This is a genomic window from Clostridium sp. CM038, from assembly GCF_055081105.1.
On the sequence record NZ_CM143651.1, the window covers coordinates 2,482,961 to 2,540,631 of the forward strand.

A 57,671-nucleotide genomic window follows, 5' to 3' on the forward strand; every position below is an offset into this window, starting at 1 on the left:
CCTTATTCAATACATTTAAGGGGTTATGAGCATGCAAAAGAGCATTGCACTTGGAAAGTTTCTGCTTTTCTAGTGAAATTTTCGCATTAAACCTGTAACTTAGATTTTCTTTTAAATTATCTATATGGATGTATTGATTAACTATAAAATTTAAAGGACTATTTATTTTCAAAGTTTTATTTAATAAATTAACTTTATTATATTCTTTGTTAACCTTAAATTCCACAGATTTTAGTAAGAGTTCTCTAAGTGATTTAATTTCATTATTTAACTCTTTTAAATTTCTCACAGCAATTTCTGCTGCGGACGATGGAGTCGGCGCCCTAAGGTCGCATGCGAAATCCGCTATAGTAAAATCCGTTTCGTGACCAATTCCAGTAATTATAGGTATTTTAGAATTATAGATAGTGACTGCTAAATTTTCTTCATTGAATGCCCATAACTCCTCAATTGAGCCTCCTCCTCTTGCAATAATGATTAAATCAACATTTTTTAGTTCATTAAAATATTTTACACCTTGCGCAACACTCTCGCTAGCATTTACACCTTGAACAATTGTTGGGTATATAAGCATGTTAACCTTTAAGTTACGTCTTGTTGCAACATTAATAATATCTTTAACTGCAGCTCCTGTTGGGGATGTAATTATTCCTATTCTAGTAGGAAATGAAGGTATACTTTTCTTGTGTTCTTTATCAAATAATCCTTTTTTCTCTAATTTCTCTTTTAGATTTTGAAAAGTCAAATATAACTGGCCTTCTCCATCCTGCTCCATGGAGTCACAATAAAGCTGATAAGACCCCTCTTTTTCATAAACAGAAACCCTACCACTGATGATAACATTCATGCCATCTCTAGGTGCAATTTTAAGTTTAAAAGCCTGCGATTTAAACATTACACAATTTATCTTTCCAAATGCATCTTTTAATGAAAAATATATGTGCCCGCTAGAATGCAATTTTACATTAGATAGTTCGCCTTTAACATTTGAGTTTTTTAATATAAAGTCACTGTCTATTATTTTCTTAATATATCCATTAAGATCAGTTACTGTTAATACTTTAATAAACATTATCCCTCCATGCCATGCAAGCATTTTTTATAAGCATTGTCGTAGTCATTAGTCCCGTTCCACCTGGTACTGGTGTAACATAACTTGCATGATTAATAACATCATCAAAAGATACATCCCCAGTTACTTTATTATTCACCATTGTTGTCCCAACATCTATAACAACTGCTCCTTCTTTAATAAAATCACTTGTTACAAAACCTGGTTTACCTATTGCGGCAACTATTATATCTGCTGTTTTGCAAACTTCCTTTAAGTTTGTTGTTTTAGAATGACATATTGTTACTGTTGCATCTTCATTAAGTAGCAATTGTGCTCCTGGTTTTCCAACAATATTACTTCTACCAATAACAACAGCATGTTTCCCTTTAATAACGCATCCAGTACTTTTAATCATTTCAATGACTCCTAAAGCAGTGCAAGGAATAAAACTTTTCTCTCCCTTATAAAATCTGCCCATATTTACATCACTTAATCCATCAATATCCTTTTTATATGAAATTTTAGAAGTGATTTCCTTCTCATTAAACTTTTTCGGTAAAGGCAATTGAATGATTACACCATCCACAGTATTATCTTCATTCAATTTTTCTATAATATCTACAATATCTTTTTGATCAACGTCTTTATCCAAGTGAATACAAGTATAAGATATACCTAATTTATTGCAGAGGTTATTCTGACTTTTTACATATGACGTGCTACCTCCATCGTCACCTACTAATATGGTTTTAATTGATGGCACCCTAAGTCCCTTACTAATACCGCCTTTTATAACTGATTTAATTTCATCTCTGTACTTTTCAACTATCACCTTTCCATTAACTTTAATTCCCATATTATCCTCTCCTTGTTATGTGTTTTTTAAATACTAGTTATTATAATACAGTTCTAACACGCTTTCAAAATTCCTCTTTTATCAAAAAAAATAACTAGTCAAAGATGCCCTAGTTATTTTATTGTTATTTAATTATCTTGCCTTTTTTAAATCATCTTCGCTAAGATACCATTTATAAAAGCTGGGGAACTATCTTCCCCATATTTCTTAGCAAGTTCTATTGCCTCATTTACAGAAACCTTACCTGGTATTTCTTCCTCGAATAATATTTCATATGCACCTACTCTTAAGATAGCTAGATTCATTTTTGATAATCTAGCCAACTTCCACTTAATTAAGTGCTTTTCAATATTTTCATCAATCTCCTTGCTATTTTCATGAATCCCGGCTAGCATCTTGGTAATATACGACATATCAATTTCATTTAAATCAACATCTGTGTTCTCTTTAAAATTTTCAATTATATCCTCATAGTTTTCTTTATTTATTGACATTTCAAAAAGTAATTTCATTGCTATTTCTCTTGACTTTCTTCTATTCATTAGTAATCCTCCTAATTTTCTCATCCTAAATTATACTTTTAATATAAAAATAACAAGCATAGTAATAAACACCCTCTGATTACAGAGGGTGTTTATTACTATGCTTCTATTTCCTCTAGCTTTTCTGTTTTAGATAATACAACATTTTGTACATACACATTTACGGCTGTTACTGTAAGGCCTGTCATAAGCTCTACAGATTTTTTCACATTTATTTGTGCTTTTTCAGTTACTTCCGGAATTTTAATACCATATTCAACTACAACGTGTAAATCAATTACTGCACTACTTTCTCCTACATTGACTTTAACGCCCTTAGATAAATTCTTCTTTCCGCTTAATATTTGAGTTATTCCACCAACGAGACTAGCACTCATACCAACGATTCCCTGTATTTCAGCAACAGCGAGTCCTGCTATTACACTAACCACATCCTCGGATATCTTAACAGTGCCCATTTCTGTTTCATTTAAAATTTTATCTTCCATATTAGTACCCCCTTATTTAGCTTAGGTAAAACATGACAATGCTATATTTATTATATCAGATAAATATAGCATTTACAATTATTATTGTTTGATTTTAACTTCAATTTTTTCTAATTTTGTTTTGTTCATTACAACATCATTAATGCTGCGAAGTTCTTCCTCTGAAAGTTGTTTTTTATCACTTTTAACTAATATTTGTACCTTATCATCTACTATACTGCACATTGCTTCTTCAAACCCTAGAGCTTTTAGTGCAAGTTCTATGTCTGATTCATTCTGTGAAGCCATTGATATGTTTAGATATTGCTCAGACGCAGTTGCCTTTTGTGCTTTTGGAGTATTAGTATCATCAATTAAAGCTTTAATCGATTGAAGAGTGCTTACACTTTCTTGATCTCTTGATAATTTTGCTTCTTCAAAATAGGATGAATTACTTTTACTTTCCTTTAGAGATATTGCGCTCTTCTCACTGCTAAAATCACCATCATTTACATATAATGGTCCATTCACCTTTGCCGCAAGATACCCTGCAAACACAATAAGTACTACCAACGCAACAATTATACCAGACTGTTTTTTATTCATAATATTCCCCCCCATCTACCTTTCTTTGAAATTATATGCTACTTATTCATAGGATATACATTAACTTTGTTTTTAGGTAAATTAAATAAATCAATTACCGCCTGCCTAATTCTAAGTTCAGTGACTTTTTCATTAGATCCTTCTGCCACTACGCATACACCAGTAATAATAGGCTTAATTTTTTTCACAATTAATGGTGCATTTTCATTTCCATTATTGGACATAACAACAGCACTTCCGTTATTTTCTTGAGTGATGTTTCTTTTTCCGCCTGTTGTATCATTTTCTTGTGTAAGACTTTTAGAATCATTAACATTTACCGCTGGAACACTCTCCTCTCCACTCTCAAAATAGATCATAAGCTGCACCTTTCCAACTCCTTGAATCCCTTCAAGTGTTGATTTAAGTTTGCTTTCTAATTGTGCTTCATAATCATTTAATTGTAGTGCTTTATTTTCCTTAACAATTTTATCATTTTGTGCATCGCCTGGGACAGCTGAAGTTTGCTTTGGAGATTTAAAAAAACTACTTGCTAAAATTATTACAACTGCCACTAAAATCACTAATACCAAGTTTCCCAATAACTTGTCAGATTTTTTGATTTTATTGTTTTTATTGTTGCCTTGACCACTATTTAATAATTCTGTTTTAATATACTCAGTAAATTTACTAAGCAAATTATCATTGTTCATAGAATCCCCCCCTCCTTTCTTGTTTTTATATACTGATTAACAATTATAGGTTTTATGAATTTAATTTATAAACAGTAATAGCATCACCAGATATCTTGAATTTACTACTTAGGAGCCTCTTTATTTTGTTTCCTTGTTCGCCTTGCATAATATTTTTTTTAGATGCATTTACACTTTTTGTATTAATTTCTATGTTTTCTATCTTTTTAACCCCTTTTTCCACAATTCCAATTTCAACCGTATTAATCTTAAATATTAGATTTTTACTATCGTAAACAATCTCTATATCAGCATTATACTTATTCTCTGGATATTCCTCTTCTAAGTTTATAATGCATTCATTCTCTAAATTCTTTTTAAAATTTTCCGTTGTATTAAGTATGTTAATATCTTTATACTTTTTAATATCTTTTTCGGTATTACTACCCTCCATGTAAGTTGTTGCTTTATTTGAATAAGAATTAAAATCAAAGTCCTTATCAAAAATCTTCATTATGGGATTTATAATTACCACAATTAACATCAGTCCTAATACAAATTTAGCATATTTTCTCATGCTATTGTCTGGCAAAATCATCTCCACCGCAGTAATAAAAAATATAGCAATGGTAATGTTTGTTACCCAGACTTTTAATCCTTCTATCAAATTATCACCACCTCCTTTATGAATAATTTATATAGGATAGTAACCACTTTCTAGATTATTAGCTTATTATGCCTTTGCCAGTTGAAGCTACTATTGCAACCATTATGAAAAACATTACACTTACTGATATTACACAGGACATTAAAAGAAGAATAGAATCACCTACTGAATTCATACAATCTACTGTACGGCTGTCACTTATTGGTTCAATTAATGCAGCTGCTACTTTATATAAAAAAGCCATAATTAACAGTTTTATAATAGGGAATAAAACAATTACTATAATAATAACTAATCCTAACCCACTTATAGCATTTTTTAAAAGAAGTGAGTATCCGGCTACTGTTGAAATCGCATCAGATAAACATTTTCCAACTACAGGTATAAAATTATCTACTGCAAACTTTGCTGTTTTTATAGTAACTTGATCTATTGTTTTTGCTGCTATGCTTCTTAAAGTAATTACCGCAATAAATACTGTCATCACTATTCCTTGTGACCAAATAGCAATTTGCTTAAAAAGCTTTGTTAAATTATTTATCTTATAATCACTGGATATATTCTTAACAAATTGAAGTACGAAGCTCATAAATATTATAGGAATGATCATATCTACATAAATTCTAGAACTTAGAGTAGCAAAACCCATTATTATAGGGTCTAGTAAGGTCGCTTCTGCAAATCCTCCCACACTAGCTAGGAGCATCATTAGTACTGGCATAAGTGCCGCCATAAAATCTGTCATATTAAGAATAGTACTTTTAGCAAGTTCTGCTACTATATAAAAGCTTTTAGTTATCATCACGATCATTACACCGTAACACGCAAAATAAGCGATATTAGATAAACCCTCTTTATTAAAGGCACTTTGAAGATTATTAAGTAACGCGCAAATAACCGCAATAATCATAAGACTACCTATTAACTCCATTGATGCAACTACTTCTTTAAATGTGAATCTAATAACGTAATTAGAGGTTTCTTTAAAACTAAAACCATTTTCACCAGTTTTTATAAATTGTTCTACAAAAGTTCGTGGGTCCATATCATTAAATATTTCATATTTTGTTTTTATGTTAGTAATATACTCATATAAATTGCTTATTTCTTTTTCTTCTTTTTCTCCTAGTTTACCTGGTTGTGTGGCTTGTACACTAATAGGCAAACATATTAAAAATAGTAAAATTATTATTATTTTTTTCATATTATACCTCTGTATTAAAATTAGTAATATTTTTTTCATACTATACCTCTACATTATTTTCAAAATAGATTGCATTACTGCCATCAAAATAGGAATTGCCAAAACTAAAATTAGTATTTTTCCAGAAAATTCCACTTTAGTTGCAATGCTATTCTCACCAGCATCCCTGCAAATTTCACTACAAAAGGAAGCTAAATAGGCAATGCCAAGTATTTTAAAAACTGTGTTTAAATACACAACATCAATATTGGCCTTATTTGCTAATGTTTGCAAAAAACCCATTATTATTGTAAGTTTGTTTATCATAAATAAAAAAATTAATATTCCGGCTGCAATGCTAACTTGAATAGCTAAATCATCCCTTCTACCTTTAAATATAAGTACGATAAATAATGCTGTGAAAGCAAATGCAACAATTTTAATTATTTCCATTATATCCTCCTAAAACTGAAACAAAGTTTTTACAGAATCAAATAGCTTGTTTACTAAATTTATCACCATTATAAGAAGTAGTATTACTCCTGCTAAATTTGCAACTACAGCAATGTCCTCCTTGCCGCCACTTTTTAAAACCTTATCAATAATAATGATCAGAATACCTGTTGCCCCTATTTTGAACAGCAAACTAACATCTAACACTTAAAAACCTCCTCCCTATATTAGTACTATTACCAGCATCGCTCCAAAAGAAAATCCTAAATATCTGTACATTTTTATATTTTTGTTCATAAACTCTTCTGATATTTTAATTTGTTTTTTTAAATTTGCTATAGTCAAAGAAAAAATATTATTTTGCCCTTCAATATCAGATTCCCCTAAGGTTTTTGTTAAATCTAAAATAACATTTATGTCATCAGAGTTTAAATATAATCTGTTTTTCATTAAGTTTATTGCACTATTCGTGGCCTCATATACATTCTCATATTCATTGTCAGATAGTAATTCACTGGTTTTATTAAAAAGTTCCCTTATAGGCTCTTTACTTTTATGTGCTATATTTTTAAAAGCATCCGGCAAAAGAGCATGTACATAAGTTATTTCATTTTGAAGTTGATAAACTGCCCTTTGAACTTCATTTAACTGAAAAACTCTATACTTTAATCTTTCACTGTATATAAATCCTGCCATAGTTGAAGCACATAATATTACAGCGCATCCAATTATTTTAATCATATTATGACCTCCATATATCTTTACCTTTAGTAAAATCGTAAATACACTCTATTGTTCCAATTCCTTTTTTATTACTAAGAACTATAGCTCTTGAAAATACGTAATTTTCCACAATCTCTTTAAACACTAATCTTTTATACAAATCCTCAATTCCAAAACCATGAATAGTTGTAATTAAACTAATTCCAGAATTTAATGCCATTAAAATGCTCTCCATATCATTTTGGGTGCCAATTTCATCACAAACTATAACATCAGGTGACATGCTTCTAATTGCCATCATAATTCCTTGGCTCTTCGGACAATTATCTAACACATCCGAACGCACTCCCACGTCCATTTGCGGTATTCCTTTAAACGAACCAGCTATTTCTGATCGTTCATCAATTATAGAAACATTTTTACCGTTAAAGTTTTTGTTTTTATCCCCCTTTGATATTTGCCTCGAAATATCTCTAAGTAGGGTCGTTTTACCACATTTAGGAGGAGATATAATAATTGTATTGTGCACTGAATTATTATAAGTAATATAAGGCATCACTTTATCAGCACAACCGATAATTTCTTTACATGCTCTTATGTTTATAGATGAAATGTCTTTAATAGTTTTAATGCTATTGTTTTCAATAACACAAATCCCACATAGTCCAACTCTATGTCCACCTTTTATAGTTATATATCCTTGTCTAATCTCATCTTCAAAAGCATATATTGAGTAATTGCTTATCCTCTGCATTATGTATTTTATATCTTCTGGAGTTGCGATATAATTCCAGATTTCTTCTTTACTGCCAATGTGAATAAACAGAGGCTTGTTTACTTTTATTCTAATTTCTTCAAGTTGCTGCAAATTATCAATCTGTTCCAATTTACTTCTAATAGTCTTAGGTAATATTTCAAATAAATCTTTTGTAGCCAACATTTTTCTCACCCTCTCATATATAATTTGTATTTTACCACCTCGTAAAATATTCCATATAATCGAATTTTTTTAATGACATTCCAGAAGGAAAGTCTCCCACTTCTATAAGTTTGAGTATAAATCACCTTCTGAGGTTCATCAATTCATCTTTTGCAAAGCTGTGCATCACCCAGGAGATGATTTAATGTGATTTAAATTAATTTAGTCATCTGAAAAAAATATATGTCTTCCCTCTCAAAAAAAGAACAAAAAAAAAGAACCAAATTGGTTCTTTTTAAATATATAATTTAAACTCTTAGCATGTAGTCGCCATTTCTAGTGTCTATTCTTATAGTTTCACCTTCATTAACGAACATTGGAACTTGAATTATTGCTCCTGTTTCCACAGTAGCGGGTTTTGTTACACTTGAAGATGTGTTGCCTCTAACTCCAGGTTCAGTGCTAGTTATAACTAGTTCTACAAAGTTTGGAGCTTCTACTGAAAAAGCATCATCCTTATAAAATTTTATTATAGCAAACATATTTTCTTTTAAGTATTTTATGGCATCTTCTACTTTTTCATAATTAAGTGGTATTTGTTCAAATGTTTCTTGATCCATAAAGTAGTATAATCCTTCTGATGCATATAAATATTGCATTTCTTTTCTTTCTATAACTGCTTCTTGTAATTTTGTAGTTGGGTTAAATGTTTTTTCTGTAACCCCTTGATTAATAACGTTTCTTAATTTAGTTCTAACAAATGCAGCTCCCTTACCTGGTTTTACATGTAAAAAATCTATTACGGTGTAAACTTGTCCACCTTCATCAAATGTAGTTCCTTTTCTTATGTCTCCCGCTGATATCATTGTGTATCCCTCCAAAATTCATTAGTAATTCAATTAACCATTTATATTATAACCTTACTCGATAAATTAATACCAATTTCTATAACCACTCTAGATAAAAACATTACAGTGGAACAATGTTATTTTATCAAAACTTAATGACATTTGCAAATATAATTATATATTATTTGAAAATGTTGCATCTTTTTTATAAAAACACCATTTTAAGTCCATATAGCTTCATAAAAACAAACATATCCAATTCTTTTTATAAAAAAATTAGATATGTTTATAACTTACTTATTCTTTTTAAAGTCGATACTTATATTTGTAGTATTAGTATCTTTATTAATACTAATACTCTTAACCCCTAAAAAATTTTCACTTTCATTTAAAGCAGATAAAGAACTTCTCAATAATTTTATATCTCCGTTGTAATTCACTTCAACATTACATTTCTCATTTTCCATCATATTAATAGATTTCATTTCAAAATCTTTGTTTTCTATTAGACATTCCAAAATATCACTGTATCCATATTTCTCTTCATTATTATCATTTTCGTCCTTTGTAACATTTGCGTTTTTTGTAACATTAAATACGACCTGTTTTTTATATGCAATAAATTTATCCTTCACAAACATAAGTTTAAAAGATAACATTGCCATTAACATTAATAATATAGCTAATGTTCCCTTGAATTTTCTAGTTTTACACATTTTTATACCTCTAATATAACTTTAAAGTTAAAAGTCCCTTCCTCTTTATTATTTGGAGTTAAATTTTTTATTGAATACTTATTTTCTATATATCTTATCACATTAACATATTCCTCATAACTCTTAACTTCAATGTCTATTTCCAAACCAGCTTTAGTTATAATAATATTTTTGTAACTAAACTTGTTTTCCCCAAAAAAATCACTGAACTCTTTATATTTTTCTCTAGTAATTATATCAGTCTCAGCAGCTTCTACCACACTAATATTATTTTTATTTTCTTTAACTTGCTCTTGCTCTATAATTTTTATTTTATTGGAAATATTTAGTATAAGAAATAATAAAAAAATGTTTGCTATTAAAGTTACTATAATACATACTTTTATTTTTTTATTCCTTATTTTATCTTTTTTATCTATGTACCAATTTGGAATGAATGTTCTTTTTACCATACATTTCTACCCTCTTATTACTATATATTTCAGCAATTCTTCTCGATTTAACTCACCTAATATTTGATGATTTAATCCTAAATATTTAAATTCATCAATATTCAATTCCTCAATATTTGCATAATATATCTTCTCACATAGTTTTGCATAGTCATTGTACTTTTCTAAAAATTTGTTCATTACATTTGAAAATTTAAATAATAGTAAGTCCTTAACCCCTATAATATTATTAACCACGATTTCATCATTATGACATATTAAAAAATACAAATTGGAATTATAATAGAAAACTAGAACATAGTTTTCCATATTCATTTGGTTAGAATAATAGTTTTTAAAGCAAAACTGAATTAAGTTTACTTTTTTCAGATTAATATTATTATTAATGCTGTCTTCTAAAATATCTAATCTATTTCCATTTAGGCAAAAAACTAATATTTCCATATTGAATTTGTCTTGTTTAATCAACTTATAGGTATATGCAATATGATCTATGTCCTTATAATAATATCTTAATTCATTTTTAATCATATCATTAATTAGATATTTTTTAACTAAAGGCAATTTTACCAGCTTAATATATACTGTCTCTCCTTCAACAAGAACATATAAATTTTTATCTTTTATATCAATTTTGAAATCTTTTATATTTAGCGTATCCTTATAATATGTATTTTCACAAGCAATCTTTACAGCTTTATTTAATATAGATCTTTTAGAAAATTCTATGCCTGATACTCTTTGCTTTGAAACTTCTAAAATCATATTTTTTCTAAATTTCATTTTTTACCTCCTTTATTTACAAAATAATCAGATTTTATAAATATATTCAGTTTCTATAAATATAATCTGAAATTTTTCATCAATAATTTCTAATTTAAAATAATCATTTCTAGTTGTTCTATATTGGTCAACTGTTTTAATAATTAATTCATTTGTTTTTTTAGAGTAAATCGCCTTAGCTGTATCATACTCTATTATTTTATACTCTGGTATGTCGCCTGTAGAATCATTAAAAACCTTAGTTGTTCCATCTATTTTCATTTTCTCCTTATTTTCATTAATATAAGTAAAAAATAAAGTCATTAAATATTCTTTGTCTCTTTGATAATTATCCTCTTTTAATATATGTTTTTTATTACTTGCAGAATACTCCACTTCTGACATTTGAATATCAAATATATACATCATGATAGTTAAGCAGATAATCCCTAACAAAATCGTATAAATCAATATAAACCCCTTTTTAGTTTGCATTTTCTATCGCTAAACACCTCTCAATACTTTGCCCGTTGTACCAAACCACTTTAATATAAAGAATTTCCCCGGATTTTATAGCCACAAATTCTTTCACATCATCAATAATTGTATTATTGCCCAAATTACTCGTTTTGTTAGAAGAAACAACAAGTTTCTCATTAAGCAGTTTTATATATTTGGGACTACTTCCTTTGTAATAATTTATCGTAATAATATTTCCAGATGTTTCTACTTCTCTGGCATTCTGATTCACTCCTTTTTCTATTATACATATGGCATCATTCAAGTAATTAAACCCCCTGTTTTGTAATATACTGCTTTTATAGCTTTTCACATAAGATATAAGCAAACTACCTACCACCCCTATCATTAGAAATGCCAATGCCATAACAACTACTATTTCTATAAGTGTAAATCCCTTTTTCTTCATTTATGGTCACCTTTATAGAAACTGCACTGTAATTCTGAAACATTGTTTAGCTTTCCAGAGTATAATGAAAGATTTAGCTTATAAACCTTCTTATCTGGACCTGAAAATGTTAATTCCATATACGGACTCGAAACAGGCCGCTGATTTGAAAACACATTCCTCACATCAGTTTCACTCTTATCAAAACTTAGATTTTCTTTGTTTACAAAAAATTTCTTATCTGTTTTTAACTGTTCTAATTCTTCATATGTCATAGAGTATATAATATTGTTTTTTAAACTTTCCATTAGAATCACATTATTATTCATAGTTTTAATATCCTTTTTTATATTTAAAGAAGCTATTTCATAGGACATCATGCAAATGAAAATGATGGAGAATACTGCGAGGCTACACAATACCTCCACTAATGTAAATCCCCTTTTACTCAATAATTTTAATATATTCCGTACCTACTCTCACTGTAATTTTATGTTTCACTAAATTATTTTCCTTTAAGGTTATTGTGTACGCCTCCTTAATATAGCCCTCATTATCTATACCCATTTTACTTTGGTCCACATTTACATTATCTAATACTATCTTATTTGATAATGCTAGATTGTTTATCGGCACACCATCAGCATGTAACATCATTTGATTTCCTGGTATATCAAAAGTTATAACGGCACTACAAGAATTTTCTTTGCAATACATTTTTGAATTATTAATAAAACCTACTACAGCATTACAATAATAATCCGCATCTATTTTGTTTCTTATTGTTTTATAATACCTAACAGAAATAGCGCTACATCCACCAATTATACTCATAATCGATATAACTATTATCGTCTCAATTAATGTAAATCCACTCTTTTTCATCATTAAAATTTACCCGCAGAGTCCATAGCATTAAGCATAGGTAGCATAACCGCTAATATAATTGTGCCAATCATAATTCCTAAAAATATTATTAGAATTGGCTCTAATAGTACTGTGGCTTTCTCTACATTTTCCTGAGCATCTTCATAGAATATATCTGCAGCTGTTAAAAACATTTCATCTAAATTCCCCGTTTCTTCGCCTATTTTTATCATAGCCACAAAAAATTGTGGGAATAGGTTCATTGCATCTAATGAATTCGATAAACTTTCTCCTTTTTTTATATCATTAAAAACTGTTTTAAGCTTTAACTTAAAATATCTATCACCAATAACATCATCAATTATTTCAAACGCTTTAAGTAGCCCCACTCCACTGCTTAATAAAATATTAAGTCCTCTAGAAAACCTTGTATAAATAATCCTTTTATGCACCGGACCTACTATAGGACACCTAAATTTAAATTTGTCAAAAATAACCTTTCCACTTTCAGTTTTAAGACATTCGATAAAAACAAAAATAAGAATTAAAAAAGTTATTAAAATCCATAATGAATTGCTACGCACAAAATTACTGAATTCTAAAACAAGCCTAGTTATTAGTGGAATCTCTGCATCAAGAGAATTTAAGTTTGATATAAATACTGGGATTATCTTTATAATCAAAAACAATGATACAACCATTAATGTTAGAAATACTGTGCAGGGATAAATCATAGAATTAGTAAACTTTTTTAAGAGCTTATACTCTTTTTCATAATACTTAGACAATTCCCCTAGAATTATATCCAGTTTTCCACTCTCTTCACCCAAATAAATCATATTTAACATAAACTCAGGGTATACATTTACAGTCTTCTTCATACTTACAAATAGTGAATTACCTTTTTGTACATTTTCTCTAATGCTAATAAGACTCTTTTTTATGGATTTATGAATCATTTGCTCGTAAAGCAAATTAAGAATATCACATATTGGTATACCCGATTTAATACATATTGAGAATTGCTTGCAAAATATAGATATCATTTTTAAATTAGGTTTACTTGAAATACTAGTTATTTTTTTTATCCGCTTACTTTTTATTAAAAATATTTCTTTTTCACGTAAGCTTAATGCTAGTTCGTAAGTACTGTCGCTTTCTGTACTGCCCTTTATTAAAGTTCCATTTGATGTTTTAGCTGTGTATTTATATCTCATATTATACTTCACCTATCACTTGTCATACTTGACTTGTTATTATTTTCAGCTACCTTATTTTAAATTGTAGCTATAAGTAGCATTTACAAATTCTTCTATTGAGGTTACACCATTAATCACTAGCTCTTTACAACTCTCCATAAACGAACTTGACTTTTTTTCATTGCAATATTTCCAAAGCTCATCACTTATTCCACTTTTTGCTATAATAGATTTATGATTACTATCTAATTTTAATAATTCATATATCACAGTTCTCCCTTTATATCCAGTCTCATTGCACTTATTACATCCTAAAGCACTATATGTTTTTTCTCCGCCCTTAAATCCTAAACGCTTAGATTGCTCATAAGTAATCTCATATTCAATTTTACAATAAGGGCATAATTTTCTTACTAATCTCTGAGCTACTACCACGACTAATGAATCTGCAACCAAATATGATGGAATACCCATATCTATCAGCCTAGATATTGAAGTATTTGCATTATTCGTGTGTAGCGTTGATAAAACTAAATGTCCCGTTATTGATGCCCTCACAGCTATTTGTGCTGTTTCTTCATCTCGTATTTCTCCAATCATTATTACATCTGGATCTTGCCTTAATACACTTCTGAGCCCATTTGAGAAAGTAAGACCCGCTTTATTATTTACATTTACTTGATTAATTCTAGGCATATTATATTCTATAGGATCCTCTATAGTAATAATATTTTTGCTTTTACTATTGATTTCATTTAGTAGCGCATATAATGTTGTTGATTTCCCGCTTCCTGTAGGTCCCGCTACCACTATCATTCCATGAGAAAGTTTTAATGTATCCCTTAAGATCATAACTTTATCGGGGCTAAATCCTAATGAGTCCAAATCAATGAATCTTTCCGCTTTGTATAAAACCCTTATAACTAGTTTTTCTCCATACATTGTTGGCAACGAGGACACTCTGAAATCGTAGTCTACTCCATCTATATTTTCAGTTATCTTGCCATCTAACGGGATTAACTTAGTGGCTATATCCATATTTGCCATTATTTTTACCCTTGTACATAAGGATTTATATACATTACTAGGAATTTGGTTTATTTCATTTAGTATGCCATCTACTCTCATGCGAATTATAGTGAAATTCTTAAAAGGCTCCAGATGAATATCACTAGCTTCTTCATTTACAGCCTGTTTTAGTAAGGATTTTGTTATCCTTATAACAGGTGCGTTTTCAATAGAAAATGTTGAATTACCATCTTCATTTTTTTGCTTGGCTTCTAGCATATATTCTTGTTTCATTTCTTCAACTGCAACATCGACAATTTGTTTTCCATAACAATTTTCGATAGCATCCGAGATTTGGCTAGCCCGGGCAAAGAATATTTTAATCTTTTTATTCGTTATAAATTTTAGTTCATCAAGAACTTTTATTTCGAAAGGATTTGAAAAAGCCACATATACTTCATTGTTCTTATCATAAAAAGGTATTAAACAATATCTTTTTGCTATTTCTTTTGAAACTAGATTAAATGCTTTATTCCTTGTACAAATAGATTCTATATCAACATATGGTATGCTAAAATCATTCTCTACTATTGAAATAAGAGCATTTAAATCTATCTTTATGTCATACAGTATTATTTGTTCTTCGCTACAATTTTTCTTAAGTGAAATCTCCTTTACCTCTTTATAACTCTCTGTGGTAATTAGGTTTTTGTCTAATAATAACTTTAGTAAATTTTTTTTCATGTTATTTTACCTTTCCTTAATGTGTAAAATTTATAAAGCGCATCATATTTGTAATCATTGTCACTTTTGGAAATTATATTCACTTTTTAAAAAACAAATACAATAAAAAAACAACTGCGCTATTAGTAAATAGACAGTTGTATGCAAATTAATTTAGAAAAAATTTTCCGTCGAATGTAATTTCTGCAGGCCCTTCCATTAGAACCTCTTCTTTAACAATCTCTATATTAAGTAATCCACCTGGAACCTGTACCGATACTTTTTTCTCTATATACCCTAATCTATTGGCTGCTACCACTGATGCACAACTACCCGTGCCACAGGCGAGAGTTGGCCCTGCACCTCTTTCCCAAGTTTTAACCTTTATCATGTTTTTAGCTACTATTTCACAAAAGTTTACATTTGTTTTTTCAGGAAATAAACCGTAATTCTCAATTAATTTCCCTTCCTCTACCTTATAATCTTCATGTTTCCCAAAAACAATAGTATGTGGTACACCCATAAGCAATGACGTAATATAGTACTCCTTATTGTTAATCTCTAACTTTTTATTAACTATTTCTCCCTCTTCTAAAGCTGGAATACTTTTAGTGTTAAAATTATATTTTCCCATATTTATAATTACACTTTCAGCAACTCCATCTTTAATGCGTATACTTGCGAGCTTTACACCATCACCAGTTTCAATTTTTATATTCTCGCCTTGCACATATTTTTTTTCCCAAATATATTTGGCAAAGCATCTTATGCCATTACCACACATAGACGCATATGAACCATCAGCATTAATAATTATCATTTGTATATCTGCAATATTACTTTTTCTAACCATTAAAATACCATCAGCACCTATTCCAAAATGCCTATCACAAAGTTTACTAGCTAACTGCTCTAAATTGTCATATTTACCCTCAAAATCTTCAATAACAATAAAATCATTTCCCGTTCCTTGCATTTTTGTAAACTTTATAATTTCCATATAACTCCTCCTCTTTGCTATCCGCATACCATGACTTTTCAATAATTTTCTTTAATGGTATACTATTAATAGTAATACATCTTAATAATAGTATATTATATAATATATTATTTACAAAGCATAAATATAAATTTATGCTGATTTAACTACATTTCAGAAGGAAAGGATGATATATATGGCATTAGATGGAATTTATTTATCTAGCCTCGTTGAGGAAATAAAAGATATAATCATAGATTGTAGAGTTGATAAAGTAACCCAACCAGAAAAAGATGAAATTATATTAAGTTTCAAAAAAAATAGAAAAGTCTATAAGTTATTAATAAGTTCAAGTTCCAATTATCCTAGAATTCATTTTACAGACTTTAATAAGCAAAACCCAATACAGGCGCCTAAATTTTGCATGGTTCTAAGAAAATATTTAAATACTGCCACAGTTTTAGATGTAAGACAACTAAATTCAGATAGATTACTAGTTATTGACTTTAAAAGCAGCGATGAATTAGGATTTGATAGTGTATACTCATTAATAGTTGAAATAATGGGCAGGCACAGTAATATTAGCCTAGTTCGTACCCGTGATAATTTAATTATGGATAGCATTAAGCATGTTAGTTCAGACGTCAACAGTTATCGTGTTTTATACACAGGTGTAGAATATATATACCCTCCCGCTTCCACAAAACTAGATCCTTTTAATTTTGAGTATGATGAATTCTATAAATATCTAATAGATAAAAACATACCATTCGCTGAAAAGTTTTTTACTGGTGCTTTTACAGGAATAAGCTCCAACTTATCATCAGAACTTGTTTATAGGTACTATGAGGAAAATATTGTTTTTGATTTAGATCACGCTAAAAACATTTATGATTTCACTATAAGCATCTTTAAAAACATGCATGATAATATTTTTTTAGCGGCCTATGCTATGAATGATAAACTAAAAGATTTCCATTGTATAAAACTTACTTCATTAAAAGATTGTGATTTTGAAGAATTTGAATCACCATCTATGTTAATAGAGACTTTTTATTTTAGAAAAGATAAACATGATAGATTAAATTCTAAAAGCTCAAACCTTCAAAAAATAGTTAATAACAATATTAATCGTTGTGATAAAAAAGTGAAAATACTAAACGCGACCTTAAATGACTGTAAAACTAAAGGCACCTATAAATTACATGGTGAACTCTTAACTGCAAATATACACTCCCTTAAAAAGGGTGACAAAGTTGCTAATCTTTTAAATTATTACAGTGAAGATGGTGAGTACATTAAAATAAAACTTGATGAAAACAAAACTCCATCGCAGAATGTTCAATACTATTACAAAAAATATAATAAATTTAAGATAGCAGAAGAAATGGGCTTAATTCAAATGACTCTCACTAAAAACGAGTTAAAATATCTTCATTCTGTACTCACTAACATACTAAATGTAGAAAATTATAATGGAATTGAAGATATTAAAAATGAATTAATAGAAACTGACTATATTACATTAAAAAAACACAGTAAAGGTAAAAATAGAAAGGCAAAGCCGACCAAACCTATGCACTTCATTTCAAGTGAAGGCATTGATATCTATGTTGGTAGAAATAATATTCAAAATGATTTTTTAACTTTAAAACTTGCCAATAAAAACGATATGTGGCTTCACACAAAGGATATACCTGGTTCTCATGTTATTATTAAAAATATTGGTGATATACCTGAAACCACCCTACTCGAGGCTGGAAACTTATCAGCATTTTATAGCAAGTCCCAAAATTCCTCTAGTGTACCTGTTGATTATACCCAGGTGAGAAATGTAAAGAAACCTTCTGGTTCAAAACCTGGTATGGTTATTTACTCAACAAATAAAACTATGTATATAACCCCTATAGAAAGTACTTTAGAAAGAGTTGAATAAATAAATAAATAAAGTATATATTACGCGTATTGCAATACGATTAATGCATTCGCTTCTCTAAGAACTACTAATTTTAGTTGTACTGAAAATTCAATCCCTTATATTGGTAAAACAGAATATATATCGTGGGTTTTTCTGCTTTTCTGACCTGAATATTTTTGTATCATAGTATCCTTTTATTTAAACTAAATTTTTATAAAATAACTTACTTTTAAAAAGGTTCCTATAATGTCCAGTGTAGGAACTTTTTTGAGCTCAGTTTACTATATCGACCTAAAATACTCAACAAAATGCTTTTAATATACCTAAGATATACCTAAGTTCACTTTCCAAAATAAAAACCGGAACTTCTAATTTAAAGATTGCTTTAGCTATTACCATATTTAGAAATTGAGTTTTCAGTACAGGACAGTCATGTTTTTCATCTCCCTATTGAGGATTAGTTTGTAACTGTGCTTGTATAGGTAAATTTTCTTTTAGAATAGTAATAACTTTATCGTAATCACTCTTTTTAAAATGAAATGTCTGCTCCATAAACTCACCTGCTAACTTAACCTTTATATCCTTTGAACTAATTACCATAACTTTTTCAATTTCATTCCATGAAATACTCTCTTTACATCTATTCATTGATATGAAGCCTTTTGAGTTAATTCCTTCTTTAATCCACATGCTTACAAACATAAAAATAGCTAGTACCCAGGTATTAGCATAAAAATATATAATACCAATGAAAATAATCACACCAAATAGTACAGTAATAATTTCTACATACCCTTTTCTTGTTGGCACCATTAATGCTTTCATATCTCTTAACTGTTTTAAAATAATCACAATAAAAATTAATGGAATAATAATATTAATAATACTCATAAAAACTCTCTCCTTCGCAAATAATTTTAGTTGTTAATACTTAATATATTTTTTTATTTAGGTCTAATACCATAAAATAACATCTTATGGTGTGTTTTGTTCCGTATTCAACATTAAATCATCGTTAAACCCAGCATTTTTTTGAAATTATATAACTACTTTTCTAATCCATTCAACGAACTTTAAGTCAAAAGATAAGACAAGTGATATATGTATATATCACTTCAGGTTGTTTACAAACCCAGTATAATTTTTTTATTATACTGGTTTTTTTACATGCAATTATGCGATAGCATTTTGAGTTATGGATAAATTTAAAATAACAACTATCTTCTTAGTTAGAAAATCAAAAAACAGTAAAGATAGCAGGCTAGCTATCTTTTTCATATTCTGCACTGCTGCTGTAAGCAGACACTGCTCTTGCACATTTTCTAATCCACGCATATGGCAATAGCGAAGCCCATGCAGTTGTTTTGAATCTGCGAAGCTTCGCTCTATAGTTTCTTTTCTTCTTCTATATATATTTCTGCCTTTATCTGTTCTGGTGAACTTTACAACATCTTCTTTATACGTTTCCCAAACATGTCTTCTAATAGTTTTAAACTTGCTTTTTGCAGAAAAGCATTGAGCTCTATTTGGACATATCTCGCAATATTTTGCATTACCAACATATTCTTTATATCCTTCTCTTGTTGTCGTTTTATAATGTAAAGCCCTTAAGTCAGGGCATACGTAAATGTCCTGCTCTTTAACATATTGGAATTTATTTTTTGTGTACATTCCTTTTGTATGTGGAGACCTACGGTATCCCATTACAGATTTTAATTCCCTCTCATATAGTTCTTTACATATAAGATTTGTAGCATAACCAGCATCTGCACCAACATATTTTGTATTAAAATTAAACTTTTTTATTTGCACATCTAATCTATCGATATAAGGATCAACATCATTTATGTTTCCAGGAGTAACATACACATCAGTAATTATATTATGTCTGCTATCGACAGTTCTGTGATCTAAATATGAGAAGCCTTCCGGCTTGCCATCTCTCATCATATATCCACTGTCGGGGTCGGTTGTGCTAACTTTAGTTTCTTTTATTTTGGTAACAGGTTCTTTTTCTTTTAAAGGTTTTTTACCATGGTTTATTCTATCTTCTTCCACTGCTTTATTAAGTTCAGATACATATTCTTTCGGCGTTTTTTCAACTTCAATTTTCACAAGCTTTCGCTTATTAGCATTTGCTTTTAGGTGTGTAGAATCTGTGTAAAGTATTTTACCGGTTACCATCTTAAGATTTATAGCCTTAAATACTACTTCGTCAAATATTTTTTGAAACACATCTGTACCTTTAAACCGTCTACGTCTATTTTGGCTAATTGTTGAATGATCTGGAATAGGATCAGTAAGACTTAGTCCCAGAAACCATCTATAAGCCACATTTACTTCAATGTCCTTTACAAGTTGTCGTTCAGATTTTATTCCAAATAGGTACCCAATAAACAGCATTTTAAAAAGTATAACAGGATCTACGCCAGGTCTTCCATTATCTAAGCAGTAATATTTTTTAGTCAGTTCTCTTATAAAAGAGAAATCCATGTATTTATCTATATTTCTCAGAATATGGTCTTTAGGAACTAAATCTTCCAAATACACCATTTCTAGTTTTTGTTGTGTGAAGTTCTTTTCATTAATCATAATAATGCCCTCCGAATTATAAAGTTTGTATACTATATATATTCGACATCGATGTCCTAAAATCCTTTTTGAATATGAAAAAAACACTCCAATTTTAAATTAGAGTGTTTTACATTTTATGTTTGTCAACGGTCTGAAGTGATATATGTATATATCACTTGTCTTATCTTCATTTACAAATTCTTCTTTTGCTAATATAAAATTCTCATGAACCTGACAATAAATGGAGTGCGAACGTCAGAAAATTTTATATTCGCAAAAGATTAGAATTTATTGATTGAATTTCACGTTTTGAGTCTTATTTCAAGGCACGTAGGAGAATTTCCATACGGCTACACTCTTAGTCTTCCTTTTTTTTCCTAGGTATCTCTTTTATATATTGATAATAATAACATAGTAATCTTCCATTATATAATTTCCTATTTTTATCTGCTTTCTTTCCAAAGTCCCTCTGAAACTCACGGTTAGCTGTTATAACAAAGCAAGACCATTCATTTAAGCTTGAATACATTTCTCCAAGATCAACATGCAGTCTTTTTACTTCTTCTGCTTCACCTAATCTTTCTCCATATGGTGGGTTTGTTATTATAACTCCATATTTTTGTCTAGAAGCAAAACTTTGCATTGGTATTTTTTGAAATTTTATAAAATCCTTGACTCCTGCTTTCTCTGCATTGTCAATTGCGGTCTTTAATAGTCTTCCATCAATATCAGAAGCTAGTATTTCAACTTCATTAGGACTTACAGTTTTTCTTGCACCTTCCCTAACTTGCTTCCAAATATCACTCTCTATATTAGGCCAAGTTTCACTTACAAATTTTCTATTTATACCTGGGGCAATATTTTTAGCTATAAGAGCTGCTTCTATTGCAATTGTTCCCGAACCACAAAGCGGGTCAGCTAAAACTCTTGAGCTATCCCATTTACTTATTAACACAAGGGCTGCAGCTAAAGTTTCTTTTAGTGGTGCGTCACCAGCATATTCTCTATATCCTCTCTTATGTAATCCCGCACCCGAAGTATCTACTGATAAAGTTACTACGTCTCTTAAGATTGCAACCTCTATCTTATACTCAGGTCCTTCTTCTGAAAACCACTCTTTATCATATTTTTTCTTCATAGACTCAACTACCGCTTTTTTTACTATGCCTTGACAATCTGGCACACTGTGGAGTTGTGATTTTACAGATTTGCCTACGATATGCATATTGCCGTCTTCTGGTATTAGATTACCCCAATCGACTGCGAGTGTTCCTTGAAATAAGTCTTCAAAAGACAATGCCTTAAATTCAGCCATCTTTATAAAAAGTCTTTCTGCTGTTCTTAGCCAAGTATTGCATATAGCAATATCCATTTCATCCCCTTCAAAGGTTACCCTTCCATTTTCAACCTTTAAATCTTCGTATCCAAGTGCCTTTAGTTCCTTTGCTGTAACCGCTTCTATTCCAAAAGTAGTAGTGGCAATTAAAGTATACATCATATATTATCTCTCCCATTTCTTCTTACGTTATTTCTCGTATCTCTCTTATATTATAATATCTCTATTTGTTAGTATTGTCTAGAATTTTTAAATTAAGCACATTGAAATAAAAGTGCCTGAACTACTCTGGCACTTTTGTTTGAAAACCTTATTAGTTATCTCCTGACTTACTATTTTCAGGTAAAACTAAGTTCAATATTATACCCACTAAAGTTGCTAAAGCCACTCCTGCAATTTCTACCTCTGCCCCTGCTAATGGAAACTTAATGCCGCCTCCACCAATACCTAAAACTATTATTACTGAAGCAATTATCAGATTTCTCTTTTTACTAAAATCAACTTTATCTTCTACAAAAATTCTAAAACCAGAGGATGCAATTATTCCAAATAACATTACACTAACTCCCCCTATTACAGGTAGTGGAATATTTCCTATTACCGCAGATACTGGTCCTATGAATGATAATATAATTGCGATGATAGCGGCTCCTCCAATTACCCAAACACTATAAACCTTTGTGATTGCCATAACTCCTATGTTTTCACCATAAGTCGTATTAGGAGGACCACCTACAAACCCAGCAAACATGGTAGCAACACCGTCTCCAAGGATTGATCTATGAAGCCCCGGATCTTTTGCGAAGTCTTTTCCGCAAACATTACTTGTAACATATACATGACCGATATGTTCAGCGAGTGTTACGAAAGATACTGGGGCAATAAGCATAATAGCATTTATGTTAAAGGAAGGCATAACAAAACTTGGTAATGTAATAAATTTTGCAGACCATATTTCCTTTAAAACTTCACTCGGAATTACTCCTAAAAATACAGAAAGTGTATATCCTACTACCATTGCAATCAAAATTGGTACTACCCCGAAAAATCCTTTAAAATACATAGTACCCATTATTGCTATGACAAGTGTTGCCATTGATATAAATACCCATGTACCTCTAGATACACCTTCAAGTGCTGGGGTTGTAAATGATGCATTAAGACCCGACCAATCTATTGCTACGCTAGCTAAGCTAAGTCCTATTACAATTACAACGGAACCTACCACAACTGGGGGCAGTACTCTATCTAGCCATTTGGTTCCTGCAAGTTTAATAATTAAAGCTACAATTACATATACAAACCCTGCTGCAATAATGCCCGACAACATAGAACTTTGTCCATATAACTTTGTTGCAACTGACATCGGTCCTATAAATGCAAAAGATGATCCTACATATGCTGGAAGCCTAGCTTTTGTACATAAAATATACAATAGTGTTCCCACACCACTGCAAAATAGCGCAATTGATGGGCTAAGACCTGTTAACATTGGTACAAGTATAGTCGCACCCACCATAGCAAATAAGTGTTGGCAACTTAATGGGATAGTCTTTATTAAAGGTAATTTTTCATCAACATCTACAAAATTTTTCATTTAGTTCCCCTTTTAGTCTCGCTAGACTATATTAAACGATTATTTATCTTCTTCGAAGCTATGCATCTTCTTCGAAGCTACAGTTCAAATATGCTTACTGAATCTTTCCCATCAATTTCTAAAAGTTCAACAGAAATAATTTCTTTACCTGAAGTAGGTATATTTTTTCCTACATAATCTGCCCTAATAGGTAGTTCTCTATGTCCTCTATCTACTAAAACAGCTAATTGTATCATTTGAGGTCTACCTTTATCTATTATGGCATCAATAGCAGCTCTTGCAGTTCTTCCAGTATACAGAACATCATCTACTAAAATGATTTTTTTACCTATTACATCTATTTCCAAGTCTACATTATTTAATACTGGCTGATTGTCTATTGATGTAAGATCGTCTCTATATAAAGTAATGTCGACACTGCTTACTGGAATTTTAATTTCCTCAAACTGTTCTATTAAAAGAGCAATTCTTTCTGCAATTGGTACTCCTCGTCTTTTAATTCCTACAAGCATAATGTTTTCTGTTCCTTTGTTTTTTTCAATAATTTCATGTGCTACTCTTGTCAATGTTCTTTTTATGGCTTTTTCATCTAACAGCACTGATTTAAATTCCATAACCTAGCCTCCTACTTAATAGTATTATTTCTTTTAATGAGCTTAATATAAAAAAGCCTTCACCAAAAGGTAAAGGCATACTATACTTAAATAATAGTATTACTATCTTTATCCTTATGATCTCTCTGGAACATTTAAAGGGATAAATATTATATTAATAACACAATACACCTGACATGTGGTATTGTATTTCCACCATAATATCACATGTTATGCGCTATTTCAACTATTTTTCAACTTAGTAATCAGTTTTTCAAAATAACTTGGAAGGGGTGAAATAAATTCCATGTATTCATTAGTACTTGGGTGTATAAATCCAAGTTTTTTCGCATGAAGAGCTTGCCCTTTTAAATTAAAGCTCTGCTTTTTATAACCATATATCAAATCGCCAACTAAAGGATGTCCTATCCTTGCCATATGTACTCTTATTTGATGAGTTCGCCCTGTCTCTAAGTTACATTCTACTAATGTATTACTATCAAATCTTTCTATTACTTTAAAATGGGTAACAGCCTTCTTACCACTTTCAACTACTGCCATTTTTATCCTATCTTTAGGGTGTCTTCCGATCGGTTCATCTATTGTGCCTACATCACTTTTAATTATACCTTCTACAAGAGCTAAATAACTTCTTGTCATTGAATGATCTTTAAGCTGTGCGGCAAGAGAATTATGGGCGTTATCATTTTTAGCTACCACTAATGCTCCAGATGTGTCCTTATCAATCCTATGAACTATCCCTGGTCTAAGCACACCATTGATGCCTGATAGATCTGTGCAATGATTTAAGAGTGCATTAACCAAGGTACCACTATAATTGCCTGGTGCAGGGTGAACAACCATATCCTGTGGTTTATTAATCACAATTACGTCACTATCTTCATATAAAACGTCCAAGTGTATTTCTTCGGCTTTTACGTCTAACTCTACGGGATCTGGAATACCTAATGTAATTAATTCATCTAGTTTTAATTTATAATTACTTTTTCTGCATTTTTCATTAACAGCCGCATTTTCACCTTCAATTATTCCTTGAATATACGCTCTAGATTTATTTTCAAACTTACTAGAAACAAAAACATCTAATCTTGTACCAACTGAACTTTCATCAACTTTAAACTCATATCTGTCCATTTATACCTCTTCCTTTACTATAGAAATTGCCAAAATCGCGGTTCCCACAACTACTAACATATCAGCTATGTTAAATGTTGGGAAGTAATATACCTCTTTATAATGAATTAAAATAAAGTCTACTACATATTTATAAAATACCCTATCATATAAATTTCCTAGTGCTCCACTTATAATAAAAGCAAAGCTTATCCTTAAAAATTTCGATTTTGGCTTGTACTTAATAATATAATATATCATACCTGATATAATAAGTAACGTGACTAAAGCTAACAATATCAATTTATTTTGCAAAATCCCAAAAGCCGCTCCTCTATTCTCTAAATATTCAAATTTAAAAAAGTCTTTAATTAATACAACTCCATTTTTTTCTCTCAAAGAACTTAGTGCCCAAACTTTGGCTAATCTGTCCAATATAAGCCCTAAGAAAATAATTAATGCCTCCATACCCTTCCTCCTATTTAATATAAAAAAGAAAAGTACATATTGCTACAAATGTAGTTTTAAACTAAAATTTCTTTGCAATATATACTTTTTTAGTCTGCCTAAATTAATCTGGTAACTGATTTTTATATTGCTCATTGCTTATTTTCTCTATAGGTTCAACATAACCGTCGTCGTCATCATCATAAAACTCAGATATATTTTCTAATTTATTAAAACGTTCTACTGTTTGGTAAGTATCTTCAGCATCAATACCTACTTCACCGCTATTACTGTATCTAAAGGGTATCCCAAGTACATCTTCCTCAACGCATCTATTGTTTTGTTCTGCTGGCTTGTTATTATCTATGGATTTTTGACATAACACACAGTTTTCTGCGTATGGTGTAAATTCTAACCGTTCGTCACTTATATCGGTGCCACAACTCTTGCATTTACCATAGGTATGATTTTCAATGCTTTTTAAAGCATCTTCAATTTTTTTGATAGTTGACATCTCATTTCTCTTAAGTGCGAGCCCCTTTTCCTTATCAAATAATTCAGATGCAGTATCAGATGGGTGATTGTCATAAAAAGACAACTCAGTTGCCATCTCACTGTTAGAATCTATAACACCATTTTGTTTCATTTGATTAATAATATCAAGGACCCGCACCTGTTCACTTATTAATTTTTCTTTAAAATATTGTATTTTATTCTTTTCCATGATAACAACTCCTCTAGTTTTAATATAGTCGTAATATTAAACAAATAAAACTTCTATATGCTTATGTTTTCTCATGGAAAGAATTTTATTACACTTATTTAATAATAATTAATTTTTTTTAAATAAGTTTCAACATATTATTTAAAATGTTTGTAGAATTCTCCACAGCAATATCTTTAAATTCATCATACTCCATATGAGCCCCATTACTTGCATTGTCCGATATCGATCTAATAACAATAAATGGAATCTCATTTAAAAAGCACACCTGAGCAATACTTGCTCCTTCCATTTCACAAGCCAAACATTCAAATTCAGAATTAAGCCAATTTATTTTAGAAGCTTCTGCAATAAATTGATCTCCTGATACAATTCTTCCAGTAAAATACTTATGTCCTTTTATATCCTTACATGCTTCTTTCGCATATTGAATTAGTGTCTTATCACATTTGAAATCAAAAGTATCTAATCTTGGAATCTGTCCCTTTTTTTCACCAAATGCAGACACATCCATATCATGTTGTACTAAATTTTCACCTATTACAACATCCCCCGGATATATATTATCGACAGTCCCACCTGCAATACCAACATTTATAATATAATCCACATTAAAATCATCAATTAATATTTGAGTACACACCGCAGCATTTACTTTGCCAATACCACTAGTAACTATAACTACATTTTTACTATGTATAACACCAAGCCTAAATTCCATTCCGGCCTTCACATCTTTTCTTTTAAAATCCATATCCCTAACTAAAAATTCAACTTCTTCTTTCATTGCTCCAATAATACCTATATTCATTTTTCTATTCCTCCTTAAAATATCTAGTGTAGTACACGCTACACTCATTCGATTTAGCAGTTTTGTTACATAAAAAATCTCACCCAGTGAGTGAGATTTCTATGTTTTACCCTTTTGCAAAAAAGGTTTTCATTTCTTCTATATCATTGCTATTAAACTCTTTTTCGTCAATGTTTTTGAGTGTTACATCAGAATATTTTAACGAAACATCTGTTTCACTATCGCTTATATTATCATTATTTTCATAAACTTCATTACCCAAATTGTAATTTCTAAAATAGTCATTTTCTAAGCCTTCAAACATCTCAAATTGACAATTCATAAAATTTCTAAATTTCGTTCTAAACTTTGCAAATTCTTGCTTAGTTATTTCATATTCATCATTTATCTTAAGTACATCATTATGAGCCTTATCTATCAATCTTTGAGAAGAGTCATTTGCATTTTTAATAACCAATTCCGCTTCCTTTTGAGCGCAAAACTTTGCTTGTTCTGCTGCATTTTGAGCTAATACTAATGTATTTTGAATTGTAGATTCTATTTTAACATGATGCTCTAATTTTTCTTCTAAAAAGTTCTTTTTTTCTTTTAAAGTTGAATTCTCTTTATACATAATTTCATATTCTTCAGATACCTTATCTAAAAATTCATCGACTTCATCAGCATTATATCCCCTTAAGCCTTTTTTAAACTCTTTATTGTTAATATCCATAGATGTTATTCTCATCTTGCTCCCCCTCAACTAAATATATTGCTTTATTGCAACTTTTAAACGATCCTTTTGAGTGACTCCTCTAATATCTGCAATTTTTAGCTTTCCATATCCCCTAATTGTTAAAGTATCATTGCTTTTGATAACCTTATCTTTTTTTAAACACTGAAAGTAATTCACTAATATTTTACCTGAAGATATTAGTGCAACTGAATTATTTCTTGAAATATTACATATAGCTGAAACCATACTATCAAGGCGAAGTGACGTAGATATAATGATTTTTTCTTGGAATTTTCTCTCTGGAAGGCCCTGTAATTTATAATCATATTCACTAACTTCACATGGACAATTTCCTATATTATTCAAACTATTAATTATGTAATTACTAATGTCACTAGTAACTGGTGCATAACATATTGCATCTTGAATTATTAAGTCACCTAGTTTTTCTCGATTAATTCCTAGAGACATTATTGCACCTAAATAATCCTTATGCTCTAATTTGTTAAATTTGGATTTGTTGATTATTTTCAATAAATCTATAGGATATTCTTCAGGTTCTCCGCCAACTGAAAATGATAACATTCTCCTGTCAGCCTCTTTAAATATACCATTAGTGAATGCTTTTATTTTATACTTTTCGCATATAGCGGAAGTTTGATTCCATATAGCTGGAGTTATAAAATCATTAGTAAATATGATTTTATTTGTCTTTTCAGCTATTTGCATTTTATTAAATATATTAGAAATTAAATTTTTATCATCACAATCTATACTATTAATAAATTCCTTTTTTTCCATTTAAATCCTACCTTACTAAATTATTCACAGTATAATATACACAATTTTTCTTAAAATCATCAAAATAATAAGTGCAATTATTGGTGAAAAATCTACCATTGTATTACTAAAATATTTCTCTTGAACTTTTCTACCTGGCTCTAATAGAGGTCCTGTGATTTTATGTAATAATTCTATATATTGGTTTGACCTCCCCCTATAAACCCAAGACAAACCCACTTCTATGATAATTGCATACTCTAACACATTAAAAATCATTCCAATTAATCTATACAAGTTTTATAACCTCCTGAACTTCTCAAATGGTAACAACAATTATTCATTGCTCCCCTTAAAATGTTTTCATTTTATTTATTCCAATTAAAAATTCCTTTTGAGCTTAGTTCATTTTTCAATGCATTATCAACTTCTACATTAGAAGGAGACATTATATACACTCCTTTTTCTACTTGCTGAAGCTCACCACTTAAAGCGTAGCATACTCCTCCAACAAAATCTAATAATCTTTGACCAGTTTTAGCTTCTAATCCATTAGTGTTAACTACTACGATTTTTCTAGCTTTTAAATTATCGCTTATGGTAGTTGCTTCATCAAAATCATCTGGTTTTATGATAACTACTTTTGTAGATGTCGAGGTATGAATATTTACTACCTTACTTTGCTTTTTGTTTGCATTCATCAATGATTCAATATCCACATTTTCCTCTTCATTCTCCATTTCTTGAACTTCATCCTCTTCTTCCTCTGCCATACCTAAAAACCCCATAACCTTATTCATTACTTTACTTGACATTTTTATACCTCCAGTTTCTTGTAATCTCGTTTACCAAATATTTTCTCCCCAAGTCTTATCATATTAGCGCCTTGTTCTAATGCAATTTGAAAATCTTTACTCATACCTAATGATAGGATTTCCATGGAAACATTTTTATATTTAAAAGCTTTTAAATCATCAAATATAGTTTTCATCTGGGTAAAGTATCCTCTAGAACTTTCATCGTTACCGATAGGAATTGTAGCCATTAGTCCTTTAATTTTCACATTTTTACATTCTTCACACACTTTTATTATAGAACTTACTTCTTCAACAGCTATACCTGTCTTTGCAGCTTCTTTTCCTATATTAATCTGAATTAAAACCCTGGCAATTTCATTTTTAGAAGCATAACGCTTTTCAATTTCTTGCAATAAATGTACGCTATCTAAAGAATGAATAAGATAAACTTTTCCAACTATATATTTCACCTTATTTGTCTGTAAATGTCCTATAAAGTGCCATCTAGCATCAATGTCTAAGCTATCATATTTTCCAATTAATTCTTGTACTTTATTCTCTCCAAAATCTCTAGCCCCAGATGTGTATGCTTCTTTTATTTCATCAATTTGTCTAGTCTTAGAAACGCATATTAGTGTTACATTTTCTGGAATCTCGCTTTTTATTTTGTTATAAGCTTCCCCAATAGTCAACTATCCGTCCCCTCCTTAATAATCTTTCTGACATAAAACAATTATTAATTGTCATCTCCTATTTCTACTTATTTCTTCATTAAACATAAAATTCCTTCATTTTTTTATAAATTAATATTATTTTTAATTATACCAATTTATTTTTTTGTGGGATTCATATAATTATATTTAAAATAGCCCGTATATGCCGCTATTTTTACATTATCCGTCTTAAGAATATTAACTTTAACATTTCTAGTCTTCAATAATGTCATATATGTTTGGTCTAGCGTTAAATAATTATACAACACATCTTTATTCCCTATGGCATTGATATAAAATGGGCTTACTATCTTAACCCCATGTAAATTGATATAAGGCCCACCGCAAAATCCATAATTATCATAAATAATCCTTTCTCCATTAACAGAAATTGCTTCTGCCCCTGCATTTTTGAGGTCATTTATCACTTGAATAACATCATTATCATGAATTAACTGATTACTATTAACATAATTATCAGCATCATCTAATATAATTTCAATTCCAGGACCTTCAACATCAGTCTTCCCTAAGAATATATTATTATTACTAACTTCATCTTGAATAACTTTAGTAATTTCAGCTTTTTTTTCATCGCTACTATCATATTTTTCGAGCTTTGAATAAGTTTTATAATATTCTTCTTTTAAATTGCTTAATTCAGAATATAATTTAGTTCTCTCATTGTAGGCCACATCATACTGTTTTACATCTAAAACAGTATTTTTCCCTTCAAATCCGATATTCATAGCAATAAGAAGTCCTAGGATTATTGAAGCAATAAAAACAAAAACGGTAGCTTCATTATTTTTCATTTAATCACCTCATTAATGAGATTTTGTTTTATCTATTAAAAGCCGCCTAATAATCGCAAAATTTTCAAATATTCTTCCGCCAAATACTATAACTGCAGCTAAATAAATTGGAATTCCTAATTTATCGCCTAGATAGACCATCGCTACAGCTAACACTGCATTTCCAAAAAACCCTGATATAAAAATATCGGCTCTAAAATTATGTGAAATTGAACCCCTTAATGCACCAAAAACTGAATCTAAACACGCAAAAATTGCTACAGAAATATACGGAGAAAATCCAACTGGAATATCAACATTCCACACAACTCCTAATATAATTCCTATTAATAACCCTACGAAAGCAACCATTTAATCACCTCTACTTCTTTTCTACTGGTCTTGCATACTCGAATTTATATACTTTGTTATATTTAGAAATCACAACTTTATCTACTGTATTAGTAGTTACATCACACGCACTACTCAAGAATTGTGAGATTGTTCCTGGGAATTTTATAGCGCCTTCTAATCTAGTTTTATCTCCAATTGCTTTAATAGTGACCCTTTTACTATAAGAAATCCTTTCATCATTTATAATAATTGCATTTCCAGCATTTCTTATTCCACTCCGGGTAGTTAACCTAATATCATTAATAGAAATCGCTTCAGCACCTACTGAATTTAACTCATTTACTATATGAGCTAAATCCACATCGTTTATCGCCTGCTGATTTTCAGTGTTACTACCAAAAATGTCACTCTTAGGATCTATATAAACTATAATACCTTGACCTTCTACTTCGATTTGTCCAGTAAGAATTCTTGTTTCTTCCAATTCTTTATATAGTAACTCACTTTTTTCATTATCTCCCATGTTCGTCTTTTCATATTTTGCCGTTTTAGCATCTAAATCATCTATCTTTTTCTGCATAACTTCTTTGCTTATTTTAAGTTGCTCGTTTTCAGTTATAATTTCTGGTGTATTCTTATTGGTATCTACTACTGCTGCTGAATTTTGTTTTCCTATCATTTTAAATTGGTAAGAGATCATAAATCCTAATAATACACATACTATACCAATAGATATTTGGGATCTAAACTTCTTCATAGACTTCCTCCTTGCTACTCTCCGGGGGAGATAAATATTGTTATTTTATAACCTTTTGTTCTATAAAAACAACTGGATTGCTTTTTGAACTAACATCTACATATCCCTTTGCACTCTTATATTGAGGTTGTGTAATAATATTTATCGACTTATTAAATTTGTTTTTCAAGTCTTCGCTTGTACCAAATTTAATACACATTTCCCCAGCATAAACCTTGATATCCAATACATTGCTTACATCTACCATTGTTATAATATTATTGCCTTTATTCTTTCTATAATCATTAATAATATTTGTTATTTCCACTGCAATATTTATTTTCCTATCATCCTTTGGCGCAATTAAATTGCCCACTTCACACTTTTCAAAATCGAATCCAATTAAATTCACTAAGTTCATATCTTTAACGTTCGACCTTTTTTCAAGCAAAATACCTTTGTTATCTAGAATATAATAAGCGTTGTTTAATTTACCATAAAACACAGCTACTCTTTCCTCTATTTCTATTACAATCTTATTAGGAAGGTCTTTCCTAACTTTTACACCTACTATATACGGATTTTTCATGATTTGTTGCTTGCTATCGTTGAAACTTTCAGAAAAAATATTACCCCCTAAGTGAATACTCGCAGTATCATTGATTTCGACTTTAGAAGCATTCATATTTCCTACAATTTCAATAGTTTTAACGTTAAAATAAGGTAATTTAATGCATAATGTAATTAATGTAGATATCATAATTATTACTAGTAACATTAAATATTTTACTTTTTTTTTGCTTTTTCTTCTATGTAATAATTTTTCTTTATTTTTTATAATATAATTTCCTCTTTTAAGATTATTACTCTTTTTTGTCATTCACTTCCTCGCATTCAATAATATATATTTTTTTACAAATCAGCTTATTAAAATACAACACACTAAATTTGTAGCTTATACCGAATAACCAAGTTTATTTACATAAATGTGGTCTAAAATTTGTCTCTATTATATAATAACACTTAACTTAATTATTTACATCTCAATTTCAATGTATTTATCAGTATTTAAAAAAAATTAATATTTTGCAATATTAAGCATAGAAAAAGGCATGCACATATGCATGCCTTTTATTCTAATTTTTATTTACAGTTTGCCTTGACACATTTAAAAGTATTCCCATTGCAAACATATTGAAAAGCAGAGCTGAACCTCCATAACTTATAAAAGGCAGCGGCACACCTGTTACTGGCATTGACCCAGTAACTACTGCTATATTAATAATTGCTTGAACAGCTATAACAGATGTAATCCCTATAGCTAAAATAGTACCATACATATCTTTCGCTGTAACTGCTATTTTAATACCACGCCATACAAAAATAATGAATAATAAAATTATAAAACCGCATCCGATTAGCCCTAATTCTTCTCCAATTATTGCGAAAATAAAATCCGTATGTGGTTCCGGTATATATAAACATTTTTGCCTTGATTGTCCAATTCCTGAACCAGTAAATCCTCCTGACCCAAGTGCAAGTAATGATTGAACTAATTGATACCCCTTACCTTGGCTATCATCAAAAGGGTTTCTAAAATTCATAACCCTAGCCAATCTATATGGTTCAAAAATTGCTAGAGCAACAACCGCAGCTACTAGAGATGACCCTATAGCAAAAAGATGTTGAAATCTTGCCCCTACTGCAAATAAAATAATTACAGTAACGATCATTATAATAGCTGCTATACTTAAGTTTGGCTCCAACAAAATTAAACCTGCATAAAAGCCCGAAACTAATAGGTATGGAAGTACCCCTTTAACGAATTCTTTGACTTTTTCCCCTTTTAAATCTAAGCTTTTAGCCATATATAATACTATAGCATATTTTGCAACTTCTGATGGTTGAAATTTTGCAAATCCTAATGGAATCCACCGTCTAGAGAAGTTTATGGGTGAGAATGCAAATACAGCAAGTAAAGATATTGCAGTAAATATCATAATAATTCCAGTGTATTTTTTTATAATATGATAATCAGTTTTAATAGCTGTAACCATAAAAACACAGCCAATGCATGCCCACATAAATTGCTTTTTAAAAAACAATTCTGGATCGTTAGATTTAAAAGCCGCATAATATGAGCTAGAACTATAAACCATTACCACTCCGATTGCCACAAGAAGCATTATGGTTGCAAATAATACAAAATCTATTTGCCCCATTTTAACCTTGTATTTTTTCATACTATATCCTCCTTACGTCACTAATAGGAAAAGGATAGAAATCCAATTAAACAAAAAATCACTGTTACAATGGAGAATACTGCAACAACCTTAGTTTCGTGCCATCCACTTAATTCAAAATGGTGATGAATTGGAGACATTTTAAATACTCTCTTACCTGTAGCCTTAAATACTGAAACTTGAATAATAACAGATAGAGTCTCTATAACATATACGCCACCTACAATTGCAACTAAAAAAGGTGATTTTAGTATCATACCAACTGCAGCTACTGCGCCACCAAGTGCAAGTGCTCCCATATCTCCCATAAAAATTTGTGCTTTATAAGAATTGTATTTTAAGAACCCTAATAATGCACCCGCAAGCGCAGCACAGAATATCGCAAGAGTCGTATGAAACATCATATTACTAACCAATGCAAAGAATGTCATAACTACTATTGTAACTGAGGTAGCTAGACCATCTAATCCATCTGTTAAATTAACTGCGTTTGTGGTTGCTGCAAAATATACAATAATTGAAGGCACATACCAAACACCCAATTTTATAACTTTATCAGAAAATGGTAACATTATATCCGTTCCTATTTTAAGTGAAGAGTAATAACCAATTAAACCTGATACTACAACCAAAAGTAACATCTTTTGTTTAGATGTAAGTCCTTCATTTTGTTTACGTATTATTTTTAACAAATCATCAATAAGTCCTATTAATCCAAATGCTATAAAACAATACACTGCAATCCTAGCTTCAGCGCTTGTATGTCTAACAAGGATTAACATTGTAATTATTGTAGAAATCATAAATATTATGCCACCCATAGTGGGTGTCCCTGCTTTTTTCAGATGGCTTTTAGGTCCTTCTGCTCTTATATTTTGACCAAATTTAAGCTTATGTAACATAGGGATTATTAATGGCCCTAGTATAATTGATAGGAAAAATGCAATTAAAACCGAATAAATAATTAAGCTCATTTTTCTATCACCTCTTTAGCATTTATATTCGTATGTGAATCTAGATTCACAAACGAATGTAAATTCGTTAGTTTGCTAACTATGCTCTCAAATTTCATATATCTTGAAGCTTTAACTAAAACAACATCATTTTGATTGATCATTCCATCCAAAAAGGAAACTACCTCATTATAGGTTTGAAAACTTCTATATTTATCTATATCGTTAAATCCTTCTTTATATGCTTCATTAAATTCACCTAAAGTAATTAATAAATCAATTCTTTTACGTTTTGCATATTCTCCGACTTGTTTATGTGCCTGCGTGGCGCTATTTCCGAGTTCCCTCATAGTACCAAGAATCGCAATTTTATAATTCCCACTAATATTGCAAAGCACATCAATTGCGGCCATCATTGAATCTGGGCTAGCATTATAGCAGTCATTAATTATAGTAAACTTTTTACCTTTTGTTATATCTAAACGCATAGACGTAGCTTCTAACTTTTTAAACCCTTGAGCAATTTCATTATAACTCATGTCCATTGCCCTTGCACAAGCTACTGCTAGCATTGAATTTAGTATATTATGCCGTCCTGGTATATTCACCTCAATAATATTATCTATTAAATTTTTCTTGTCCATTATGCGAAATGTTATTTTATTTTCTTCTACATTTAAATCGCATGCTTTTAAATCAGCTTCAGAATCAATTCCTGTTCTTATAAGTCTATAATTTGCCGTGTTCACATCTTCTAATAAATCATTATCTGAATTTACAATTAAAATACTGTCTTTACTAAAAAAATCTGTTATCTCCATTTTAGCTTTTAATATATTTTCTCTAGTTTTAAGATTTTCAATGTGAGACATTCCAATGTTAGTAATAATAGCAATACTCGGTTTTGAAGTCTCACATAAGTTATGAATTTCTCCAAAATCACTCATACCCATTTCGAGGACTGCAACATCATAACTTTTATCTAACTTAAATATCATCATAGGTAACCCTATTTCATTATTAAAATTGCCCAAAGTTTTAAAAACTTTGAATTTTGCGCCAAGAACTGCTGCAACCAAATCCTTTGTGGACGTTTTGCCTGTAGATCCGGTAATTCCTACTACTTTTAAATCTAGCTTATTTATATAAAATTTTGCAAGATTAAGTAGTGCTTTTCTAGTATCCACCACCTTAATTACAGCTGTTTTCTTATTAAGCAGCGCTTTATCAAACCTCATTTCATCAATTATGCAAATTGAAGCTCCTTTTTTGCTAGCCTCAACGATAAAATCATTAGCATTAAAATTTTCACCCTTTAATGCGATAAAAATATCCTTCTCTTTTATAGTTCTTGTATCTATGCAAACATTATTATATAATGTATTCTCGCCTTGATGCAAGGCGCTTTCACCTTTAACTACTATTTTACCCCCAGTTGCCTCTAATATCTCGTCAAAACTAATATATTCCATCTAAAATAGCTCCTTTATTATCTCTGAGACAACTTCTCGCTCATCAAAATGTATAGTTTTTTCTTTCAAAACTTGATAGTCTTCATGCCCTTTTCCTGCGATAACAATTATATCACCGCATCTTGCAATTTCAATTGCTCGTTTTATAGCCGCGCGCCTATTCTCTATAATTTCGAAATTATGTTTTTCAATACCGGATGCTACATCATTAATTATTTGCATAGGATCTTCAGTTCTTGGATTATCTGAAGTTATTAATGAAAAATCGCTTAGCTGAGTTCCAATTTTGCCCATTATAGCTCTTTTGGCTTTATCTCTATCTCCACCACAACCAAAAACGCTTATAAGTTTACCCTTTGTAAATTCCCTGACAGTTTTTAGTATATTTTCTAATGCATCTGGCGTATGTGCATAATCTAAAATTATTTCAAATCCCAACTTATGGTTATTGTAAGCAAGTTCACAACGCCCAGGCACTTGAATCTTTTGTAGAGCTAGTTTAATTTTAGCTAGGTCCACTCCCTGATTTAAGCAAACTGCTATAGACCCAAGCGCATTATATATATTGTAATTTCCTGGTATACTCAATTCTATTTCAAAAGAGTTTCCTTTGTACTCTAATGTAAATTCACTTCCCCTTGAATGCATTTTTATATCACTTGCCATAATATCTGCATTGCCATTTAATCCATAGCTTAATTTGCTACTTTTAATTAAACTATAGACTTTTGCTCCATATATATCATCAATGTTAATTACAGCGCTTTTACTTAATTCAAATAACTTTAATTTTGCATTAAAATAATTTTCAAAGGTTTTATGGAAATCTAAATGATCCTGAGTTAAATTTGTAAAAATACTTTCGCAAAACTCTATTCCATATACTCTATCTAAACTTAAAGAGTGCGAAGACACCTCCATAACACAATAATCCACACCCGACTCCACCATTTCCTTGAAAAGTTCATGTAATTCAAGTGATTCAGGAGTAGTCCTCTCTGTATGAATTTTCTTTTCTCCAATATAATTTGCTATAGTTCCAATAAGTCCAACTTTGTACCCTTGCTGTTCCAAAATAGCTTTAATCATAAAAGCTGAAGTTGTTTTTCCATTAGTACCTGTAACTCCTATCATTTTCATGTTACGACTTGGATTTTCATAGTAATTAGCTGCACTTATGGCCAATGCTTTTCTGCTATCTTCTACTCTAATCACCACACAGTTTAAATGCTCTTCTATATTTTTCTGGCACACAACAGCAACTGCTCCATTGTTAATTGCATTTTGTATATATTTATGACCATCAAGATTATACCCTTCTACAGCGAAAAACACATCCCCTTCTTTAATTTTTCTTGAATCATATTGAATTCCCTTTATATCAATATCAATGTTACCCTGGATTAAATTGAAATTAATATTCTCCATAATTTTTTCAAACTTCATATTACCACTCCTTTAAATCATCACATAAAATATGCTTAACAAAAAAAATATCTATTCCCCTTTTACATGGCAAATCCGACAGCTCAGAATTGCTGAGTCCTGTCGGTTTTATTTTCATGTGCCTATCACCTAATTATACACTATATTTAATGACATTTCAGAAGTAAAATCACGCTTTTCTAAAAGTAGGTGTTACATACTATAATAAAGTAAAATATTCAGTGGGATATAAATTTACTTCTGAAGTCATTAATATTACAGCATCGAAGATGATGCTTTAACTAATCAGCCGTAATATCTAAATGAATTGTTATCGTAGTTCCTTTTTTCACTTCTTTGCATTCTATGCTTTGCTCTGCGACTATTCCATTACCAACGAATTTAGCTTTTAGTCCAAGACTTCCTAGAAGTGCAGTAGTTTTTTCCGGGCTACTTCCTATTATATTTGGAACCATGACCATATTATTATCTTTTTTTAATTCACCAGTGTGTAAAATAATTTCAGTTCCTTCCTTAACCGTATATCCAGGTTTCGGAGTCATATCAGTAATAACTTCTCCATCTGAACTTAATTTTACCTTTAAATTATTATCTTTCAATGACTTTTCTGCCTCCGACTTCTTAAGGCCCCTTACTTCAGGCACAATAACATCCTTTAATAAGCTTTTTGAAGTTTCCTCCTTTGAAGCATCAGATTTAAATGATAAATAATTAAAAACATCATTAAAAACTTGCTTTCCAACTACTGTTGCAATCTGACCACCATAATACCAAGAGGGGTCTGGTTCATCAATATTAATTAATAAGGTTATCTGAGGATCATTTGCAGGCGCCATTCCTGCAAATGATGATACATATTTTCCTGGTGCATAGCCAGCTCCTGTAGTATTAATTTTTTGAGCTGTCCCTGTCTTTCCGGCAATATGGTATCCTGCAATAAATGCCTTTTTACCACCACCATTTTCTACAACCTGCTCAAGGTAAGATCGAAGCTGCTTTGCAACTCCTTCATCCATTATTTTTCTTTCATTATAATTTGAATATTTTTGCAGAACTTTTTTATTATTTAAATCATCATAATTTACTATCTCTTTCATAACATGAGGCGTTATAAGTTTTCCCCCATTTGCAATAGCGTTAAAGCCCTTCATATACTGTATACAAGATAAGGTATTCCCTTGCCCAAAGGATGTTACTGCTACATCAAGAGCAGTCATATCTTTAGCTTTTCTAATTATTCCGAGTGCTTCTCCATTTAAATCAATACCAGTTTTTTTACCAAATCCAAATAATTCAATGTATTTATTTAGTTTTTCTGGACCAAGTCTTCTACCAAGTTCCATAAATCCAACATTACAAGAGTTTTTTAATATATCCACAAAATTTTGAGATCCATGCCCTGTGGTTTTCCAACACTTTACTGCTTTACCTAAAACTACAGTGCTACCAGTACAGTTAAATTTATCATCTTCCTTAACTAGCCCTTCTTCCATAGCCCCTGTAGCCGTAAACACTTTAAAAATAGACCCCGGCTCGAACGTATCACTTACTGCTCTATTTCTCCATGCCTTTTGATTTTCATCAAAATTTTTAGTAAGGTCCCAAGGGTCATTAGGATTATAATCTGGTTTATTAACCATCCCCAATATTTCTCCATTTTTAGGATTCATTGCAATTATACTAACTGCTTTCGCTTTATTGTCAATCATAGCCTGCGAAGCTGCTTTCTCACAAAAATATTGAATCATCTCATCAATAGTAAGTACTACATCTTTACCCTCTATAGGCTTTGTATAATCTGAGATTGTATAAGGCAATTCTTCACTTTTTCTATCGGTTTCTGAAATTTTTATTCCAGGTATACCTGATAGATATTTATTGTAATACAATTCAACACCTGTAAGTCCATTGCCATCAGAATTCGTATGCCCTACAACATTTGCTAAGAAATTCCCATTGGGATAATATCTTTTTGTATCTCCAGTAATAACAATTCCTCGAAGCTTTTGATTTTTCGAAAAATCATTAATTTTATCAGCTGTAGCTTTATCTATTCTTCTCTTTAAAATCGCTGCTCCAATAGGTTTCCCCTTTGAATTAGTCTTAGTCAAAACAGGTAAAACTTCACTAGATTCCATTCCAAGTATTTTAGCGATTTCTGGTGCAATATCGTTCATACTTAGCTTGTTTTTTTTAGTAGTTTCACGTAGCGAATTAAGATCTAAATCCACTCTAAATACATTTGCACTTATAGCTAAATCTTCTCCATTTCTGTCTAAGATCCTTCCCCTCTTTGGTGCAATCCGAACGTCACTTGTCCACTGCAAAATTGCTTTTTCTTTATATTCCTTCCCTTTAGCTATCATTACGTAGCTCAACCTACTAATTAATAGAAAAAGCAAAAGAAAAAGCATGAAAAAGACAACCAACATTCTACGCTTAACTACTACCTTGTCTCTATACTCTCCTTTTGCCAATTTATGTCCTCCTTGCTAATTCTTCAAAGCAAACAGTAATTAAAAAATAATATTTTTAATTTTATCTATTACGTCGTTACTTGTTTTCGCTTCTAACTCTTCTTTTGTTTCTAAATTGTTTTTACTCAAATTTAAGTATTGTATGTCACTAACCTTTGGGTTAACCATATGAAGTTTTGTCGTCGCTGTTTTCTCAACGTAACTTATATTTCTAAACTTCATTAGTTCTACATCATACGCGTCATTTTCTTTACTGACCATTTCTATTTCAGCTTTAACTTTAGAAGTCGCATCTTGATAATTATAAATCATACAATATCTAGCAATGGTTATCATTCCAATAACAAACCCTAAACTAATATTTAAAAGAACTCTTTTTTTCTTTTTCATTTCCTTCAGATTTTTACTGCTTTGTGTCTGTTTTCGTGATTTTTCTAAATCTTCATATTTTCGTTTTTTTAATGGCTCATATGGTGCTAAAACTGTATTTCCATCCATTATAAACTTATTTTTTTCTATTATCACTTTATTCACCCCATCCACAATTTAGAACTAATTTTTTTGCGCCACTCTTAGTTTTGCACTTCTACTTCTTGAGTTTATTTCTATCTCTGTCTCTGTTGCCCTTATAGGTTTTCTACTTATAAGTTTCACGATTGGTGTTTTACCACACACACACATAGGTAACTCTTTTGGACATTTGCATGGATCTTCTAAACTTTTAAATTTAACTTTAACAATTCTATCTTCAAGTGACTGGAATGTAATTATCGCCATTCTCCCACCGCGATGTAGTCTAGCTATTCCATCCTCAATTGCTTTATCTAATATTTTTAATTCCCCATTAACTTCGATTCTTATTCCTTGGAATGTTCTTTTAGCTGGATGGCCTCCATCTCTCTTAAACTTTGCGGGAATCGCTGCATCTATAACATTCACTAGTTCCAAAGTAGTATTGATTGGTTTATCTTTTCTTCTATCTACTATGAAATTAGCAATTCTTTTCGAAAATTTTTCTTCGCCATAATTTCTTAAAACCTCTGCTATCTGTGGCTCTTCGTAGTTATTTACCACATCATATGCTGTTATACCTTTGCTTCTATCCATTCTCATATCAAGATTCGCATCCCTCATGTAGCTAAACCCACGTTCCGCATTATCTAATTGATATGACGACACCCCTAAATCCATAAAAATCCCATCTACTTTTTCTATTTTAAGTTTGTCAAGTATTGCTCCAATGTTATAAAAATTATCATGTACATATGTAACATTGTTATATTCTTTGATTTTTTCCTTTGCAGCTTTTAATGCATCTTCATCTTGGTCAATTCCAATTAACCGTCCTTTAGGTGACAGTCTTTTTAAGATTTCTAAGGAGTGCCCTGCACCTCCTAATGTACAATCAACATAAATTCCATCCTCTTTAATATCTAGCGCATCAATACACTCATTTAATAAAACTGATACATGTTTAAATTCCATTTTTAATCTCCTTTTATATGCCTAATTCATTCATTTTTTCTGCTATTTCATCAAAATTAATATCTGATTCATTATATTTATCCCATTTATCCTTAGACCATATTTCTATTCTAGTTGATACTCCTATGCTTACTATTTCCTTTTGAAGGCCTGCATATTCGCATAAATTCTGTGGTATTAAAGCTCTGCCTTGCTTATCTACTGTTATTTCATTAGCACCTGAGAAGAAAAACCGTACAAATGCCCTGGCATCTTTACTCGTCAATGGAAGTTTCTTTAATTTTTCCTCCATTATATTCCACTCAAGCGTTGTATATATGTATAAGCATCCATCTAGGCCCTTAGTCAATATAAATTCACTGCCTAATCCCTCTCGAAATTTGGTGGGAATAATCATTCTGTTTTTACTATCAATGGCATGTTGATATTCACCAATAAACATTTTATCCCCTACCTTATGAACTTACTCCACTTCGAACCACTTTAAACCATTTTAAACCACTAACAAGTATAATTCTATAGAAAAATGAAAATTCCTTCTTGTTTTATTGTTTTATTTTTATTTTTTAAAAACAATTAAACTTTTTTATGATTTTATTTGAATTTATTAACTTAAAATACATAATTATCAGGCTACGCATATCAAATTAAACAATTGTGCTAATTTACTTTCTTGAAATGCATTACGATGTAGGGTATAATTTATAAGAAATTAATAATATTAAATGCAAGAAAGGAATGTACATATATATGAAGCTAGGAATTGTAGGTTTACCAAATGTAGGAAAAAGCACACTGTTTAATGCAATAACAAAGGCAGGTGCAGAATCTGCTAATTACCCATTTTGTACTATAGAACCAAATATAGGTGTTGTAAGTGTACCTGACAAAAGATTGGATGTACTACAAACTATTTATAATAGTAAAAAAATAATTCGTACTGCAATTGAATTTTATGATATAGCAGGCCTTGTAAAAGGAGCAAGCAAAGGAGAAGGTTTAGGTAATAAATTTTTATCTCACATCCGAGAAGTAGAGTCTATTGTTCATGTGGTAAGATGTTTTAATGATGACAACATCATACATGTAGACGGCGATATCGATCCTACACGTGATATAGATACTATTAATTTAGAACTTATTTTTTCTGATCTTGATGTATTAGAAAGAAGAATGGAAAAGTCAGTAAAACTTGTTCGTTCTGGTGACAAAACAGCAAAAATGGAATATGCTCTTATGGAAAGAATAAAGGAACACCTTGAAGCAAATCTTCCAGTAAGAACATTAGAGTTTAACGAAGAAGAAGCCGCTTTTGTAAGTATTCTTTTCTTAATTACTGCAAAACCAGTATTATATGCTGCAAATATAAGCGAAGATGATTTAATGTCTGGTAACACAGAAAATGATATGGTAAAAAAAGTTAAAGAATTTGCTGCGAATGAGAATTCAGAAGTAATTGTAGTTTGCGCCAGACTTGAAGAAGAATTATCCACTTTGGATGATGATGAAAAAATGGAACTTCTAAAGGAATATGGTCTTACTGAGACGGGCCTTGATAAACTTATCCACTCAAGTTATAAACTACTCGGTTTAATGAGCTTTTTAACTGCAGGACCTCAAGAAATAAGAGCATGGACTATAAACATTGGAACTAAAGCCCCTGCTGCCGCTGGGAAAATCCATTCGGATATAGAAAGAGGTTTTATAAGAGCAGAAATAGTTTCCTTTGATAAATTAGTTGAATGTGGCTCTGAAGCTGCTGCTAAAGAAAAAGGACTGTATAGACTTGAAGGAAAAGAGTATATTATGCAAGATGGCGATGTAGTTAACTTTAGATTTAACGTGTAGCAAAGCAAGCAGGACAATTTAGTCCTGCTTATTTAATATCTATTATTAAATAATAACCTAGGAAGCTTCATCTCCCGCGGAGCTGTTCATCATTTTTTGCTATATTTTTTTAATTCTTTGTTAATAGCTATCATTACAGCATCAAAGCTAATATCAGGATTTCCCATTAGCACTCCAATTGCATCCTCTATAGATGTCATCGTATATATATGAAAGTTTCCATTTTTAATTTCGCTTTCAACTTCTTCATTTAAAACCAAGTCTACTGCATTTGACAAAGGTATCATTACACCTTTATCCTTTATTGAGTCAATTGCTTTGCATGCTGCAAAGAAACCTTCTATTTTATCGTTTACTCCTCCTATAGGTTGGACCTCACCAAATTGATTTACCGAACCAGTGATTGCAATGCTCTGTTTTATAGGTATCTTACTTAGCGCTGAGAGCATACACATTATTTCTGCAACCGATGCACTATCACCATCTATTTTTCCATAGATTTGTTCAAAGCTTAGGTGAAAATCTACCGGTAATTTAGTAAATCCGCCATTAATAGTACTTATATATCCCTTTAAAATATTAATAGATTTACTATGGATACTTCCACTTAGATTGCTCTCCTTTTGGACATCTATAATATTACCTTCTCCCTTATAGCAGCAACAGGTAATCTTTATTGGCTTACCAAAACTAAAATATCCTGTATCCATTACCGATAATCCATTCACTTGTCCAATTCTACTATTTATAACATCAATAAGCATCTTTTTTTCAGTATAATTATTTAAAATTTCCTTTTCCATGATGTCTTTTTTATAGCCTACCTCAATTATATCTCCTTCACTAATCTCTTTTTTATTTTCTCCTATAACCTTATTGTTAGCTAAGATTAGTAGCTTATTTATTTCATATTTGTCATAGTATATCTTTTCTCTACTCTGTGCTTTCCGTGATAAAATCTTTGCTACTTCTCTTATAGCTCCTTTTGTAAGAAACTTATAATTGTTTTCGCAACAAGTTTTATTTATCTCAAATACAAGAGATTTCTTTAAATAATTGTCTATATTCTGCACCGGATTACATTCTGCTTTTATAGTGAAAATTTTTCTAAAGTCTTCATCATAGTTATAAAGCAAATCATAAGTCTCATAGTTTCCAATAAGAATTATCTTTTCCTTAACTGGTATAGGTTCTGGGTTAAATGCATTTAAAGATCCAATCTCATAAGAGTTTCTGTTATAAGCCGAATCTACCTCCTCTGTTAATAATGTTTTTTTCAAATTATGATAAGCCGCAGCATCCTTTAGTAAATCATTTGCTCTAATTATCAAACACCCTTCATTTGCTTTTAGTATACTACCGCTTTTTATAAATTCTATACCTGTAGAATAAACCCCTTTGTGATTTTCATACTCTATATTTCCAAGTAAGTTTGTCAAATTAGGATCTTGTTCAAATATTACTGGACGAATTTGATTTTCACTATTATCTACCATTATATTTATAGCATATTTGTATATAATTTCATTTATCTTTTCCTCGTCATCATCATAACTTAAAGAATAATTATCTATAAGTCTTTTTTCAATATCATTGCATACTATATCAAAATAATTTTGTACAGATTCATCTTCCATAAACAAATTTTTATATTCTTCTTTTAAATCATTCATTTCATTTTTATAGTACACTTCCATTAGTTGTTTTATTTTCTCTAAGTCTTCTCCTTCAGAATCTTTTAGTTCCTCTAATGTTTCGCGAGCATTCTCTTTTAACATAGTTGCCGTGTATAAAATATTATCTTTTTCCCCTTTATCCAATGTTTCATATTCATTCTCAGACATTTCCTTTTCATCACTTAAAGGAATGAATGTGAATCCGCTATTAGTGGATTTTATATCAAAACCTTTCTCTTTTGCTGTATCTATTAGCTTACCAATTAATTTATTTCTTTTCTTTTGAATATTTTCCTGAATGTCTTCAATTTCCTTATTTGCAGAATTGTTATAAAACTGAAATGTGCACCCTAAATATTCATTCTGCATTTCTTCAAATGTCTCTTTTAGCTTATTAGCCCCTCCATTACTTACAAAAATAGGTTTAGGAGATTTTTCATCTTCATATAGTACATAACAAATGTCTTTTGGTTTGCTCTTATTTTCGAAACTTTTATTTACATATTTCATAATCTCTTTAATGGTTTCTTTTGAAAAGTCATCTATTAAATAAATATTAAAACCCTCTTTATCTATACTCATGGCAGTTTTAATATTTTCTATTACATCATAATATTGAGGCATAGTATATAATTCTTCTTTTGTACTCATATCTTCAATGTCAAATTCATATATAATATCTTTTGGAGTTAATTCTCTATTCATATTCCTCCTCCTTTCAATTCTTTATTATATTAATATTCTCAAATCACCAATTTAGGAACAAATATTATCATTAAGAAATAATAATATTTTCTAAATTTATGCGTATATATTTTTTTTCTTATAGAATTTTAATAATAAATATTAATAGTAGCCATTTTTTTAATACTTGAGTTAAATTACAACATACGATATAATAAGCTTATTGACTTTTTATATTTTTTATAATTTTTGTTGTGAAGGAGTAATACTGATGGGATTTAAAGACAAAATTACTAATAGTTATACACAGGCTTATTTAAAGAGATATGGCGATAGACTTACTCAAGCACAAGGTCGAGTTCTATCAGTCAAAGTAGCAGAAAAAAATTATCTAAGAATATTTTATAAATTAACTGTAACCATCTTAGTAAAGGCCGAAGGAAGTAAATCTATTTCTAAGTGCATATTCAAAAAGCACCGTTGGTTCAAAAAAGTTAACTTTATATCTGTGCTTCAAGGTCATTCTGTTATAATTCAAGGAATGAAGGGTAAAAAAGGTAAAGAACACAGCGAGCAGATTCAAATTGCAAACATTAGAAATATGACTACCAAAAAGGACCTGGTTCCAATGCAGGGGAATGCTCCAAAAGTTCAAAGAATAAGATCTGACAGACGTTTTAAATAATGAAAGCTATATGACTATGTCATATAGCTTTCATTATTTGAAATCGCATCAATACCTCACTGTGATATATCACTGCCAAGTGGCACTTAATGCTTATGCATTAAATACAAGTACAAACTATTTATAAAGGAAATAATACCCGAGAAAAATAAAATAATTAACCATTGCCCTAAATTAAGTGGGATGGTATGAAATACATTCTGTAAGAATGGAATATACACTATGCTAATCAGCATAATTATGGATATACCTACAGCCCCAATTAGGTACAAATTTGTAAAGGGATTAATTTCAAATAAAGATTGTTTTTCTGATCTGCATTCAAACACATGTATGAGTTGAGATAAAACTAATGTTCCAAGAGCCAATGTTCTACATGCCTTAATATTCATACCATAATATTTACCACCGATAAACGCCATTATTGTACAAACACCAATTAGGCACCCGCGAATGACAATTTTTTCTGTAAGCCCTCTTGAAAATACACTTTCATTCTTTCCTCTAGGTTTTTCAAACATAATATCACTATCAGCTGGATCCACGCCCAAAGCAATAGCGGGAAGTCCATCTGTGACTAAATTTACAAATAAAATTTGTATTGGAAGTAGAGGATTTTCTAAGTAGAATAACGAAGCCAAAAACATGGTAAGCACTTCCCCTAAATTACAGGATAGTAAGTACCTGATAAATTTCCTTATATTGTCATATATTACACGTCCCTCTTCAACTGCTGCAACAATAGTTGCAAAATTATCATCTAAAAGAATCATAGAGGCCGCCTCTTTAGTTACATCCGTTCCAGATATTCCCATAGCTATCCCAATATCTGCTTCTTTTATAGCTGGGGCATCATTTACACCATCTCCAGTCATGGCCACAATATAATTTTTATGTTTAAAAGCTTTTACAATTCTTAGCTTGTGTTTTGGACTTACCCTTGCGAATATTTTTAAATTATCAATATTCTTATCTAGTTCCTTATCACTTAATTTATCTAGCTCATCTCCAGTTATAACCTCCTCCGAATATTTACATATATCTAAATCTTTTCCGATAGCATAAGCTGTATTTTTGTGGTCCCCTGTTATCATTACAGGCTTTATACCTGCAATCTTGCACTTTATAACTGCATCTTTTACTTCTTTTCTTGGGGGATCAATTATACCTGCTACGCCGATAAAGATTAAATTAGTTTCCAAATTATCATTTTTCATGATACCAGACACCTTATAGGCACAAGCAATGCACCTTAATGCCTTATAGGACATTGACTCTACAGCCCTTATTAGATGATTCTTATAATTCGGAAGCATCGGCTGCACCAATCCGTCTAGCAATATATAATTGCATTTTTCTATAACCCTTTCTGGAGCACCCTTTACATAGCAAATTTCTTTATCATTTTCTTTAACAATGACAGACATAATTTTCCTTGTTGAGTTAAATGGTATTTCATATAAACGTCTTGATTTATTCAAAAATCCCTGTAATTCCTTAGAATTTTCAAAAAAAGCTTTAATTAAAGCAGTTTCTGTAGGATCACCAAACAAGCATTTTTCAAATTTTTTTGCGTTAAAATCGTAATTACAATCATTGCAGTATGTAAATGCTTTTTTCATAACTAAATTCAATGGAATTTCACCTTTATCAACATCGTAAACCTGTCCATCAAAATACAATGATTTTACCGTCATATTATTTTCAGTTAGAGTTCCCGTTTTATCTGTACATATTACAGAAGTACAACCTAAAGTTTCAACTGCTGGTAATTTTCTAACTAAAGCTTTCCTTTTAAGCATTCTAGATACACCTAGTGCTAAGGCAACCGTAACTATAGCAGTTAACCCCTCTGGTATTGCAGCTACTGCAAGGCTTACTCCCAATAAGAACATTGCATATTTATCTTGTCCACGCGAGATGCCCATAAAAGTTACAACTACGCAAATTATTATACAAAGCATAACTAATATTTTCCCAAGATATGCTAGTCTCTCTTTAAGTGGAGACTTCTCCTCTTCAATACTATGAAGCATATCTGCTATTTTCCCCATTTCTGTATTCATACCTGTTGTTATAACTTTTGCTTTAGCTTTTCCTGTAAGAAGTATTGTTCCCATATAAATGTTATTATCCTTAGAACTGGCGCTTTTGTTTACTCCAGCAGATTCTCCAGTAAGTAAAGATTCATCTAGCATTACATTATTTTCCTCAGTCAAAATGCAATCAGCCGGAACTCTATCTCCACTTTCTAAAATCACTAAATCACCTGGCACTAAATATATTGCATTTATTACCAATACTCCACCATTTCTAATCACTTTAGCCGTTGGCGCTGCTAGCTTACTTAGTGCCTCCAGTGATTTCTCAGTTCGAAACTCTTGAATAAACCCTAGTATTCCATTCATTATAACTATAATAAATATAGTTATTGCATCCGCTTTTTCTCCCATAAGTCCTGAAAGTACTGTTGCTACAATTAATATCCAAGTAATAAAATCATTGAATTGTGAAAAGAATATTTTAAGCGCGGATATCTTTTTTTTATTTTCTAATTTGTTAAATCCATATTTTTTTAATCTACCTTCAGCCTCCTCTATGGTAAGACCCATTGATAATTTCTTACTATCACGTACAGATCCTCTTGGCTTATTATCATCCTTTGTATTATTATTTGGCACTTGTTCGTTAATCACTTTCTTACCCTCCTTATACTTGTCTAAGATAGATAACATTTGCTAACCAATGCCGCTCCCATAAGTCACTATATTTTCTATTCATACTAATATATGTATTTATTCACTTACATATGAACAGAATATAGTGTATTATTTAATTAACATTGGTTTTTTCTTTACAATATAAGAGTTTGATTATAAAATAATATTAGCAACGATTGCTAATTAAAAATGACAATGAGTATAACAACTAATAATTGTTATATTCTCAAGAACAATACAAGGAGGCCCATACGTGAAAAACATTATTTATATTACTGGCCATAGAAATCCAGATACTGATTCTATTTGCTCTGCTATTGCTTATGCAGAGTTTAAAAATAAAATGGGGAAAATACCTGCAATTCCTATAAGACTCGGTGAAGTTAATAGCGAAACGGAATTTATTCTTAACTACTTTAATGTAGATCAGCCTGAGCTTATAACTACGGTTAAAACGCAAATTTCTGATTTAGATATAGACGTTGTAGCTCCAATTTCACCAGATATTTCTCTTAAAATGGCCTGGTCCATTATGAAAAAAAATGGCACTAAAACTCTACCTGTTATCGACGAACATGATCAATTAGCTGGTGTGGCATCAGTTTCGAATCTTGCTGCAAGCTATTTAGATGTTTGGGACAATACTATTCTTGCCAAAAGCAATACAACTCTTGATAATATTTTAGATACTCTATCAGCTAAATGCCTGTGCAAACCAAAAGATGCATTTGAAATAACTGGAAAAATTATTGTAGCTGCTATGCATCCAGAAAGCACAAAATCTGTAATTGAGGCTGATGATGTTGCCATATGTGGAGATAGAGAAGATACCCAGCTCTTAATAATTAATTGTAATGCTTCGCTTTTAATAATTACAGGAAACCATTCTCCAACAGATGAAGTTATTGAACTTGCAAAAACTAATAACTGTACAATAATAGTAACCCCTTTTGATACTTTTACAGCTTCTAGACTAATAACTCAAAGTATCCCCATCGATTATGTTATGAGCAAAAAAAATATTGTAAGCTTTAATACAGAAGATTTTATTGATGAAATAAAGCATATTATGATTGAGACTAGATACAGAAGTTATCCTGTTACTGATGAAAATAATAAAGTCATTGGAAGTATATCTAGATACCATTTAATATCAGAAAACAGAAAAAAAATCATACTTGTAGACCATAATGAAAAAGCCCAATCTGTATTAGGAATAGAAGATGCTGAAATACTAGAAATAATTGATCATCATAGAATTGCAGATGTGCAAACTGGCATGCCTATATATTTTAGAAATGAACCTGTAGGTAGCACTTCAACAATCGTAGCATCCATATTCTTTGATAATGGGATTAGGCCTTCAAAAAGCACTGCTGGTCTTCTATGTGCAGCAATAATTTCTGATACATTACTACTAAAATCTCCCACCTCTACACTAGTCGATGAACTTATTTTAAATAAATTAGCTCAAATTGCTAATTTAAATGTGGAAGAGTTTGCAAAAAAAATGTTTAAAGCCGGTACATCACTTGAGGGTAAAACCGCTCAAGAAATTTTTTACCAAGACTTTAAGACCTTTACCCTTAATACTTTTAAAATAGGAGTATCACAAGTTGGTACAATGTATATTGAAGGCTTTGACCCACTGAAAGATAGCATGATAGATTTAATGAATAAAAAAGCCAAAGAAGGTGGCTATGACTTGATTTTACTAATGCTAACTGATATATTAAATGGCGGTTCAGTATTAATAGCTACAGGGGAACATAAGGACATTATTTCAAAAGCCTTTGATGTTACTCTAACTGATAGCGGTGTATATATTCCTGGTATAGTTTCAAGAAAAAAACAAGTTATACCCCCTATTACAGCTGCCCTAAGTAAAATAAACAAATAAAAACAAAGCATATATTATTTATAATATATGCTTTGTTTTTATTTATATATATTATAATTCTAAAAATTCCCCTATAAAAATTGTAGAACTAAGAATACAGTAAAAACTATAAAACATATAGAATAACTTATACTTAAATAATCCTTAATGCATGCATCATCAACCTTGTCACTATAACCACCATAACTTTTCAGATAGTGCATGTCATTACCATTATAATGAAAATAAAAATTAACAGATTCTATATACGCGGCTAAAATATCAACATTTAGAATAGGTTTATTCCAAATATTATTAGCGTAATCTCCTTTAAAATCTATCTTTACTTTTTGGTTTCTAAAAACATAAATTATATATAAAAATATTTCTGCGATTATTGCTGGGATTATCGTAGCACATGTCAGCAATATACCTAGTATGTTCAATTCCTTGTCAAGGCTTATAATATAGAGTAAAGTAAATACAATAGCTGCGCCATTTCCTAGTATTAGAATATAAAATAAAGGCGCAATAAATCCGCATATAAGTGATCTAGATATAGTAGATATTGTGTCGTAAAAATGCTTTCTTTCAGTATTATTTAAACTTTTCCGCTCTGTATTACTTATATCTATTACCATAAACGCTGTTATAGCATTAAATACTTGATTGCTTTTTATAAAAGTAACGCCTGCCAGAAAAGTAATCCCACTATATATAGCTATTACTCCACATAAATATAAAAACTGCAGCATATATATACTCTTAATTTTTTCCTTCAACTTTACATTAATAAAACCAAACAACCCTTGCCTATCTACTCTCCATAGCAATATACTAATTAAACATCCAATTGTATATCCCATTCCCATTTTCATCCCTCCTATGATTATATGATAGTGTTAACACTATTTTTGTTTATCTATTTTAAACCCTGTTTTTTTCATAAGTTAGTTACCACTATCGATTATATTATTATGTACTTACTAATAATATATGAAGGGTTTGCTTTAATTAAAACCATTTTTTAATTATTTCTGGCAAGCAAAAATAAGACATACTATTAGAAGTACATCTTATACAAAAATAAATTTATTTGACCCGAAGGTTATTAGCCATTTGCCGGATTTGCTCAGCAGTTTTTAAAGTAGTAGATCTAAGTTAAAGCTCTCTTTGAGTTACAACACCATGTGAATCCACACTAAAATTGTCTTTTCTCATACTCTTAACTTCACCTTTAGTTTCTGCAAGTTCACGCTTCAAATTTTCCTGATCAACTGATATAACATCAGTTTTATGCTCTAAAGATCTCAATATTTGAGGAATAACCCCCAAATCTAATGGACATCAATAGCTATTTTATAGCGGCTAAAGCTTTAAAATCTAGTCGCGCAGCTGAATCTAATAAATAAGATGATATTTTTGCACCCTCTATTCTAAGTTCATTTAAATCACTAATTATTTCATTAGCAGTTCCTATGCCTATACCATGTCCAAAATAAATCCCATTACCTAGGTCTATAACATTTTCTCCTTGCCATTCAGGCCTTACTGGATCTACATCGGGGTTATTAAAGTATCTTCTATCCCCTGGGAAATAATCACTTTGCTTCTCTAAATAACCTGCACTCTCAAGCATTTTATCCATATAATGCCAATTCATTAATTGTATTTCTGGAAACAATTCATTGAAAAGTTTCTCAGAAAATATATTAAGCAATGCTTGATAATAAATAATGATTATTGCAGTGGCACATTCAGTACCATATTTTGAACTATTTATAGAAATATCCTCAATGGCTGCACTGGGAGTTATTCCCTTTTTTAATATAAACCCCCCTTCATCAGTACGATCCCAATAATCAAGATTACACATTGATTTACGAAAGGTTTTAAAGGACATATCACCTTCATTGAGTTTTTTAGCAGCAATAACAATATTATTTCGTAATTTTAACTCGAACTGTAATTGATCTAATGAATCATATTCATACTTTTCTTTACTTAAACCCATCTTTCTAATGATATCTTTCTCAATATTATTTGGTTTATATTCATTTATAAAAGTATCAGATTTATAAGTATTGTTGGAAATTATTATCATTTACTAACCTCCCTATATTCCTTATATTAAGAACAATAATTATAGATTACTAATCTCTTAAGCTAGCTTTTGCAATGCGTACTTGTTTATTTATGGAATGGTTAATCCATGATTTCCATAAATATATGCTTTCATGATGAATTCTAAGTGAGAATCTCGATAACAATAGCTTGTTGTTTTCATCTAAGTTGTTAAAATAACCTAATAAGTTCTTTTCTTTTGCAGTGTATGGTATGAGTGGTTTTTTAGTATAAAGTGATACCCGTCTGCACAGATATTTTGCATCTAAAACTACGATATAGGGTATTGGTTTACTGGTTCTTTGAAAACTTTCCCCAGTAAAATATAAAAACGGATAATTCTCTTTAAGCCAGTAAAAAAAAGCTTTATGTTGTTTACTACCTTCTCCCACATTCATATCTATGGAAGGTACAAAGTCTAGAAGTTTGCGTGCCAATTTAACATCGTTTACGTCATCTGAATCTAAATAATTTGCAATTAACATTAAGCTACAGGGCTCTCTTGCTTGGAAGAAAGCCCAAATTAGATCATGAGTAAAAAGACCTTCTCTATTTCTAAAAAAAATCATGTCTACTATAGTATGTAAAATCGTTTTATCCTTGTGGGTTTTTATTAAAAGTCTGGCAGTAAGATCTAAAAATTCATCATGCTGATTGCTTAACCCATGCTGAGCTATTCCTTTTTCAAACATATCTTTCAAATTAGAGTGAGAAATTTCTTTATGATTAGAATGTAGATATTCTATTTTTGAAGAAATTGAGGTGTTTACGCTATCTAAATACATATAATCTCCACCTTCATATTTTATTTTTGATTTTTATATAAATAAATGGCTACATCATATAGTATTATCAATGTAGCAATTATGTTAAAAGTATTATATTAAAATGATCAAAAAATATAAATAGATGGATTTATTTTTTAGAAATCACTACTATCCCAGCAGACTGTTGTACCCTTGATTGACTCATTACCATTGATAGTACACTTATATCCGTTAAAACGCCTCCCGTTAACTGTTCCTAAAATCTTAATTGTTGTATCTCGGCAATAGCCTAAGTCGTTCTATTGTGAATAAACTTTACAAATTTCTGTTTATCTTCTGTTAATTCATCATCAAATTTCTTCATTATTGAATTTATTATTTGATTTTTTGATGAATCAAAAGAAAATTCATCCACATTTTTTATTGGAAGTACATTTGGAGAGGTTCCGGAAATAAACAAACCCGTCAATGATTCAAGGTCCCTTTCATGGATGTTTTTTTCTTCAAACACGATATTTAACTTTTCGCAGGTTTTTATAACAAATTGTCTTGTAATGCCAGGTAATACATTTGCAACCTTTGATGTTACGACTGTTGAGCCTTCGACCATAAAAATATTAGATTTACTGCCCTCCGTAATAAATCCCTCATCATCCACTAAAATTGCTTCATATACGTCTTTACTATTTATTTGCTCATTTACTTTGTCTCTAAAAACACTATTAATAACTTTAGCATTTGGGTTACTTCGCTCTCCATGATAAGTAATAGTTTTTACGCCTTCCACGTACTGCTCTTTTGAAGGGTAAGAATGTGGCAAAAAATATAATAAAACCTTTTCATTAAAGTCATTTTTATTATTGCATTTCTCGTCGCTTGGGCTATAATTTATAACTAATTTTATATTTCCAACCTGAGCTTTATTCTTATATATTAGTTTAAGAATTTCATTTATAATTTCATCCCTAGTAATAGTTAAATTGTATTTCATAATTTTTGCGGAATCGTAAAGACGATCTAAGTGTTCCATAAGAAAAATGGGGATTCCGTCACTTATCCTTATAACTTCATATAATGATTTCCCTTTACTTCTATGGTAATTTTCAAATTCCTCACATTTTTTAATTTCCCCTCCGAATAAAAAATATGCATTTATACACTTATCCATATAAACCCCTCCTTGTTTTTTTGAAAGATAGATTAACTAATTGTATCTTATAATAATTAATATCAACCCATCACGAGTAATACTAATTTAAAGTAACCTCTATAAATATCCTACTACTTCCATTTTAAAATTTCAATCTTATCCTGTGTTTTTTTGAAGTTTATTAAATAAGGATGTCCCACTAAATTAAAAAGAGGTAAATCTGATAGAGAATCAGAAAACATATAGGAGTTTTCAAAATCAATTTCGATATTTTCTATCTTCAAGATTTCTTTTAGTCTCTTTACTTTTTCTTCCCCTTTGCAATTTTCTCCTGAAATTTTATTTCTATGTAAGCCATTCTCCTTAACGAACCTCGTCCCTATTACTTTATCCACTTCCTTTATATTATAGAATTCATTTAAATAGAATTCAGCAGATGCAGAAATTAAATAAATTTTGTATCCCTGTATCTTCATTTTTTTTATGGTATCTATAGCATCTTTATATAATATTTTGCTTAAACGTGTTTCATAAAATTCTTTGACTATCTTTTTCATTTCATTTTCTTCTATGCCATCAATAAATCTTATAAAGGTTTTTTTAGCTTTTGAAGCATCATATATCTTAAAAACGTAAAATATAGATGAAAATATACTTTTAGGCAGATATCTTATGAATTTAGGGTTCTTTTTTATCATAAAAAAATAGAATTCTACTAAAGTCTCGCGTTTTGTTAAAGTGTAATCCACATCAAAAATAGCTAATTTTTCTTTCATTATTTATCCTCCTTTAATCCTCTCCTGGGCCGCCGCAATATTACTTTTAAAGCAACAATATTAACATTATTACCATAAGATCGCTATTAATTCTTTTAAAAAAACTTAAAAAGAGCCGATGCATTTGCAACGACTCTTTTTAAGAATTACTTTTCGCTTTTAATCAATTCTTCATAATATGCAGTTACTTCTGCGAATTCTTCATCTTCAGGGATAACTAACTCACCTGTTTCTTCATCTCCAATTACTTTGAAAAGATATATTGAATCATCCTCAGGATTTTGAACTAGCGCAAATTCATTATCTTTATAAGTAAATCCATCTACTATTTCACAAGGAACTATGTTCCCATTTTCATCTTCTAAATCTACTGTTAAAGCTTCGCCCTCGCCACAACCACATCCACAACCTTCATTCTCGTCATGTTCGTGACCACCGCATCCACAGCCTTCATTCTCGTCATGTTCATGACCACCGCATCCACAACCTTTATTTTCTTGGTCCTGTTCGTGATCACCGCATCCGCATCCGCATGATGTTTTTTTATCTTCATTCATAATGTAGTACCTCCTACTTTGAGTATAGTTTAATTCTACCCTAAATGATAAAATAATAAAAGGGTTTTTTGAATTCTTTTTATTATTTTATTTAAAAGTAAAAG

The 57,671-nt window shown here is 30.4% G+C and carries 62 protein-coding genes (1 of these 62 cut by a window edge); 4 read left to right on the plus strand and 58 right to left on the minus strand.

Annotated elements, in window-relative coordinates:
• The 23 genes from xseA to dapF form a co-directional block, all read right to left on the minus strand.
• Window positions 1-1,072, minus strand: the 5' portion of a protein-coding gene (gene xseA / locus ACWJKS_RS11505; RefSeq protein WP_220285923.1) for an exodeoxyribonuclease VII large subunit. 134 nt of this gene lie to the left of the window's left edge; 1,072 of the gene's 1,206 nt are visible here — the first part of the coding sequence; it begins with the start codon at window positions 1,070-1,072; the stop codon falls past the left edge of the window.
• Complete coding sequence (locus tag ACWJKS_RS11510; protein ID WP_216302508.1) at window positions 1,062-1,910, minus strand: bifunctional 5,10-methylenetetrahydrofolate dehydrogenase/5,10-methenyltetrahydrofolate cyclohydrolase; 849 nt, start codon at window positions 1,908-1,910, stop codon at window positions 1,062-1,064. The genes xseA and ACWJKS_RS11510 overlap by 11 nt, the downstream gene beginning before the upstream one ends.
• 146 nt (window positions 1,911-2,056) lie before the next feature.
• Window positions 2,057-2,452, minus strand: a complete 396-nt coding sequence (nusB, locus tag ACWJKS_RS11515; protein ID WP_216302507.1) for a transcription antitermination factor NusB — start codon at window positions 2,450-2,452, stop codon at window positions 2,057-2,059.
• A gap of 98 nt (window positions 2,453-2,550) precedes the next feature.
• Entirely contained in the window at window positions 2,551-2,940 is a 390-nt protein-coding gene (locus ACWJKS_RS11520; RefSeq protein WP_165412078.1) for an Asp23/Gls24 family envelope stress response protein, read from the minus strand.
• Window positions 2,941-3,021: 81 nt separating this feature from the next.
• Complete coding sequence (locus ACWJKS_RS11525; RefSeq protein ID WP_216302506.1) at window positions 3,022-3,525, minus strand: SpoIIIAH-like family protein; 504 nt, start codon at window positions 3,523-3,525, stop codon at window positions 3,022-3,024.
• Window positions 3,526-3,563: 38 nt separating this feature from the next.
• Window positions 3,564-4,217, minus strand: coding sequence for a stage III sporulation protein AG (gene spoIIIAG / locus ACWJKS_RS11530; protein WP_462959608.1), 654 nt, complete (start codon window positions 4,215-4,217; stop codon window positions 3,564-3,566).
• A gap of 52 nt (window positions 4,218-4,269) precedes the next feature.
• Window positions 4,270-4,863, minus strand: coding sequence for a stage III sporulation protein AF (gene spoIIIAF / locus ACWJKS_RS11535; RefSeq protein WP_216302504.1), 594 nt, complete (start codon window positions 4,861-4,863; stop codon window positions 4,270-4,272).
• A 58-nt stretch (window positions 4,864-4,921) separates the two neighbouring features.
• Window positions 4,922-6,067, minus strand: a complete 1,146-nt coding sequence (spoIIIAE, locus tag ACWJKS_RS11540; RefSeq protein WP_462959609.1) for a stage III sporulation protein AE — start codon at window positions 6,065-6,067, stop codon at window positions 4,922-4,924.
• 48 nt (window positions 6,068-6,115) lie between these two features.
• Entirely contained in the window at window positions 6,116-6,499 is a 384-nt protein-coding gene (gene spoIIIAD / locus ACWJKS_RS11545) for a stage III sporulation protein AD (RefSeq protein WP_165412082.1), read from the minus strand.
• A gap of 9 nt (window positions 6,500-6,508) precedes the next feature.
• Window positions 6,509-6,706: a stage III sporulation protein AC gene (spoIIIAC, locus tag ACWJKS_RS11550; RefSeq protein WP_216302501.1), complete on the minus strand. Its 198-nt coding sequence runs from the start codon at window positions 6,704-6,706 to the stop codon at window positions 6,509-6,511.
• Window positions 6,707-6,721: 15 nt separating this feature from the next.
• A complete protein-coding gene (spoIIIAB, locus tag ACWJKS_RS11555) occupies window positions 6,722-7,240 on the minus strand; it encodes a stage III sporulation protein SpoIIIAB (RefSeq protein ID WP_462959610.1) in 519 nt (172 codons plus the stop codon).
• A 1-nt stretch (window position 7,241) separates the two neighbouring features.
• Window positions 7,242-8,159, minus strand: coding sequence for a stage III sporulation protein AA (spoIIIAA, locus tag ACWJKS_RS11560; RefSeq protein WP_216302556.1), 918 nt, complete (start codon window positions 8,157-8,159; stop codon window positions 7,242-7,244).
• A gap of 290 nt (window positions 8,160-8,449) precedes the next feature.
• Entirely contained in the window at window positions 8,450-9,007 is a 558-nt protein-coding gene (efp, locus tag ACWJKS_RS11565; protein ID WP_165412085.1) for an elongation factor P, read from the minus strand.
• A 275-nt stretch (window positions 9,008-9,282) separates the two neighbouring features.
• A complete protein-coding gene (locus ACWJKS_RS11570; RefSeq protein ID WP_220319494.1) occupies window positions 9,283-9,705 on the minus strand; it encodes a hypothetical protein in 423 nt (140 codons plus the stop codon).
• 2 nt (window positions 9,706-9,707) lie between these two features.
• Window positions 9,708-10,157 (minus strand): hypothetical protein, encoded by a 450-nt coding sequence (locus ACWJKS_RS11575; protein ID WP_462959611.1) that lies wholly within the window; start codon window positions 10,155-10,157, stop codon window positions 9,708-9,710.
• A 6-nt stretch (window positions 10,158-10,163) separates the two neighbouring features.
• A complete protein-coding gene (locus ACWJKS_RS11580) occupies window positions 10,164-10,940 on the minus strand; it encodes a hypothetical protein (RefSeq protein WP_220285925.1) in 777 nt (258 codons plus the stop codon).
• Window positions 10,941-10,967: 27 nt separating this feature from the next.
• On the minus strand, window positions 10,968-11,390 hold the full coding sequence (locus ACWJKS_RS11585) for a hypothetical protein (protein WP_462959612.1): 423 nt from the start codon (window positions 11,388-11,390) through the stop codon (window positions 10,968-10,970).
• Between the two features lie 13 nt (window positions 11,391-11,403).
• Window positions 11,404-11,847, minus strand: coding sequence for a type II secretion system protein (locus ACWJKS_RS11590; RefSeq protein ID WP_216302495.1), 444 nt, complete (start codon window positions 11,845-11,847; stop codon window positions 11,404-11,406).
• Window positions 11,844-12,278: a type IV pilus modification PilV family protein gene (locus ACWJKS_RS11595; protein WP_462959613.1), complete on the minus strand. Its 435-nt coding sequence runs from the start codon at window positions 12,276-12,278 to the stop codon at window positions 11,844-11,846. The genes ACWJKS_RS11590 and ACWJKS_RS11595 overlap by 4 nt, the downstream gene beginning before the upstream one ends.
• Window positions 12,271-12,714 carry a prepilin-type N-terminal cleavage/methylation domain-containing protein gene (locus tag ACWJKS_RS11600; protein ID WP_216302493.1) on the minus strand — a complete coding sequence of 148 codons (444 nt, stop codon included), beginning with the start codon at window positions 12,712-12,714 and terminating at the stop codon, window positions 12,271-12,273. The genes ACWJKS_RS11595 and ACWJKS_RS11600 overlap by 8 nt, the downstream gene beginning before the upstream one ends.
• Window positions 12,714-13,910: a type II secretion system F family protein gene (locus ACWJKS_RS11605; protein WP_462959614.1), complete on the minus strand. Its 1,197-nt coding sequence runs from the start codon at window positions 13,908-13,910 to the stop codon at window positions 12,714-12,716. Before ACWJKS_RS11605 ends, ACWJKS_RS11600 begins: the two co-directional genes overlap by 1 nt.
• A gap of 54 nt (window positions 13,911-13,964) precedes the next feature.
• Window positions 13,965-15,644, minus strand: coding sequence for a GspE/PulE family protein (locus ACWJKS_RS11610; protein WP_216302491.1), 1,680 nt, complete (start codon window positions 15,642-15,644; stop codon window positions 13,965-13,967).
• Window positions 15,645-15,792: 148 nt separating this feature from the next.
• Window positions 15,793-16,614: a diaminopimelate epimerase gene (gene dapF, locus ACWJKS_RS11615; protein ID WP_220286024.1), complete on the minus strand. Its 822-nt coding sequence runs from the start codon at window positions 16,612-16,614 to the stop codon at window positions 15,793-15,795.
• A 184-nt stretch (window positions 16,615-16,798) separates the two neighbouring features.
• Between dapF and ACWJKS_RS11620 the strand changes: the two genes are divergently transcribed.
• Window positions 16,799-18,538 carry an Rqc2 family fibronectin-binding protein gene (locus ACWJKS_RS11620; protein ID WP_462959615.1) on the plus strand — a complete coding sequence of 580 codons (1,740 nt, stop codon included), beginning with the start codon at window positions 16,799-16,801 and terminating at the stop codon, window positions 18,536-18,538.
• A gap of 429 nt (window positions 18,539-18,967) precedes the next feature.
• Here ACWJKS_RS11620 and ACWJKS_RS11625 read toward each other — a convergent pair whose 3' ends face one another.
• The 26 genes from ACWJKS_RS11625 to mraZ form a co-directional block, all read right to left on the minus strand.
• Window positions 18,968-19,411: a hypothetical protein gene (locus ACWJKS_RS11625; RefSeq protein WP_462959616.1), complete on the minus strand. Its 444-nt coding sequence runs from the start codon at window positions 19,409-19,411 to the stop codon at window positions 18,968-18,970.
• Between the two features lie 282 nt (window positions 19,412-19,693).
• Entirely contained in the window at window positions 19,694-21,112 is a 1,419-nt protein-coding gene (locus ACWJKS_RS11630; RefSeq protein WP_462959617.1) for an IS1182 family transposase, read from the minus strand.
• Window positions 21,113-21,452: 340 nt separating this feature from the next.
• Window positions 21,453-22,592, minus strand: a complete 1,140-nt coding sequence (locus ACWJKS_RS11635) for a THUMP domain-containing class I SAM-dependent RNA methyltransferase (RefSeq protein ID WP_462952900.1) — start codon at window positions 22,590-22,592, stop codon at window positions 21,453-21,455.
• Window positions 22,593-22,743: 151 nt separating this feature from the next.
• The gene (gene uraA / locus ACWJKS_RS11640; protein ID WP_462952899.1) at window positions 22,744-24,027 is read right to left on the minus strand and encodes a uracil permease; all 1,284 of its coding nucleotides are present in this window, start codon (window positions 24,025-24,027) and stop codon (window positions 22,744-22,746) included.
• Window positions 24,028-24,104: 77 nt separating this feature from the next.
• A complete protein-coding gene (gene pyrR, locus ACWJKS_RS11645; protein WP_220285930.1) occupies window positions 24,105-24,641 on the minus strand; it encodes a bifunctional pyr operon transcriptional regulator/uracil phosphoribosyltransferase PyrR in 537 nt (178 codons plus the stop codon).
• A gap of 222 nt (window positions 24,642-24,863) precedes the next feature.
• Complete coding sequence (locus tag ACWJKS_RS11650) at window positions 24,864-25,775, minus strand: RluA family pseudouridine synthase (protein ID WP_216302485.1); 912 nt, start codon at window positions 25,773-25,775, stop codon at window positions 24,864-24,866.
• Window positions 25,776-26,222, minus strand: coding sequence for a signal peptidase II (gene lspA, locus ACWJKS_RS11655; protein ID WP_216302484.1), 447 nt, complete (start codon window positions 26,220-26,222; stop codon window positions 25,776-25,778).
• Between the two features lie 103 nt (window positions 26,223-26,325).
• A complete protein-coding gene (locus ACWJKS_RS11660; protein WP_462959618.1) occupies window positions 26,326-26,925 on the minus strand; it encodes a TraR/DksA C4-type zinc finger protein in 600 nt (199 codons plus the stop codon).
• 118 nt (window positions 26,926-27,043) lie between these two features.
• Window positions 27,044-27,736, minus strand: coding sequence for a 5'-methylthioadenosine/adenosylhomocysteine nucleosidase (locus tag ACWJKS_RS11665; RefSeq protein ID WP_165412104.1), 693 nt, complete (start codon window positions 27,734-27,736; stop codon window positions 27,044-27,046).
• A gap of 106 nt (window positions 27,737-27,842) precedes the next feature.
• Window positions 27,843-28,463 (minus strand): DivIVA domain-containing protein, encoded by a 621-nt coding sequence (locus ACWJKS_RS11670; protein ID WP_462959619.1) that lies wholly within the window; start codon window positions 28,461-28,463, stop codon window positions 27,843-27,845.
• A gap of 15 nt (window positions 28,464-28,478) precedes the next feature.
• Entirely contained in the window at window positions 28,479-29,252 is a 774-nt protein-coding gene (locus ACWJKS_RS11675; RefSeq protein WP_462959620.1) for a YlmH family RNA-binding protein, read from the minus strand.
• A gap of 24 nt (window positions 29,253-29,276) precedes the next feature.
• A complete protein-coding gene (locus ACWJKS_RS11680; RefSeq protein WP_258280653.1) occupies window positions 29,277-29,528 on the minus strand; it encodes a YggT family protein in 252 nt (83 codons plus the stop codon).
• A 71-nt stretch (window positions 29,529-29,599) separates the two neighbouring features.
• On the minus strand, window positions 29,600-30,046 hold the full coding sequence (locus ACWJKS_RS11685) for a cell division protein SepF (protein WP_165412107.1): 447 nt from the start codon (window positions 30,044-30,046) through the stop codon (window positions 29,600-29,602).
• A gap of 2 nt (window positions 30,047-30,048) precedes the next feature.
• Complete coding sequence (locus ACWJKS_RS11690) at window positions 30,049-30,720, minus strand: YggS family pyridoxal phosphate-dependent enzyme (protein ID WP_220285932.1); 672 nt, start codon at window positions 30,718-30,720, stop codon at window positions 30,049-30,051.
• A gap of 137 nt (window positions 30,721-30,857) precedes the next feature.
• Complete coding sequence (locus ACWJKS_RS11695; RefSeq protein ID WP_462959621.1) at window positions 30,858-31,556, minus strand: DUF881 domain-containing protein; 699 nt, start codon at window positions 31,554-31,556, stop codon at window positions 30,858-30,860.
• Between the two features lie 12 nt (window positions 31,557-31,568).
• On the minus strand, window positions 31,569-31,907 hold the full coding sequence (locus ACWJKS_RS11700) for a small basic family protein (protein WP_165412109.1): 339 nt from the start codon (window positions 31,905-31,907) through the stop codon (window positions 31,569-31,571).
• 10 nt (window positions 31,908-31,917) lie between these two features.
• Window positions 31,918-32,646 (minus strand): DUF881 domain-containing protein, encoded by a 729-nt coding sequence (locus tag ACWJKS_RS11705; RefSeq protein WP_216302479.1) that lies wholly within the window; start codon window positions 32,644-32,646, stop codon window positions 31,918-31,920.
• Between the two features lie 40 nt (window positions 32,647-32,686).
• Window positions 32,687-33,505, minus strand: a complete 819-nt coding sequence (locus ACWJKS_RS11710; RefSeq protein ID WP_462959622.1) for a cell division protein FtsQ/DivIB — start codon at window positions 33,503-33,505, stop codon at window positions 32,687-32,689.
• A 256-nt stretch (window positions 33,506-33,761) separates the two neighbouring features.
• A complete protein-coding gene (gene spoVE, locus ACWJKS_RS11715) occupies window positions 33,762-34,868 on the minus strand; it encodes a stage V sporulation protein E (RefSeq protein ID WP_165412112.1) in 1,107 nt (368 codons plus the stop codon).
• 20 nt (window positions 34,869-34,888) lie between these two features.
• A complete protein-coding gene (gene mraY, locus ACWJKS_RS11720; RefSeq protein WP_220319489.1) occupies window positions 34,889-35,842 on the minus strand; it encodes a phospho-N-acetylmuramoyl-pentapeptide-transferase in 954 nt (317 codons plus the stop codon).
• Entirely contained in the window at window positions 35,839-37,293 is a 1,455-nt protein-coding gene (locus ACWJKS_RS11725) for a UDP-N-acetylmuramoyl-tripeptide--D-alanyl-D-alanine ligase (protein ID WP_462959623.1), read from the minus strand. Before ACWJKS_RS11725 ends, mraY begins: the two co-directional genes overlap by 4 nt.
• On the minus strand, window positions 37,294-38,739 hold the full coding sequence (locus tag ACWJKS_RS11730; RefSeq protein ID WP_462959624.1) for a UDP-N-acetylmuramoyl-L-alanyl-D-glutamate--2,6-diaminopimelate ligase: 1,446 nt from the start codon (window positions 38,737-38,739) through the stop codon (window positions 37,294-37,296).
• A gap of 281 nt (window positions 38,740-39,020) precedes the next feature.
• Window positions 39,021-41,216 carry a stage V sporulation protein D gene (locus ACWJKS_RS11735; RefSeq protein WP_220285938.1) on the minus strand — a complete coding sequence of 732 codons (2,196 nt, stop codon included), beginning with the start codon at window positions 41,214-41,216 and terminating at the stop codon, window positions 39,021-39,023.
• 39 nt (window positions 41,217-41,255) lie between these two features.
• Window positions 41,256-41,741 (minus strand): hypothetical protein, encoded by a 486-nt coding sequence (locus ACWJKS_RS11740; protein ID WP_216302473.1) that lies wholly within the window; start codon window positions 41,739-41,741, stop codon window positions 41,256-41,258.
• A gap of 27 nt (window positions 41,742-41,768) precedes the next feature.
• Window positions 41,769-42,701: a 16S rRNA (cytosine(1402)-N(4))-methyltransferase RsmH gene (gene rsmH, locus ACWJKS_RS11745; RefSeq protein WP_165412118.1), complete on the minus strand. Its 933-nt coding sequence runs from the start codon at window positions 42,699-42,701 to the stop codon at window positions 41,769-41,771.
• Window positions 42,702-42,714: 13 nt separating this feature from the next.
• Complete coding sequence (gene mraZ / locus ACWJKS_RS11750; protein WP_165412119.1) at window positions 42,715-43,143, minus strand: division/cell wall cluster transcriptional repressor MraZ; 429 nt, start codon at window positions 43,141-43,143, stop codon at window positions 42,715-42,717.
• Between the two features lie 308 nt (window positions 43,144-43,451).
• On the opposite strand from mraZ, the gene ychF reads away from it, so the two are divergent.
• Window positions 43,452-44,549 carry a redox-regulated ATPase YchF gene (gene ychF, locus ACWJKS_RS11755; RefSeq protein WP_220319486.1) on the plus strand — a complete coding sequence of 366 codons (1,098 nt, stop codon included), beginning with the start codon at window positions 43,452-43,454 and terminating at the stop codon, window positions 44,547-44,549.
• Window positions 44,550-44,638: 89 nt separating this feature from the next.
• Here ychF and ACWJKS_RS11760 read toward each other — a convergent pair whose 3' ends face one another.
• Window positions 44,639-46,930 (minus strand): AAA family ATPase, encoded by a 2,292-nt coding sequence (locus ACWJKS_RS11760; RefSeq protein ID WP_220319485.1) that lies wholly within the window; start codon window positions 46,928-46,930, stop codon window positions 44,639-44,641.
• 250 nt (window positions 46,931-47,180) lie between these two features.
• Here ACWJKS_RS11760 and ACWJKS_RS11765 point away from each other — a divergent pair, with 250 nt between their 5' ends.
• Window positions 47,181-47,594, plus strand: coding sequence for a hypothetical protein (locus ACWJKS_RS11765; protein WP_216302471.1), 414 nt, complete (start codon window positions 47,181-47,183; stop codon window positions 47,592-47,594).
• An 86-nt stretch (window positions 47,595-47,680) separates the two neighbouring features.
• Here ACWJKS_RS11765 and ACWJKS_RS11770 read toward each other — a convergent pair whose 3' ends face one another.
• Window positions 47,681-50,206 (minus strand): calcium-translocating P-type ATPase, PMCA-type, encoded by a 2,526-nt coding sequence (locus ACWJKS_RS11770; protein ID WP_462953135.1) that lies wholly within the window; start codon window positions 50,204-50,206, stop codon window positions 47,681-47,683.
• 361 nt (window positions 50,207-50,567) lie between these two features.
• Here ACWJKS_RS11770 and ACWJKS_RS11775 point away from each other — a divergent pair, with 361 nt between their 5' ends.
• Window positions 50,568-52,214: a putative manganese-dependent inorganic diphosphatase gene (locus ACWJKS_RS11775; protein WP_462959625.1), complete on the plus strand. Its 1,647-nt coding sequence runs from the start codon at window positions 50,568-50,570 to the stop codon at window positions 52,212-52,214.
• Window positions 52,215-52,285: 71 nt separating this feature from the next.
• Here ACWJKS_RS11775 and ACWJKS_RS11780 read toward each other — a convergent pair whose 3' ends face one another.
• The 7 genes from ACWJKS_RS11780 to ACWJKS_RS11810 all read right to left on the minus strand — a co-directional run bounded on the left by ACWJKS_RS11780 (window position 52,286) and on the right by ACWJKS_RS11810 (window position 57,567).
• Complete coding sequence (locus tag ACWJKS_RS11780) at window positions 52,286-53,065, minus strand: hypothetical protein (protein ID WP_216302469.1); 780 nt, start codon at window positions 53,063-53,065, stop codon at window positions 52,286-52,288.
• A 289-nt stretch (window positions 53,066-53,354) separates the two neighbouring features.
• On the minus strand, window positions 53,355-53,507 hold the full coding sequence (locus tag ACWJKS_RS11785; RefSeq protein ID WP_216302468.1) for a hypothetical protein: 153 nt from the start codon (window positions 53,505-53,507) through the stop codon (window positions 53,355-53,357).
• 40 nt (window positions 53,508-53,547) lie between these two features.
• Window positions 53,548-54,297: a protein-glutamine gamma-glutamyltransferase gene (locus tag ACWJKS_RS11790; protein WP_220285941.1), complete on the minus strand. Its 750-nt coding sequence runs from the start codon at window positions 54,295-54,297 to the stop codon at window positions 53,548-53,550.
• 49 nt (window positions 54,298-54,346) lie between these two features.
• The gene (locus ACWJKS_RS11795) at window positions 54,347-55,102 is read right to left on the minus strand and encodes a hypothetical protein (RefSeq protein WP_462959626.1); all 756 of its coding nucleotides are present in this window, start codon (window positions 55,100-55,102) and stop codon (window positions 54,347-54,349) included.
• 271 nt (window positions 55,103-55,373) lie between these two features.
• Window positions 55,374-56,252, minus strand: a complete 879-nt coding sequence (locus tag ACWJKS_RS11800; protein WP_216302465.1) for an aminotransferase class IV — start codon at window positions 56,250-56,252, stop codon at window positions 55,374-55,376.
• Window positions 56,253-56,365: 113 nt separating this feature from the next.
• Window positions 56,366-57,010 (minus strand): HAD-IB family hydrolase, encoded by a 645-nt coding sequence (locus tag ACWJKS_RS11805; RefSeq protein ID WP_216302464.1) that lies wholly within the window; start codon window positions 57,008-57,010, stop codon window positions 56,366-56,368.
• A 146-nt stretch (window positions 57,011-57,156) separates the two neighbouring features.
• Window positions 57,157-57,567 carry a DUF1292 domain-containing protein gene (locus tag ACWJKS_RS11810; RefSeq protein WP_165412130.1) on the minus strand — a complete coding sequence of 137 codons (411 nt, stop codon included), beginning with the start codon at window positions 57,565-57,567 and terminating at the stop codon, window positions 57,157-57,159.
• Window positions 57,568-57,671 lie beyond the last annotated feature (104 nt).

What these genes read in the sequence shown, in the direction of transcription:
- ACWJKS_RS11510 (WP_216302508.1), bottom strand. Translation starts at nt 1,910, where the DNA reads ATGGGAATTAAAGTTAATGGAAAGGTGATAGTTGAAAAGTACAGAGAT.
- nusB (WP_216302507.1), bottom strand. Translation starts at nt 2,452, where the DNA reads ATGAATAGAAGAAAGTCAAGAGAAATAGCAATGAAATTACTTTTTGAA.
- ACWJKS_RS11520 (WP_165412078.1), bottom strand. Translation starts at nt 2,940, where the DNA reads ATGGAAGATAAAATTTTAAATGAAACAGAAATGGGCACTGTTAAGATA.
- ACWJKS_RS11525 (WP_216302506.1), bottom strand. Translation starts at nt 3,525, where the DNA reads ATGAATAAAAAACAGTCTGGTATAATTGTTGCGTTGGTAGTACTTATT.
- spoIIIAG (WP_462959608.1), bottom strand. Translation starts at nt 4,217, where the DNA reads ATGAACAATGATAATTTGCTTAGTAAATTTACTGAGTATATTAAAACA.
- spoIIIAE (WP_462959609.1), bottom strand. Translation starts at nt 6,067, where the DNA reads ATGAAAAAAATAATAATAATTTTACTATTTTTAATATGTTTGCCTATT.
- spoIIIAD (WP_165412082.1), bottom strand. Translation starts at nt 6,499, where the DNA reads ATGGAAATAATTAAAATTGTTGCATTTGCTTTCACAGCATTATTTATC.
- spoIIIAB (WP_462959610.1), bottom strand. Translation starts at nt 7,240, where the DNA reads ATGATTAAAATAATTGGATGCGCTGTAATATTATGTGCTTCAACTATG.
- efp (WP_165412085.1), bottom strand. Translation starts at nt 9,007, where the DNA reads ATGATATCAGCGGGAGACATAAGAAAAGGAACTACATTTGATGAAGGT.
- ACWJKS_RS11570 (WP_220319494.1), bottom strand. Translation starts at nt 9,705, where the DNA reads ATGTGTAAAACTAGAAAATTCAAGGGAACATTAGCTATATTATTAATG.
- ACWJKS_RS11575 (WP_462959611.1), bottom strand. Translation starts at nt 10,157, where the DNA reads ATGGTAAAAAGAACATTCATTCCAAATTGGTACATAGATAAAAAAGAT.
- ACWJKS_RS11580 (WP_220285925.1), bottom strand. Translation starts at nt 10,940, where the DNA reads ATGAAATTTAGAAAAAATATGATTTTAGAAGTTTCAAAGCAAAGAGTA.
- ACWJKS_RS11590 (WP_216302495.1), bottom strand. Translation starts at nt 11,847, where the DNA reads ATGAAGAAAAAGGGATTTACACTTATAGAAATAGTAGTTGTTATGGCA.
- ACWJKS_RS11600 (WP_216302493.1), bottom strand. Translation starts at nt 12,714, where the DNA reads ATGATGAAAAAGAGTGGATTTACATTAATTGAGACGATAATAGTTATA.
- ACWJKS_RS11605 (WP_462959614.1), bottom strand. Translation starts at nt 13,910, where the DNA reads ATGAGATATAAATACACAGCTAAAACATCAAATGGAACTTTAATAAAG.
- ACWJKS_RS11610 (WP_216302491.1), bottom strand. Translation starts at nt 15,644, where the DNA reads ATGAAAAAAAATTTACTAAAGTTATTATTAGACAAAAACCTAATTACC.
- ACWJKS_RS11620 (WP_462959615.1), top strand. Translation starts at nt 16,799, where the DNA reads ATGGCATTAGATGGAATTTATTTATCTAGCCTCGTTGAGGAAATAAAA.
- ACWJKS_RS11625 (WP_462959616.1), bottom strand. Translation starts at nt 19,411, where the DNA reads ATGAGTATTATTAATATTATTATTCCATTAATTTTTATTGTGATTATT.
- ACWJKS_RS11630 (WP_462959617.1), bottom strand. Translation starts at nt 21,112, where the DNA reads ATGATTAATGAAAAGAACTTCACACAACAAAAACTAGAAATGGTGTAT.
- ACWJKS_RS11635 (WP_462952900.1), bottom strand. Translation starts at nt 22,592, where the DNA reads ATGATGTATACTTTAATTGCCACTACTACTTTTGGAATAGAAGCGGTT.
- uraA (WP_462952899.1), bottom strand. Translation starts at nt 24,027, where the DNA reads ATGAAAAATTTTGTAGATGTTGATGAAAAATTACCTTTAATAAAGACT.
- pyrR (WP_220285930.1), bottom strand. Translation starts at nt 24,641, where the DNA reads ATGGAATTTAAATCAGTGCTGTTAGATGAAAAAGCCATAAAAAGAACA.
- ACWJKS_RS11650 (WP_216302485.1), bottom strand. Translation starts at nt 25,775, where the DNA reads ATGGACAGATATGAGTTTAAAGTTGATGAAAGTTCAGTTGGTACAAGA.
- lspA (WP_216302484.1), bottom strand. Translation starts at nt 26,222, where the DNA reads ATGGAGGCATTAATTATTTTCTTAGGGCTTATATTGGACAGATTAGCC.
- ACWJKS_RS11660 (WP_462959618.1), bottom strand. Translation starts at nt 26,925, where the DNA reads ATGGAAAAGAATAAAATACAATATTTTAAAGAAAAATTAATAAGTGAA.
- ACWJKS_RS11665 (WP_165412104.1), bottom strand. Translation starts at nt 27,736, where the DNA reads ATGAATATAGGTATTATTGGAGCAATGAAAGAAGAAGTTGAATTTTTA.
- ACWJKS_RS11670 (WP_462959619.1), bottom strand. Translation starts at nt 28,463, where the DNA reads ATGAGAATAACATCTATGGATATTAACAATAAAGAGTTTAAAAAAGGC.
- ACWJKS_RS11675 (WP_462959620.1), bottom strand. Translation starts at nt 29,252, where the DNA reads ATGGAAAAAAAGGAATTTATTAATAGTATAGATTGTGATGATAAAAAT.
- ACWJKS_RS11685 (WP_165412107.1), bottom strand. Translation starts at nt 30,046, where the DNA reads ATGTCAAGTAAAGTAATGAATAAGGTTATGGGGTTTTTAGGTATGGCA.
- ACWJKS_RS11695 (WP_462959621.1), bottom strand. Translation starts at nt 31,556, where the DNA reads ATGAAAAATAATGAAGCTACCGTTTTTGTTTTTATTGCTTCAATAATC.
- ACWJKS_RS11700 (WP_165412109.1), bottom strand. Translation starts at nt 31,907, where the DNA reads ATGGTTGCTTTCGTAGGGTTATTAATAGGAATTATATTAGGAGTTGTG.
- ACWJKS_RS11705 (WP_216302479.1), bottom strand. Translation starts at nt 32,646, where the DNA reads ATGAAGAAGTTTAGATCCCAAATATCTATTGGTATAGTATGTGTATTA.
- ACWJKS_RS11710 (WP_462959622.1), bottom strand. Translation starts at nt 33,505, where the DNA reads ATGACAAAAAAGAGTAATAATCTTAAAAGAGGAAATTATATTATAAAA.
- spoVE (WP_165412112.1), bottom strand. Translation starts at nt 34,868, where the DNA reads ATGAAAAAATACAAGGTTAAAATGGGGCAAATAGATTTTGTATTATTT.
- mraY (WP_220319489.1), bottom strand. Translation starts at nt 35,842, where the DNA reads ATGAGCTTAATTATTTATTCGGTTTTAATTGCATTTTTCCTATCAATT.
- ACWJKS_RS11725 (WP_462959623.1), bottom strand. Translation starts at nt 37,293, where the DNA reads ATGGAATATATTAGTTTTGACGAGATATTAGAGGCAACTGGGGGTAAA.
- ACWJKS_RS11730 (WP_462959624.1), bottom strand. Translation starts at nt 38,739, where the DNA reads ATGAAGTTTGAAAAAATTATGGAGAATATTAATTTCAATTTAATCCAG.
- rsmH (WP_165412118.1), bottom strand. Translation starts at nt 42,701, where the DNA reads ATGGAATTTAAACATGTATCAGTTTTATTAAATGAGTGTATTGATGCG.
- mraZ (WP_165412119.1), bottom strand. Translation starts at nt 43,143, where the DNA reads ATGTTTATTGGTGAATATCAACATGCCATTGATAGTAAAAACAGAATG.
- ychF (WP_220319486.1), top strand. Translation starts at nt 43,452, where the DNA reads ATGAAGCTAGGAATTGTAGGTTTACCAAATGTAGGAAAAAGCACACTG.
- ACWJKS_RS11760 (WP_220319485.1), bottom strand. Translation starts at nt 46,930, where the DNA reads ATGAATAGAGAATTAACTCCAAAAGATATTATATATGAATTTGACATT.
- ACWJKS_RS11765 (WP_216302471.1), top strand. Translation starts at nt 47,181, where the DNA reads ATGGGATTTAAAGACAAAATTACTAATAGTTATACACAGGCTTATTTA.
- ACWJKS_RS11770 (WP_462953135.1), bottom strand. Translation starts at nt 50,206, where the DNA reads ATGGGTCTTACCATAGAGGAGGCTGAAGGTAGATTAAAAAAATATGGA.
- ACWJKS_RS11780 (WP_216302469.1), bottom strand. Translation starts at nt 53,065, where the DNA reads ATGGGAATGGGATATACAATTGGATGTTTAATTAGTATATTGCTATGG.
- ACWJKS_RS11790 (WP_220285941.1), bottom strand. Translation starts at nt 54,297, where the DNA reads ATGATAATAATTTCCAACAATACTTATAAATCTGATACTTTTATAAAT.
- ACWJKS_RS11795 (WP_462959626.1), bottom strand. Translation starts at nt 55,102, where the DNA reads ATGTATTTAGATAGCGTAAACACCTCAATTTCTTCAAAAATAGAATAT.
- ACWJKS_RS11800 (WP_216302465.1), bottom strand. Translation starts at nt 56,252, where the DNA reads ATGGATAAGTGTATAAATGCATATTTTTTATTCGGAGGGGAAATTAAA.
- ACWJKS_RS11805 (WP_216302464.1), bottom strand. Translation starts at nt 57,010, where the DNA reads ATGAAAGAAAAATTAGCTATTTTTGATGTGGATTACACTTTAACAAAA.
- ACWJKS_RS11810 (WP_165412130.1), bottom strand. Translation starts at nt 57,567, where the DNA reads ATGAATGAAGATAAAAAAACATCATGCGGATGCGGATGCGGTGATCAC.